The following is a 56,152-nucleotide window of genomic DNA, read 5'->3' on the forward strand; positions in this document are numbered from 1 at the left end:
CTACCTGAGCCTCGGAGACCTCGCCGAACGCTGGCCGGACGTCCCGCGTATCGCGCTGACCGCGACAGCGACGGATGTCACGCACGACGAGATCACGAGGCGGCTGCACCTGCAGAACGCCAGGCACTTCGTCGCCAGCTTCGATCGCCCCAACATCCAGTACCGGATCGTGCCGAAGAACGAGCCCCGCAAGCAGCTCGTCGATTTCATCACCAAAGAGGGCAAGGGCCAGGCCGGGATCGTCTACGCGCTCAGCCGCAACACGGTGGAGAAGACGGCGGCGCACCTGCAGGCGAACGGTATCAACGCCCTGCCGTACCACGCCGGGCTCGACGGGGCAGTGCGCCAGGCGACCCAGTCCCGTTTCCTCCGCGAAGACGGCATCGTCATCGTCGCGACCATCGCGTTCGGCATGGGCATCGACAAACCGGACGTCAGGTTCGTGGCGCACATCGATCTGCCCAAGAGCGTGGAGGGCTACTACCAGGAGACCGGTCGTGCCGGGCGCGACGGAGAACCCTCCGTGGCCTGGCTGGCCTACGGGCTGCAGGACGTCGTGCAGTTGCGACGGATGATCGATGACTCCCCAGGCGACCTCGCGCACCGCAGGCGGATGGCTGCGCACCTCGACGCCATGCTCGCGTTGTGCGAGACCGTCGAGTGCCGCAGGCGAAACCTGCTCAGCTACTTCGGCCAGCCGTCAGACCCCTGCGGGAACTGCGACACCTGCCTCGACCCCCCTGAGGTCTGGGACGGCACCGTCCCGGCGCAGAAGCTTCTCTCGACCGTCGTGCGGCTCAAGCGGGAACGCAACCAGGAGTTCGGCGCCGGGCACCTCATCGACATCCTCAGGGGCAAGACGACCGCTCGTACCACGCAGTGGACCCACGACACTATCGCGACCTGGGGGATCGGCGCCGACCTCAGCGAGCAGCAGTGGCGCGGTGTCGTGCGGCAGTTGCTCGCCAAACGTCTCCTGGCCACGAGAGGCGAATACGGCACGCTCGGCCTCACCGACGGCAGCGCCGCTGTGCTCTCCGGTGAGCTCACGGTGCCGATGCGGAACGAGCCGGAGCGCCGGGCCTCGGTCGGTGCGGCGAGGCGGGCGGCGGTCGCCGATCTTGCTCCGGCAGACGCCGGGCTGTTCGAAGCGCTCCGCGCCTGGCGTGCGGCCGAGGCGAAGGAGCAGGGCGTTCCCGCGTACATCGTCTTCGGCGATGCGACGCTCCGTGCCATTGCGACGGCACGACCGCGATCGGTGGACGACCTCGCCGGGATCAGCGGCATCGGCGAGAAGAAGCGCGCCAGCTATGGCGACGCCCTCATCGGCGTCGTCGCGGCCGGCTGAGATGCCACAGGTGACACAGGCTGAGACAGAAACGCTGCGCCGACCCTGAGGTCGGCGCAGCGTCGAAAATCTGCTGAGGGTCAGCCCTTGCGGGCTTTGTCCTCGCCCTTGGCCTTCTTGTCGGCCCGCTTCTCCTTCAGCGACTTCGCTGGTTCCTTCTTCGCAGAGTTCTTCTGAGGTGACTTACTGGGCATCCGTGACTCCTTATGACCTGCCAGCCATGCCGGCTGCGTTCCCTCGACCATACGCTGTTATCCCGGTGAACGGCACCGCGCGAGCGCCGCAATTCCTTCCGTCGTCGAGGGCGACGAACGGTTTGTGGAGACTGTCTGTAAATAGTGCCCCCTGACTGTAGCTTTCCTCAGCCGGGTCGCGCGGCTGCGCCCTCCGGTTTGTAGCCCAATGACGGGGTATTTCACGCCGTGCACGAACGCTCGTACCGTGGAGGAAGACGTACTTCAGCGATGAAAGACAAAGGAACTCCCATGGTTGACACATCAATCCGGCCGGCAACAAATGACAGCGAGGCTGTCACCGATGAGGCGACCCGGGCCGCAGAGGCGGGCAGGATCGACGTGGCCGAGCTCAGTGCGAAGCTCCTCGGCTCCTGGCCGGACGCGCGCAGTGCAGCCCGACGGCTCACCGCCCGCCCCGAATTCCACCGGATCGAGGGGCAGACCCTCACCGAACACCGCGATACCGTCTTCGGCCAGCTCAAGCTCCTCGTCGAAAACGGCCAGGTCCACCGCGCGTTCCCGAAGCACCTCGGTGGCATGGAAGACCACGGCGGCAACATCGCCGGTTTCGAGGAGCTCGTCACGGCCGACCCGTCGCTCCAGATCAAGTCGGGCGTGCAGTGGGGCCTGTTCGGCTCCGCCGTCCTCCACCTCGGCACGAGGGAGCACCACGAGAAGTTCCTGCCAGGCATCATGAGCCTCGACGTGCCCGGCGCGTTTGCCATGACCGAGATCGGCCACGGTTCGGATGTCGCCTCGATCGCGACGACGGCCACCTACGACCCCGACACCGAAGAGTTCGTCATCGACACCCCGTTCCGTGCTGCCTGGAAGGACTACCTCGGCAACGCCGGTGTCCACGGCAAGGCGGCCACCCTGTTCGCCCAGCTCATCACCAACGGCGTGAACCACGGTGTGCACTGCTTCTATGTTCCGATCCGCGACGACGAGGGCAACTTCCTCCCGGGAATCGGAGGCGAGGACGACGGCATCAAGGGCGGCCTCAACGGCATCGACAATGGCAAGCTCCACTTCACCGACGTGCGGATCCCGCGCACGAACCTGCTCAACCGCTACGGCGACGTCGCCGCGGACGGCACATACACGTCACCGATCTCCAGCCCGGGGCGCCGCTTCTTCACCATGCTCGGCACTCTCGTCCAGGGGCGCGTGTCCCTCGACGGAGCGGCCGCCGCTGCATCCGCCGTCGCCCTGCAGATCGCGATCACGTACGGCAGCCAGCGTCGCCAGTTCAACGCGGCCAGCGACGTGCAGGAAGAAGTGATCCTCGACTACCAGCGTCACCAGCGTCGCCTGCTGCCGAAGCTCGCAACGACATACGCCACCTACTTCGCCCACGACCAGCTGCTGGTGAAGTTCGACGGCGTCTTCAGCGGGAAGCGCGACACCGAAGACGACCGCCAGGACCTCGAGACCCTGGCCGCTGCGCTCAAGTCGCTCTCCACATGGCACGTGCTCGAGACGCTGCAGGAGGCTCGTGAGGCCTGTGGAGGGGCCGGGTTCATGGTCGGCAACAGGCTGACCAGCCTCCGCGCCGACCTCGACGTCTACGTCACGTTCGAGGGCGACAACAACGTGCTCCTCCAGCTCGTGGGCAAACGCCTCCTCGGCGACTACGGCAAGCGGTTCAAGGGCGCGGATGCGACGACGCTCGCCCGGTTCGCGGCTGAGCAGGCCAGGGGCAAGGTCGTCCACGGCACCGGACTGCGTTCCCTCGCCCAGACTGTGGCCGACTTCGGATCGACGGCGCGTTCGGTCGGGCACCTGCAGACGGAGGAGAACCAGCGTGAGCTGCTCACCGACCGTGTGGAGAGCATGATCGCCGCGATCGCCGGGCGTCTCCGTTCGGCGAGCAAGCTGTCGAAGGTCGAGGCAGCTGCCCTGTTCAACGACAACCAGAACGAGCTCATCGAAGCAGCGATCGCGCACGCCGAACTGCTGCAGTGGGAGGCGTTCACCGAGGCGCTCGCAACGGTGTCCGACCCGACGACGAAGACCGTCCTCACCTGGCTGCGCGACCTCTTCGGCCTCGGGCTGATCGAGAAGCACGTGGCCTGGTACCTCATCAACGGCAGGCTGTCCGCTCAGCGCGCACAAGCCGTCACCGCGTACATCGACCGGCTGCTCGCACGCCTGCGCCCGCACGCCGTGGATCTCGCTGACGCGTTCGGTTACACGCAGGACCACCTCAGGGCGCCGATCGCCTCGGGTATCGAGGCCGAGCGCCAGGAGGAGGCAGCCGCATACTTCGCCGATCTCCGCGCCTCTGGCAAGGCCCCCGTCGATGAGAAATCAGCGAAGTCGTCGTTCGACGCGCTGAACCACCCGAAGAAGAAGTCGAAGTAGCAGACCACCTGTCGGCGGCGGTTCCCGGAAGGGAGCCGCCGCCGTCGTCTGTGGCGGGTCGATCGGGCCGAAAAGGGGTCGTTCCGGCGGCGGTCGAACGACCCTTTCGGCCCGATCGATGCCTACCGGCGCAGCCTGCGGTAGGCGCGAGCGGACAGCGGCAGGAACACGAGCGTGATCACGAGCGGCCACGCAACGGCAAGCAGCAGCGCACTGTCGGCCATCCAGCCCGACGTCACGCCGGTCGGGTTGCCGAACAACTGCCTCGTGGCCGTCGCCGTCGCCGAGATCGGATTCCACGCCGCGACGGCACCCAGCCACCCGGGCATCGTCTCGGGCGAGACGAAGATGTTCGACAGGAATCCGATCGGCCAGACGAGCACCTGAACGGCCATCGTCGCCGCAGGGCTCTTGAAGATGAGGCCGAGGAAGATGCCGATCCAGAGCAGCGAGAAGCGCAGCCACAGGAGCAGGAGGACGGCGACGGATGCCGAGGCCAGGTCGGTGGTGATCCGCCAGCCGATGAGCGCGCCACCGACGAGCAGGACGGCCAGGTTGAGGATGGACGACGCCATGTCCGCGCCACTCCTGCCCAGCGCGACCGCCGAGCTGCCGATCGGCATCGACCGGAACCGGTCGGTGATGCCTTTTGCAGCATCCGTCGACATCGCCTGAAGCGTGCCCTCGAGACCGAACAGCATCGTGAGAGTGAACATGCCGGGGAGCAGGAAGTTGATGTAATCGCCACCGCCGGGCACCTCGATGGCGCCCCCGAAGAGGAAGGCGAACATCAGCAGGAGCATGACCGAGAACAGCAGGCCGAAGATCGGCAGGGCCGGCTGCCTCACCCAGTGCATCAGCTCGCGCTGGGTCAGGATCCAGGCGTTGCGCAGAATGGACGAGCGGAGGGGGGCGGTGGTGGTCATCGGGAATTCTCCTTCGCGGTGATCGTCAGGAAGACTTCATCGAGGGTCGGACGCCGGAGCGCGACGTCATCGATGTCGACGCCGGCGGCATCCAGCGCACGTATGGCGGCGAGGAGTCCGGTCGTTCCTGTCGGCGACTCGACCGTCAGTGTGCGGGACTCGGTATCGAGGACCGGATCGGAACCGAATCCGATCGAGGAGGCAGCGTGCGCCAGGTCTCCGGTCTCGGCGACGGTCACGACGATCCGGTCGGCGCCCAGCCGGGACTTCAGCTCGTCCGGCGTCCCGGTCTCGACAACGCGTCCTGCGTTCATCACCGAGATCGTGTCCGCGAGCTGGTCCGCCTCGTCGAGGTACTGCGTCGTCAGCAGCACCGTGGTTCCTCCGGCAGCGATCCGCCGCACGGCCTGCCAGACCTCGTTGCGTCCGCGGGGATCGAGCCCGGTCGTCGGTTCGTCGAGGAACAGGATGGCCGGGGTGAGGATGAGGCTGGCCGCGATGTCGAGTCGGCGCCGCATTCCGCCCGAATAGCCGGACACCGGCCGCTCTGCGGCATCAGCGAGATCGAACTGGGCCAGGAGCTGGTCTGCACGCTCGCGCGCCGCAGGGGCGCGCAGGCCGAACAACCGGCCGAACATCACGAGGTTCTGGCGTCCGCCGAGGATCTCGTCGACGGCCGGGGACTGGCCGACGAGCCCGATGCTTCTCCTGACCAGCGCACCTTCGCTCCGCAGGTCGTGCCCTGCGACGCGCGCCTCGCCCGCGTCGACGTCGATGAGCGTGGTGAAGGCGCGTACCGCTGTGCTCTTGCCTGCTCCGTTCGGACCGAGCAGGCCGTGGATCGATCCGGCGCTGATCGCGAGGTCGAAGCCCGCGAGGGCGTCCACGTCGCCGTAGCGTTTGCGGAGCCCCTCCGCTGTGAGTGAGTGGGAATCGGACACGGTTCTCCTTAATTTCGTACTTTGTACGGAGTTGTGTGAAAAATCAGCGTACACCATACGAAGTACGTAGACTAGGGCTCATGGCCACCAACGGACCGACAGGCGCAGGCGACCCGGATCGCACGCTCGCCCTGCTCTGGCGCCACAAACTCGGCGAGCAGGCGGGCTCGAGAGGTCCCAAGCAGAAGACGACGGTCGATGCGGTCATCGCGTGCGGAATCGGGCTGGCCGACGAAGAAGGACTCGACGCATTTTCGATGCGGAAAGTGGCCGAGCGGCTCGGCATCGGGGTGATGTCCCTCTACACCTACGTGCCCGGCAGGGAAGAGTTGATCGGCCTCATGGTCGACGAGGTGATCGGTGAGGTGCCACATCCGCCGCTCGACGGCGACCTGCGGAGTCGACTGGATGCCGTCGCACGCCACCTCTGGGACGAGTACAGACGGCATCCGTGGCTGCTGCAGGTCGACACGTCGAGGCCGTGGCTCGGTCCCCACGTGTCCGACCGCTACGAGTGGGAACTCTCAGCTGTCGAGGGAATCGGAATCGGCGACATCGACATGGATCAGGTCGTCACCCTCATCGCCGGATTCGTGTCGAGCGCCGCTCGTGCGGCGAGGGATGCTGAGCTCACCGTACGCCGATCGGGGATGAGCGACGCCGAATGGTGGGAGATCAATGCTCCCGTGCTGGAGAAGGTGATGGACGGTGCCCAGTACCCCATCGCCGGCCGTGTCGGCCAGGCCTTCGGCGACGAGTACCAGGCGGCGAGCAACCCAGCGCTCGCGTTCGAATTCGGGCTCGCCCGTGTTCTCGACGGCATCCTCGCGTTCGTCGCGCGGGCGTAGCGGAACCACCGCGCTGGTCGGTCCCGAACGGTCGCTCAGACGTGTGCTGAGCGACCGTTCGGGACCGATCGCAGGATGGAACGACCGTTCCGGACCGATCAGTCGGCGGAGACGGCCGCCGCGACCGCTGCCGGGATGGGGGACTCGCCGGAAACGACGTCCCAGGAGTGTCCGGCCGTGTCGGGGAAGCTGAGTACAGCCGCGATAACGGCCGCGACGTCCGCACGAGGGATGGAGCCGCGAGGGGTGTCGGCCGCGAGGGTGACGAGACCGGTCGGCTCGTCATCGGTCAGGGCACCGGGGCGGAGGATCGTCCAGGCCAGGCTCGATCGCCTGAGGGCGGCGTCCGCGTCCCGCTTGGCTTCGACGTAGGCGTTCCACACTTCGTCTGTGCTCGGCTCGACATCCTCGTCGACGCCGATCGCCGAGATCTGGACGAACCGGGGGACTCCGGCGTTCTCGGCCGCTTCCGCCGCCTTCACCGAGCCGTCGTAGTCGACCGTGCGCTTGCGGGCGGCACCGGAACCGGGACCAGCCCCTGCGGCGAACACGACGGCATCCGCTCCGGTCAGAGCAGGCACGAGGTCAGATGCGGATGCCGCCTCGATGTCGCAGACGACGGACTCCGCCCCCAGCGCCTCGATCTCGGCGCTGTGGGCGGGGTTGCGGAAGACACTGACGACCTCGTCGTCGCGCTCCACCAGCAGTTCGGTCAGCAGGCGGGCGATCGAGCCATGCCCGCCGATGATCACAATTCGGCTCATCAGGATGCCTTTCGGATGGATCAGGACGGACGCTGTTCAGGCGACACCGTCTTGCGGGGGTCTGTTTCGGGGAGCGAACCGAGCACGGCGTCGATTCGGGCGAGCGTGTCAGACGAGAGCGAAACGCCTGCAGCCTTCACGTTGTCGCGGACCTGGTCGGGGCGGGATGCGCCGATGATGGCCGAGGCCACGTTCTCGTTCGACAGCACCCACGCGATCGCGAGCTGCGCGAGCGTGAGGTCCTGTTCGTCGGCGATCGGCTTGAGCTCCTGCACGGCGGTGAGCACATCGTCTGTGAGGAACCGTTTGACGGCGTCGGCGCCGCCCTTGTCGTCCGTGGCCCTGCTGCCTGCCGGGAGTGGCTGGCCCGGGAGGTACTTTCCGGTGAGGACACCCTGCGCAACGGGAGACCAGACGATCTGCGAGATGCCGAGCTCTTTCGACGCCGGGACGACTTCCTCTTCGATGACCCGCCAGAGCATCGAGTACTGCGGCTGGTTGGAGATGAGCGAGATACCCAGGTCCTTCGCGAGGGCGGAGCCGCGACGCAACTGGTCGGCGTCCCACTCGGACACGCCGATGTAGAGCGCCTTGCCCTGCCTGACCACGTCGGCGAAGGCCTGCATGGTCTCCTCGAGCGGGGTCTCGGCGTCGTAGCGGTGTGCCTGGTAGAGGTCGACGTAGTCGGTGCCGAGGCGAGAGAGCGACCCGTTGATCGATTCCATGATGTGCTTTCGGCTGAGGCCGGAATCGTTGGCGCCCATCGGGCCGGTCGGCCAGTAGACCTTCGTGAAGATCTCGAGCGATTCACGACGCTCTGAGGCGAGCGCCTCACCGAGCACCGTCTCCGCGGCGGTGTTGGCGTAGGCGTCCGCCGTGTCGAACGTGGTGATGCCGCTGTCGAGGGCGGCAGCCACGCACTCGCGGGCGGCATCGTTCTCGACCTGCGAGCCGTGGGTGAGCCAGTTCCCGTAGGTGATCTCCGTGATTTTGAGGCCTGAGTTTCCGAGGTAGCGATAGTCCATCCGGCAACGCTACGCCCGATCGGGCATCATCCCCTAAACCAGCCCGAGCGATTGCACCTGATCGCGTTCTGTGGCAAGTTCCTCGACGGATGCGTCGATGCGCTCCCGGGAGAACGGGTCGATCTCCAGGTCCTGGACGATACGCCAGGCCCCGTCGACGCTCTCGACAGGGAACGAGGAGATCAGACCTGCGGGGACACCGTAGCTGCCGTCAGAGGACAGGGCGACGCTCGTCCAGGAGCTGCGCTGCCCTGTGACCCAGTCGTGGACGTGGTCGATCGTCGCGCTGGCCGCCGAGCCCACCGAACTCGACCCGCGGACGTCGATGATCTCAGCGCCCCGGTTGGCGACGCGCGGGATGAAGTCGTCACGGACCCACCCGTCGTCCACGAGCTCGCTGACCGGACGGCCGGCCGCGGTGGCGTGCGACAGATCCGGGTACTGCGTCGCCGAGTGATTCCCCCAGATCGTCAACCGGTCGAGGTCCCCCGCCTCGGCGCCGATCTTCTCCGCGAGAAGCCCGACGGCACGGTTGTGGTCGAGCCTGGTGAGAGCGGTGAACCGTTCTCGAGGTACATCCGGCGCGTGGGCCGCGGCGATGAATGCGTTGGTATTCGCCGGGTTGCCGACGACCGCGACCCGGATGTCGGATGCCGCTCCTCGGTTGATCGCGGCGCCCTGCGGCCCGAAGATCGCGCCGTTCGCCGCCAGAAGGTCTGCGCGTTCCATGCCTGGACCCCGCGGCCGCGATCCGACAAGGAGGGCGACGTTGGCACCGTCGAAAGCGGTCGCCGCACTGTCGGTGACCGTGACGGCGTCGAGAAGGGGGAACGCGGAATCCTGCAATTCGAGGGCGGCTCCTTCGGCGGCCGCGAGCCCGGCGGGGATCTCGAGGAGGTTCAGCCGGATGCGTGTTTCCGGCCCGAGCAGCTGGCCGGACGCGATCCGGAACAGCAGTGCGTAGCCGATCTGTCCTCCCGCCCCTGTCAGTGTCACCGTCGCGGTCGTCGGTGCGGTCATGGCAAGCCTCCTCGGTTCCGATGCGCACAGCATACGCGCGGCAGGTGCCGTGCGGAACGGTCCGCGATACGGTCTATTCATGCGCAGCATGTACCCCGAAATCGATCCGTTCGACTCCGGCCATCTCGACGTCGGAGACGGGCAGTCCGTCTACTGGGAGACGAGCGGCAATCCTGATGGCAAGCCTGTCGTGTTCCTCCACGGCGGCCCGGGCGGAGGAACCACTCCGGCCCACCGCCGCCTGTTCGACCCGGCGAAGTACCGCATCGTCCTGTTCGACCAGCGCGGCTGCGGCCTCAGCACGCCGCACGCCAGTGCGCCGGACGCCGACCTCAGAGCGAACACGACCTGGCACCTCGTCGCCGACATCGAAAGACTCCGGGAGCACCTCGGCATCGATCGGTGGCAGGTGTTCGGAGGGTCGTGGGGCAGCGCACTGGCCCTGGCCTACGCCGAGACCCACACCGATCGCGTGACCGAGCTCGTTCTCCGCGGGATCTTCACCCTCCGCAAGGTCGAACTCGACTGGTTCTACGAGGGCGGAGCATCGGCCCTGTTCCCGGACCTCTGGGAAGGTTTCCTTGCTCCGGTGCCCGAGGACGAGCGGGGCCACCTCGTCCGCGCGTACTCGACGCTGCTGAACGACCCGGACCCCGCCGTGCACGGGCCGGCCGCCGTCGCCTGGTCGCGCTGGGAGTCATCGACGATCACCCTCCTGCCCAGCGCTGAGACCATCGCCCGGTTCACCGAGCCGGCGTATGCGGTGGCGTTCGCCAGGATCGAGAACCACTACTTCATGAACGGCGGCTGGTGGGAGGACGGTCAGCTGATCCGGGATGCCGGCAGGCTCAGCGGCATCCCCACCGTTCTCGTCCAGGGGCGATACGACATCTGCACCCCGCCGATGACCGCGTGGGCGCTCGCACAAGCCCTTCCGGAAGCCGAACTGAAGATGGTCCCGGATGCCGGCCACGCCTTCGATGAGCCGGGAATCCTCGACGCCCTGATCGAGGCGACCGACCGTTTCGCCTCCTAGCCACAGGGCGGGCGGCTGCGCAAGGCGCTGGCTGAGCCCTGCCGGGTGGGGATAGGTTGTGGCTCGTGACCTTCAATCCTGATTCAGACATCTCCGGTGGCAACGTCAAACGCAGGGGCCGCGGTGTCGCCGTCGGCGGCGGAGTCGGCATCGTCGGAGTGATCGTCGTGTTCGTCATCTCGCAGCTGACCGGAGTCGACCTCGGAGGACTCGTCGGGGGAGGGGCACAGCCTGGCCCTGCGGCCAGCGATGAGGCCATCGCCGAATGCAAGACCGGTGAGGATGCCAACGAGAGCGTCGACTGCCTGATGAAGGGTGCGGCGGCGTCGATCGAGGACTACTGGGTCGACGCCTATCCGACGGTCGCGAGCAACGAATACGCCACCCCGGAGTTCATTTTGTTCGACGCATCGACGACCACCGGTTGTGGCGCCGCGTCGAGCGCCACAGGGCCGTTCTACTGCCCGCCCGACCAGACCATCTACATCGACACGAGCTTCTTCCAGCAGCTCCGCCAGCCGCCGTTCGACACCACGGGCGGAACGCTCGCGCAGATGTACATCGCCGCCCACGAGTGGGGTCATCACATCCAGAACATCTCAGGGGTCATGGATTCCGCCGACCGCAGCGGGACCGGCCCTGACTCTGACTCGGTCCGCATCGAACTGCAGGCGGACTGCTTCGCCGGCGCGTGGGTGGCTGCGGCGTCGGAGACGGAGGATGCCGAGGGGGCGAACTTCCTCGAGGTGCCGACAAGGGAGCAAGTCGCCGACGCGCTCGACGCCGCTGCCGCCGTCGGCGACGACCGGATCCAGCAGGGTTCAGGGCAGGGCGTGAACTCGGAGGCGTGGACCCACGGGTCGAGCGAACAGCGCCAGCGCTGGTTCACGGCCGGCTACGAGAACGGCGCTGCTTCCTGCGACACATTCGCGGTCGAGGGCTCACGGTTGTAGGTGGTCCGCGCAGAAGCGGTACCAGGGTACGACCCTGGATCCCGGAAACCGGCCTCGCGGCCGATGCCGGGCGGTACGCGCCGTCCGTAACCTCGGAGCATGATCGAAGCACACTCCCTGACCAAGACATACGGCCCCAAGACGGCCGTCAACGACATCACCTTCACCGTCCGACCTGGGGCCGTCACCGGCTTCCTCGGCCCGAACGGCGCTGGCAAGTCCACGACCATGCGAATGATCGTCGGACTCGACCGTCCGACGGCCGGCCACGTGACCGTGAACGGGCGGAACTACCGCGACCACCGGTCGCCGCTGCACGAAGTCGGGATCCTCCTCGACGCCAAAGCCGTGCACACCGGCCGCAGCGCCTACTCGCACCTGCTCGCCATGGCCGCGACCTCCGGGATCGGCAAGCGTCGCGTCGACGAGGTCATCGACCTCACCGGACTCGGATCGGTTGCCAGGAAGCGCGTAGGTGGCTTTTCACTCGGCATGGGCCAGCGGCTGGGCATCGCCGCAGCGCTGCTCGGCGACCCGCAGACCCTCATCCTCGACGAACCCGTGAACGGGCTCGACCCCGAGGGCGTCCGCTGGGTCCGTTCGCTCGTCCGTGGCCTCGCCGCAGAAGGTCGGACGGTCCTGCTCTCCAGCCACCTGATGAGCGAGATGGCGCTGACCGCCGACCACATCATCGTCCTGGGGAAGGGCAGGGTGATCGCAGACGCGCCCGTCGGCGCCATCGTCGACGGTGCTGCCATCAGCACCGTCAGGGTGCGGAGCCCACGGGCATCCGAGCTCGTGACCGCTCTCGCCCACCAGGACGTCACCATCAGCCAGGTCGAGCAGAACCTGCTCGACGTCGTCGGAGTGGACGCAGCCGCCATCGGCGAGCTGGCCGCTCGCAGCGGTATCCCGCTGCACGAACTCACCCCGATCACCGCCTCCCTCGAAGAGGCCTACATGCAACTGACACAGGACGACGTCGAATACCGCACCGGCGCCGCCGCATTTCCCACGGAGGTTTCACGATGACTGCCCAGCTTCTCGACCGGTCGACGGATTCCGCGGCCTCCGATCCCCGCATCCGGCTCAGCGCCGCCGGCATCCTTCGGTCCGAATGGATCAAATTGATCAGCCTGCGGTCGACCGTCTGGTCGTACGCCGTACTCGTCCTTCTGTCGCTCGGGCTCGCCGCCCTCATGGCGGCCACCCTGGCCCCTGAGACGGGCGTCGCGATTCCCGACGAGGCGCAGGTCGGCTTCATCTCACAGGTGAGTTCATTCCCGGTGGTTCTCGGGCAACTCATCGTTGCCGTGCTCGGTGTGCTGCTCATCTCCGGCGAGTACGGAACCGGAATGATCCGGTCGACGTTCAGCGCCGTCCCCCGGAGGCTCCCCGTTCTCTGGGCGAAGAGCGCCGTTCTCTTCGTGAGCACATTCGTCGTCGGGCTCGTCGCCACGGTCGGCAGTTACCTGGTCGCCAGCCCCATCCTCGCGGCGAGCGGCGTGTCGGCTCCGATCACGGATCCGGACGTCCTCCGCGCCATCGTCGGTGGCGCGCTGTACCTGAGCCTCGTCGCCCTGTTCGCCCTCGGTGTCGGGACGATCGTGAGGAGCTCGGCCGGCGGCATCGCCGTCGTGCTCGGCATCATCCTCATCCTGCCGACCGTGCTCCAGCTGATCCCCGCCGACTGGGCGCACGACCTCATCCCCTACCTCCTCTCCGATGCGGGCCTCGGCCTGCTCGGCCTAGAATCGGATGTCCCCGGCGGCCTCGAGCCCTGGCAGCAGCTGACCGTCGTCCTCGGCTGGGTCGTCGCCTCCCTGGCAGCAGGGGCCATCCTGATGAAGCGGAGAGACGCCTGACCGATACGCCAGCGAGCTCCCCGCCGCACCCGGATCAGGGTGCGGACGGGGAGCTTCGCCTGCCGCGGGCGCCCGGTGTGATCCGTCTGTTCTGGGCGAGGCACACGCGCGTGGCCGACACGATCGTCGCCCTGATCTACGCAGTGCCCGAGGGCATTGCCCGCATCCTCGCCTACATCGACGGCGCCGTTCCGCCCGCGCTGAACACCTTCGAGCTCCTGCTCGGTGCCGTGACGGCAGCAGCGCTCTTCGACCGCAGGCGCCGGCCGATCACCGCCCTCGTGCTCGCACTCGCCACGACGGCGCTGTTCCTGTGGAACCCGAGCGCGATGGGTGGCATCGCCCTCGTCATCGCGCTCTACTCGGTGGCCGTCCATCACAGCGTCCGGGCATCCTGGATCGGACTCGGAGCCACGGCGGCGGTCCTCACCCTTGCCGGCTTCATGACGGCGGCCCTGTTCGAGGACCCCTGGTTCAACGACGTGCTGACCACCGTCGTCCTCTGCCTCTTCGCCGTCCTCGTCGGCATCAACATCGGCAACCGGGTCCGCTACATCGGCGCCCTCGTCGACCGCGCAGCGCAACTGGCGCGCGAGCGCGATCAGCAGGCGAAGCTCGCCGCGGCATCCGAACGCGCACGGATCGCCCGTGACATGCACGACATCGTCGCCCACAGCCTGTCCGTCATGATCCGCCTTGCCGACGGCGCCGAAGCGATGGTCGACAAGGATCCTGAAGCCTCCCGCGAGGCGATTCAGGGCATCGCCACGACAGGGCGGGCATCCCTCGCCGAGATGCGCCGACTGCTCGGTGTGCTGAGGGATGAGTCGGACAGCGGCGCCGACTGGTCGCCGCAGCCGACGCTCGACAACCTGCCCGAGCTCGTCGAGAGCTACCGCCGGGCCGGTCTGCCGGTGACGCTGCAGACGATCGGCGTCCTCCCGACCGGTTCGGGGGTCCAGCTCGCCATCTATCGCTCCGTACAGGAGGCCTTGACGAACGCCCTCAGGTACGCCGGCCATCCGACAGAGGTGCTCGTGCGGCTGGATTGCTCCGGCCCAGGCGTCGACCTCACGGTGCGTGACGACGGTACAGGAGGCCCTGCCCAGGCATCGATCGGCGCTGGGCGCGGGCTGATCGGGATGGGTGAACGCGCCGCGTTGTACGGTGGCATCGTCGAAAGCGGTCCGCTGGGATCCGGCGGCTGGAGAGTACATGTGACGATGCCGCAAGCGGGGGAGGACTCATGACGATCAGGGTCATGCTCGTCGACGACCAGGACCTCCTGCGGATGGGGCTGGCGATGGTGATCGCCGGCGAATCGGACATGGAGGTGGTCGGCGAAGCGGCCGACGGATTCTCCGCGGTGGAGCGGGCGCGCGAATTCCAGCCGGACGTGATCCTCATGGACGTCAGGATGCCGTCGCTCGACGGGATCGAGGCGACCCGGCGCATCGTCCATGAGCGGCCGGACGCCCGGGTGATCATCCTGACCACCTTCGACCTCGATGAATACGCGTTCGGCGGCCTCAACGCCGGGGCCAGCGGCTTCCTGCTCAAGGACGCCCCGCCGGCGGAGCTGTTCGCCGCGGTGCGCGCCGTCGCCAGCGGGGAGGCCAGCGTGTCTCCGAGAATCACGCGCCGGATGCTCGATCTCTACGGCGGCAAACTTCCCCTTGACGGATCGGCGGCAGGTTCAGGGCGCCTCGACGTACTCACCGAGCGGGAGCGGGAAGTCTTCATCGCCATCGGCCGAGGGCTGTCCAATCCGGAGATCGCGCAATCCCTTTTCTTGTCGGAGTCGACAGTGAAGACGCACGTCGGGCGGATCCTGCAGAAGCTCGATCTCCGCGACCGCGTGCAGGCCGTCATCCTCGCGCACCACGAGGGCCTCGGCTGACCTTCCGTGCGATCCGGCCGACGTCTGGCCGCTGACGCGCCGCCGTTCCTGGTGTCCTCGCCGACCCCTCTGACGCGAGCTCTGTGCCCCTAAGGGGGGCGCGCAGTCCTCAAACGTGAGGAATACTCTGATACCACCAAACTGAGGAATCATCACATTGCGTGGTGCGGATCAGCCCGCTCGATACGCGGCAGCGATCCGACACCGACCCGGGTATCGAGGGATTTGACGTTATGAAGTTGTTGCAGGGCATGTCATGACGAGAGTCGAACCCCACCCTACGCCGCTGGACGTCCTCCGTGACGTCTCCATCCGCTTCGGCGAACGAGGCAGGCGGGCGCTCTCCGCCCCCGGTGTCGCGTGGACGAGACGGTATCGAGCGAAGCTCCTCGTCACCGACTGCCTGATCGTCTTCGCTGCGATCGCCATCAGCGCGTTTCTCCGGTTCGGCACCGACGAGCACGTCATCTACGTAAGCGGCTTCCCGGTCAACGAGTGGTTCATCGCGCTGGTGATGTCACTGTGCTGGATCGGCGCGCTCGGACTGTACCGCACCAGGGAGAGCCGCGAGCTCGGCGTCGGGGCCGCCGAATACAAGCGGGTGGTCTCCGCAAGTGCCATCACCTTCGGCCTGCTGGCCATCACCTTCCTCCTCCTCCAGGTCGACATCGCGCGTGGCTTCTTCCTCGTGTCCCTCCCCCTCGGTGTGTCCGCCCTCCTCCTCGGCCGCTGGTCGTGGCGGCGCTGGCTTACCCACCAGCGGCTGTTCGGCAATTACCTCAGCCGCGCGCTCGTCGTCGGCGACCGGGCAGACGTCGGTTACGTGGTGCGTCGCATCCACCACAGCAGCGGGGCTGCATACACGGTCGTCGGCGCGGCCCTGTACGGAGACGCCACCGCCCCGATCGTCGAGGGCCGCACCGTCATCCCTGTCGTCACAACCCCTGACCGCGTCGCCCAGGTCGCCGACGAGATCGGGGCGGACACCGTCATCGTGGCAGGCGGCTACGCGAGCGAATCCACGTACATCCGCGACCTCGGCTGGGAACTCGAGTCGACGGGGGCGGAACTCGTCGTCGCCTCGCGACTCACGAACGTCGCCGGACCGCGGATCCACTTCCGTCCGGTCGAGGGCCTGCCGCTCATGCACGTCGAACTGCCGAACTACGACGGGCCGAAGCACACCTTCAAACGCGTGCTCGACGTGCTCATCTCGGCGTGCGCGCTGATCGTGCTCGCGCCTGTGATGCTCGCGATCGCCGTCGCTGTGAAGCGGGACGGCCCAGGGCCGGTGATCTTCAGCCAGGAACGGGTCGGCCGCAGGGGCGACACCTTCCGGATGCTCAAGTTCCGATCCATGGTGGAGACGGCTGAAAGCGACCTCGCCGCGCTCCTCGACAAGAACGAGGGTTCAGGTCTGCTCTTCAAGATGAAGGACGACCCCAGAGTCACCCGCGTCGGCCGCTTCCTCCGTGCATACTCCCTCGACGAATTGCCGCAGTTGTGGAACGTGCTCGTCGGTGAAATGAGCATCGTCGGACCGCGGCCGCCCCTCCCACGTGAAGTCGCCGACTACGAGGGTCACGTCCGCCGCCGCCTCTACATCAAGCCGGGCCTCACCGGGATGTGGCAGGTGAACGGGCGCTCGGACCTGGACTGGGAGGAGAGCGTGAGGCTCGACCTGTACTACGTCGAGAACTGGTCACTCACTGGCGACCTCATGATCATCTGGCGCACGTTCCGCGTGCTGATCCGACCGGTGGGAGCCTACTGATGTCCGCACACGCACATGGCGCCCTCCGCGTCGGCTACGCGGCCGGGGCGTTCGACCTGTTCCACGTCGGCCACCTCAACATCCTCAAGCACGCGAGAAGCCAGTGCGACTTCCTCATCGCCGGGGTCGTCTCCGATGAGATGCTCGAACTCACCAAGGGCCGCCCGCCGATCGTCCCGCTCTTCGAGCGGCTCGAGATCGTCCGCAACATCCGTTTCGTCGACGACGCCGTCGCGGAGGTCGTCCCTGACAAGCTCGACACCTGGCGATCCCTCCGGTTCGACGTGTTCTTCAAGGGCGACGACTGGCGGGGCACCGAGAAAGGTGAACGGCTCGAAAGGGAGTTCGCCGCTGTCGGTGTCGATGTCGTGTACTTCCCGTACACAGTCAGCACCTCGAGCACCGAGCTGAGACGCGCACTCGATGTTCTCGAATCGGGGCGCCAGTCAGATTCCGCCCACAGCTCACGCGAATCCTCGGTGAACTCATGACGGCGTCAGAGCAGCCCCCGGGCGGGACGCGCATGCGCGGACGGATCCCGCGGCTGGCCGTCGCCGTCGCCGTCTTCGTCGTCGTGGTCGGACTGGTCCTCACCGTCGGTCTCGCCAACGGCTGGTTCACCTTCGGCGGAGCGGACGCCGGAAAGCCGGCGGCCACATCGACACCGACCCCTGCGCCTCCGAAGCCACTCACCCTTCCGACGCCAACCCCTGCACCGATCGGGGACAAGACCGACTCGGTCGAAGCCGTCGACTCGACACTTGACTCCTTCATCCTCGCAACGAACCAGGTGCTCCAGCGCGGAGACGGAAGCATCGACGGTGCAGAAACAGTTGCCGCCGGATTCGTCCTCGGCGAACTCCAGGCACTCGCGGCGGAGCGCAAAGCCCTCGGTTACAAGCAGGTGGGCGACGCGAAACTGACGGACGTCACCGTCGGGGCCGTCGACCTGACCGCGAAACCGCCGGCCATGACTCTCAGCGTCTGCGTCGACACGTCCGATGTCGATGTCGTCGATGAGAACGGAAAGTCCCTGAAAGACCGCATGTACACCCCAGACCACCCTGTCCAGCACACTTACGGCGCCCAGTTCCTCAACGGGCTCTGGAAGATCGTCACCCATGAAATACCCGAAAAAGGAACGTGCTCATGAACCCCTATGGAGCTCCAGCGATCAGTCGTCCACCGCGTCAACCAGGCGCACGAAATCGCGTCGGGCGGGCGAAAGCGGCCGCCATTCTCGCCACGGTCCTCGCCCTGGGGGCGTCGCTCCTCACCGCGGCGCCGGCAACGGCGGCCGATCCGTTACCGACAGGGCAATCGCTCGCAACAGCGGCCGGTTCCTGCTGGGAGGTCAAGCAGAACGTTCCGTCAGCGACGGACGGCACCTACTGGCTGCTCACCCCTGCGCTCAAGGCACCTGAGCAGTTCTACTGCGACATGACGACGGACGGTGGTGGATGGGTACTCATCGCTCGCGGCCGTGAAGGGTGGAAGGAGCTCTACGGCGGGCTGCGTCCCAACGAGGTCCGCACGACGGTCTCCGGAACAGGGGCGTTCAAAACCGCACAGCTCCAGGCTGTCAAGGTGGACGGACTCCTCAACAACGGCCGCGTCGATGCGCTCACCGACGGCGTCCGCGTCCGTAGGGCGTCGAACGCGACAGGCACCGCATACCAGGAGGTGCGCTTCAAGTACCAGGTTCGTGACCGCTGGGTGTGGACCTTCGCCGCTGAGCATCGGGTCTCGACCTATAGCTTCAACGGCGTCACCGGATCAGGCGGGCAGACCAGGAACTTCGGCAACAACAGCGGCCTGAACCGCTTCGATACGACCTATACGGCCGCGCAGGGGTGGACCGCAGGAATGGCGTACGGTTCGCAGATCACTGGCACCAACAGTGCGACGACCTACCTGTACACCAGCACGAACGGCAACGGCGGAGCCCGCCCGTTCGCTCAGATGTACCTGCGGCCGAAGCTGAAGATCGCCGAGATGAACTTCGGAACCATCCCGGATGCCGGCGCGCCGGCGACCGCGCAGATCCCGCTCGCTGAGAGCGACGCACAGCGCACGGTCTGGGGAGTCTCCGGCCTCGCCAACGGGCGTACCGGTGAACTCAACACCGAGGTCAGCGCCTTCGGCCAGTCAGGCACGAGCGTGTACGTGGGAGGCAACTTCCGTTACGTGCAGCGAGCCGAAGCATCCACAGGCGCGGACAAGGTCGAACGTCCGTATGTGGCCGCATTCAACGTGGCCGACAGCCAGTTCCGCCCCGCATTCGCCCCCGTGCTCAACGACCAGGTGAAGGCCATCGCGGCTCTTCCTGACGGTCGGGTCGCGCTCGGCGGCATGTTCAGCGTTGCCAACGGAGACAGCCACACCGGCATCGTCATCGTCGATCCGACGACGGGCGCCACGACCGGCTGGCAGGTGGACGCCGAGAACCGCACAACGGGCGGCGTCGCCCAGATCCGTGGCTTCTCGGTTCAGGGCAACTGGCTCTACGTCTCCGGTTCGTACACGCACCTCGTCCGGCAGGGCGGGATCACCGCCTCGAGCTGGAACGGCGGAAGGATCAACCTCACCACGGGCGTGCCAGACGTGAACTGGAACCCGATCATGAACGGGACGAGCGTCGGCGTCGACGCCTCTCCGAGCGGCGACCGGACCTACTTCTCCGGATACTTCCGCCAGACGGAAGAGACGCAGACGCTCAGTGCGAACGCACTGTCGACTGCGGCAGGCGCCGACCCGGTCACCCCGCTGTGGGCGCCGATCTTCTCGAAGCCGGGCGTGAACAACACCGGAAACATCTGGCAGCTCGGTGTCCGCGAGGCGGGCGGCAAAGTCTGGATCGGCGGATCTGAACACAGCCTGTTCAGCTACGACCGGAACAACTTCGTCAGGCAGAGTGGCTCGATCACCAAGGCGGGCGGTGACTTCCAGGTCGTCAGCTCGACCGGGAACGTCGTCTACGCCGGGTGCCACTGCGGCGACTGGGTCTACGAGAACGCGTTCTTCTGGGACGGCGTCGGCACCAACTGGACGCAGGCGGACAAGATCAGTCTCGTCGGCGCATGGGATGTCGCCACCGGCCAGGTCCATGAGGATTGGAGCCCGTTCATCCAGGCCCGCGCAGGGTACGGCGCGTGGGGGCTCTTCACTGACTCGACCGGCGTCCTGTGGACGGGTGGTGACTTCTCACGCACTCTGAGGGCAGGGGAAGTCAGCCAGTGGTCCGGCGGATTCGCCAGGTTCGCTCCGAGGGACGCGGCAGCGCCGAGCAAACCGGGGGCGCTCACCTCCACGCGCCTGGACTCGACGACCGCCCGCCTCAACTGGGGAGCGTCGACCGACAACAAGGCCGTGACCGGCTACGAGGTTCTCCGCGAGAACAAGGTCGTCGCCGTCACCACGTCGGGCGTCAGAACGGTGAACGTCCCGATAGAAGCGGCGGATGTCCGCTACTTCGTCAGGGCCGTCGATGCGGCCGGCAACCGGTCGGCAACCACTGCGGTCGCGCTGGTGTCGCCTCCGGCGGCAGCGCCTGCGGGCGTGACGGTGACGGGTGAAGCCACCGGCAGCACCACTGTCCAGCTCACCTGGACGCATCCGTCGGGGTCATCGGCCGTCGAGTATCGCGTGTCCCGAAACGGCACACAGATCGGCACCGTCCCGGCATCCGCTCCCGGATACACCGACTCCGGTCTCTCCGCGTCGACGAGTTATAACTACAGCGTCGTCGGGGCGGATTCGTCCGGCCAGACAGGACCTGCAGGCACCGTGACCGTCACGACACCTGCCGGTCCTCCTGACCCCCAGGTGACCCTGGTGCAGGACTCAAGCAGCTGGAAATGGCGGTTCCACACCGACGCTCTGGCTGCCGGCTGGCAGAACCCGGGATTCGATGACTCGGCCTGGGCGTCAGGCCCAGGTGTGCTCGGGTTCAACACCGCAGGGATCGGAACCGACATCAGTGTCGGGGCGCCGACGCCACGGCCGCTGAGCGCTCAGTTCCGCGGCACGTTCGAGACGCCTGATCCGGGTGAGTTCGAAAGCGTGGCCCTCTCGGTGATCGCGAATGACGGCGTCATCGTCTACGTGAACGGCACCGAAGTGGGCAGGGCGAACCTGCCGGCCGGCGCTATCACGCAGAACAGCTACGCGACAGCTGCACCGCGATCGGCCACGGCCGCTGCGAACCGTGTCACCTTCAATGTCCCTGTGGCTCTGCTGAACGCGGGGACGAACACGATAGCGGCGGAGACGCACGCGAATTATCGGTCGACCCCCGACCTGACGTTTGCGCTCACCGGTGTAGGTACGCGCGGCTGATGAACAGATACAGGGTGGCGACGGCCGAGCTGGCCTCAGCGCAGAAGTCGGGTGCAGGAGTACCCGCCTACCTGCGCTGGGTCAACCGGGGCCTCGGACGACGGGCGGCAGCAGCCGCGTACGTCGTCGGGCTCTCCCCGAACGCCGTCACCCTGATCAGCGGGGTCGTGTCCGCGGGGGGAATGGCCGTCCTGGTCTTCCTCCCGCTCACACCCGCCGCCGCGTTGGCAGCGATGCTTCTGTTCCTGGCCGGGTACGCACTCGACTCAGCGGACGGGCAGCTCGCCCGGCTGACGAACCGGGGGAGCAAGGCGGGGGAGTGGCTCGACCATGTCGTCGACTCCGTCCGCCTGCCCCTTGTCCACCTCGCCATCGCCGTCTGCCTCTGGCGGGCGGGGCTCCCGCTGTGGTCGGTTGCGGTGGCGCTCCTCTTCCTCGTCCTGTCGTCCGCCTGGTTCTTCGCCCAGACGCTGGCCGGGAAACTCTCGGCCGCCGCTTCCGACGACGGCTCCGCGGCGGAGGGCACGCCCGACTGGGTGTCGTTCGCGAAGATCCCCTATGACGTCGGGACCCTCTACGTGGTAATCGCGGCGCTCGCCTACCCTCCGCTCTTCCTCGTCCTTTACACGGGTCTCTTCGTCGTGACGGCAGGGGTCGCCGCGCTCTCGCTTCGCCGCAAGTACCAGGCCCTCATCGGGGAACAGCCGCGAGACCGCGTGCGGGAGGGCTGAGGAATGTCCCTCCTCACCAGGCTGACGGGTCCTCGACCGACCGCGTCGGACACCCGCCTGGCCGGCCCGCTCCCTGATCTCCCCGCCTGGCCGGTCCTCATCCTGCTCTGGGGGATGGGCGTCTGGTGGGCCTTCGGCCTGCTGCCGTTCTACACGGCGATCATGGCCGTCGTGATGGTCGCCTTCCTCTTCCAGCGCGGCCGGGTCGAGATCGTTCCAGGCTCACTGTCGTTCTCGGTCTTCGTAGCGTGGATGCTTCCGTGTGCGCTGATGCTGGACTCCGCTGGCCGGCTGCTGGGCTTCGGCGTCCGGTTCGCTCAATTCGCCGCCGTCGCGGTCATCATCGTCTACGTCGTCAACGCTCGGAAAACGCTGACGGTTTCCCGGCTCCTCGCCGGACTCACTGCGATGTGGGTGTTCGTCATCTTCGGAGGCTACCTCGGACTGTTATGGCCGGAAGGCGAGCTGCGGAACACGATCGGCCTCCTCCTCCCCTCGTCAATCCTGCAGAACGAGTACGTCAGCGACCTGGTGTTCCCCCAGTTCGCCGAGATCCAGACACCGTGGGGAGCTGTCGAACCGTTCCTGCGGCCGTCGGCTCCGTTCGCGTACACGAACGGCTGGGGAGCGGCGATCACCATTCTCACGCCCATCGCCGTCGCGTACGCCATCGCGGTTCGAACAGCGAAGGCAACCATTCTGCTCGTCATCGGGATCGCCCTCTCCATCCCGCCGGCGATCGCGACGAGCAACCGGGGCCTGTTCATCGGAATCGCTGCGGTCGTGGCTTACGTGCTGGTGCGCCTCCTGTTCCGGGGCAAGTGGGTGCCGTTCCTCTGGCTCACCTTCCTCGGGGCGGCCCTCACCGTCATCCTTCTGTTGTCAGGGATGCTCGACCGCATCACCGAGCGCCAGGACACTGTCGACACCACGGAGGGCAGGGGAGACCTCTACGCGGAAACCTTCGAAAGGACGCTCGTCTCGCCACTGTTCGGCTACGGCGCTCCGCGGCCGTCGTTCACGAGCGAGATCACCGTGGGGACCCAGGGCACCCTGTGGAACCTGATGTTCTGTTTCGGCTTCGTCGGGCTCGCGCTCTTCGCCTGGTTCCTCCTCGGCGGAGTAGCGCGAACATGGGCCGCCCCGAATGTTTCAGCGCTGTGGTTGCACGGATCCCTCGTCGGAGCCGTGGTCATGAGCATCTTCTACGGTCTCGACCGGCACCTGCTCGCTATCGGCATCGTGCTCGCTCTGATGCTCAGGGAGCGGTACGCGCCGTCCTCGGACTACTGGACGAGGCATCCGAGGCCGTTCGGGTCGGCCCATGCCGACTGAACGGCTGGCCAGGAGCGGATCGATCAGCCTTTTCGGCTCGGTCTTCGCCGCCGCGGCCGCTTTCGTCCTCACCGCATTCGTCGGCAACGGTGCTGGGGCATATGGCACGGGTATCTTCTTCCAGGCGATCGCCATCTTCACCATCGTCAGCCAGATCCTCCGGCTGGGGACGAGCACGGGGATCGTCCGGTTCCTCGCAGGCCAGAACGCGTTCGAGCGGCGGGGTGAGGCGTGGAGGACGGTCCTCATCGCCGTCGTACCCGTCGCCGTCGTCTCCGCGGTCGCCGGGGTGGTCCTCACCGTCTATTCGCTCCCGATAGCGACCTGGTTGTCCGCACCGGGGGGGGAGGAGGCGCTGGCTTCCCTGCTGCGGACCATGGCACCCTTCATCGTCGTTGCCGCCGTGCTCGGAGTGCTCCAGATGGCGGTGCGGATGATCCGGGGTGTGAAGACGTTCACCCTGCTGCAGAGCATCCTTCTGCCTGCGTCGAGACTGGTCGCTGTGGCTGCCGTGATCTGGCTGGTCGGCACCGTGTCGCAGTACGTCATGGCCTGGATGATCCCCCTCCCTGTCTGGCTCGTCGTGACGTGCGCCGTCCTTGCCGGGCCGCTCCTGCGGGACTGGCGCTCCCGCCGTGAGGCGAGCAGCCGATTCCGGGATGACGCCAGATCGTTCTGGGCGTTCAGCGGTGCGCGCGCCGTCGGCGCCGGGCTGGAGACGGCGCTCGAGTGGTCTGACGTCCTGATCGTCGCCGCGCTGGCCTCTCCCACCGAGGCCGGGATCTACGCCGTGGCGACTCGGACCATCCAGGCCGGCCAGGTCGTCGACCGCTCGATGCGGGTTGCCGTCAGCCCGACGATCTCCGGGCTGCTGGCCCAAGGGCGGCTGGAGGAGGCCAGCACCCTCCACACGCGTGTCACGCGGGCCATGATCCTCACCACCTGGCCGTTCTACCTCCTGCTGGCCACTCTCGGTTCCGCCGTGCTCGGGATCTTCGGGCCCGAGTTCCGCGAGGGGGCGATCGTGCTCTCGATCCTCGCCGTTGCAATGATGGTCCAGTCGGCAGCCGGCATGCTGCAGAGCATCATGCTCCAGGGCGGCAGGAGCTCATGGCAGATGTACAACAAATCCCTCGCGCTCGGGGTGAACATCGGGCTCAACCTGCTGCTGGTCCCGGTCATCGGTATGGTCGGGGCTGCGATCACCTGGGCGGTCGGGATCATCGTCGAGACCCTTGTTGCGTCCTGGCAGGTACACCGACGGATGGGTGTGCGGCTGGCCCCGCGTCGGCTCGCCTTCGCGATGGGGCTGGCTGCCGTCGTCTACGGTGTCGGAGGCCTCGCCGCACGCCTGGCGTTCGGCGATTCCCTTCTCGTGCTGATCGTCGCGGCCACGGGGCTGAGCGTGATCTACGGCGTCATCCTCTGGGCGCTGAGGGCGAGGCTGGACATCAGAGCGTTGTGGGCCGAACTGCCCGGGCTCAAACGCTTCGCGTAGCCCAGGCGACCGTGGCTCAGTGGCGGTGCAGGATCAGCCCAGCGGCCGCGATCTGGCGACGGAACCGCGTGCCGGCGCCCAATTTGTGCGGAGGGCGGGTGAGCAGGTCGCTCACGCCGTCGACCCCAGGCGTCGCCTCAGCGTGATCGACACGGGTCACCAGCGATCCGGCGACGGCTTCGTCCAACCGCGCCCAGAGCACGTCCCGACTCGTCACACGGTGGATGAGCCCCAGTTCTGCCATCTCCTCGGTGAAGAGCAACTGGTGATCGTCGACGACCTCGTCGTCTTTCGGCACCCGGGGGACGACGATAGGCACCCGGCCGAGCGCACGCATGTCCATGATGCCTCCTGCGCCGCCCTGGAGCACGATGGCGTCAGCGGTGGCGTAAAGCGCGAGCAGTTCGTCGTAGGCGAGGATCTCGTGGTTCTCCGCGCCCCGGACAGGCCTGCCAGGCCCGTGCTGCATGACGATCCTGACTCCCGGATGCGCATCCGCCCACGGCTGGACCCATTCGCTCAGTCGGTGGAAGGGGAGATGGTAGGTGCCGGCGCTCACGACGACGGTGCTCTGCCGGGTCACAGGACCACCCCCGTTCTCGTCGCATCCGGATAGATTTTCGTGAGCTGGGGCCATTGAACGAGGATCTCGTCGGCGAACGGGTAGACAAGCAGGCCGCTCAGTGACGGCGACGCGATTCTGTCCACCGGTTCGAGAAAAGCTGTTCTGGCGCCGAAGTGTCCGGCCTGAAGAAAGAACGGAAGCGCGATGGCCGCACCGGTGCTGAAGACGAGGTCTGGTCGCTCTGCGGCGAGGACGTGCCTGGCCAGACCGAAGTTGCGGATCAGGTTCGGCACGTTGCGAACGGTCGGGTAGTGGGCTTCGACCATCCGTTCGTCTGCGAGCCTCGACCGTGCGTCCTCGGTCGGAAGTGTGACCCATGAACGCTCGTGGTTGCCCCACCAGGAGCGAAGCGCCAAGGCCTGGGTCAGGTGCCCGCCCGACGAACACACGATGAGGATGCGCACGAGTCAGATCCCCTTCCCGAAGCGCCGGACAACGCGTATCACCTGAGGAGCCGTGACAAGCCCGGTGGAGATGGCCAGCGCGAGCGCCGCCTTGACCTGCCCGGGGTCGTTCTTGAGAGCCCGTCGTGCCCACGACCTGGCCTCCGTCTTCTGCCCGCTGGCCGCGAGCGAAAAGGCGACCTGAGACTGAATGCGTCCGATGGCCTTCTTGTTCGATGCAAACTCCGGGTGTTTCGACAAAAGGTACTGGAGCGCCTCGGCGTACAGCGCCCATTGGCCGAAGAAGTACGACTGTCCCTGCCACGTCACATTGACGAGAGGCCGGTTGACGACGGCGACGGGATGAAGAGCGGACGCGCGGAGGAGGAGGTCGTAGTCCTCTCCGTAGCTCCGCGGCAGCAGTTCGTCGACAAGGCCGAGGTCGCCGAGGAGTCGCTCGCGACGGAAGAGAAGACTAGACGAGTGCAGGCCTGCGAGCCCCTTTTGAACAAGGTCGCTGTGACTGATGACGTCGCCAGACATCAGTCGCTCATGGGTGCGCTGGCCATCGTCCACGACCATTGCTGTCCCGACCAGGATGGCGTCGGGCTGGCGTTGGAGGACCTCCATCTGTGCCGCCAACTTGCCCTGGAGCCAGAAGTCGTCGTCGTCGAGGAATGCGACGTAGTCGGTGCCTGCTTCCATGATCCCCGTGTTGCGCGCCCCCGCGAGTCCTCTGGCCCGCGAATTCTTCACGCCCCGCAGGGTCTGGCCGTCGCGGAGGGAGATGTCGGGCAGTTCGACGTCGCATGCATCAAAAACAACCAGGATCTCGAGCGGACCCTCATAGTTCTGCTCCGCGATACTCGTCACGGCACGTTTCATGAGCTCTGGGCGGTTGTGCGTCGGCACCACCGCGGTCACCGGAGGCGCCGTCATCGTCGACTCCGATGCCAGGCTGCGTGAGCCCGCCGGGGGGACCCTTCCGCCGGCGTTGCGCTGGTCCATCACGCGACCTCCAAGGGTGCGCCCCGAATGGGGCATGCTGTCCGTGTCTCTTGGTGGCTAGCATAATGTGAGGAATCCACACTTTCCAGAACTTGACCCGTCTTGGGGGTAGGCAATGCTCAGAATCGCAATCGTCGGTGTCGGCAAGATGGGGCTGTCCCATCTGGCCATGGTGAACGCGCATCCCGACGTCCAGGTCGTCGGGGTCTGCGACTCCATGGGCTACATCCTGGACGTGCTATCGAAGTACACGGGTGTGGCGACATTCACCGACTATCGCAAGATGCTCGACCGAGTCGACGCGGATGCCGTCATCATCGCCACCCCGACGTCGTCCCATTACGCACTCGTCTCTGAGGCGCTCGACCGGGGCATCCACGTCTTCTGCGAGAAGCCGCTGACGCTCTCGTCCCAACAGTCGGAGGAGCTCGCCGCCAGAGCGCAGTCAGAGGGACTCGTCACACAGGTCGGGTACCACAACCGGTTCGTCGGGGCTTTCCGCGAGGTGAAGCGACTCCTCGACCTCGGGGCGATCGGTGACGTCACGCACGTCAGTGCGGAGGCATACGGACCTGTCGTCCTCAAGGAGAAGGGGAGCACCTGGCGCAGCAAGCGGGACAGCGGCGGCGGATGCGTCTACGATTACGCGGCCCACCCGCTCGACCTGCTCAACTGGTACTTCGGCTCTCCGACCGGCGTCGGCGGGACCGTCCTGGGCAGTGTTTTCTCCGCCGAAACCGACGACGAGGTGTTCACCACCCTGTTCTTCCCCCAGGGGATGACCGGCCAGCTGTCCGTGAACTGGTCGGACGAGTCCTTCCGCAAGATGACGACACAGCTCACCATCTACGGCAAGAAGGGCAAGATCTCCGCCGACCGGCAGGAGTGTCGTGTCTACTTCAACGAGTCGGCCACAGTGCCGGACGGCTACCGCCACGGCTGGAACGTGCGGTACACCACCGAACTCACCGATCCGGTGTGGTTCTACCTCCGCGGTGAAGAGTACAGCGCGGAGCTGGACTACTTCGTCCGGTCCGGGCTGGACGTCCCGCTGGTCGAACGCGCCCACCGGGAGAACAACTTCGCCATCGCCGCAGGCACGGACCGCGTGATCGAGATGCTCATCGCCGACGCCGCCGTCGGACCGTCGACGTTGCGCGAGCAGGCGGCGCCAGTGCCGGCCGCTCCCGAACGGGCGCCATTCTGGCATCGACGAACCCGCGCATCCGTCGCCTGACGTCGCGCCCATTTCACCCAGGAGGACCAGTGGACCGCTTACTGCTCGGAGACAATCAGTTCTTCGGCGTCAATCACATGTCGGAGGAGAAGGCGCGTGCCCAGGCCGTGCGCTTCCAGGACACGGCAGCCATCATCGAGGTCATCGATGCGGCGTACGCCGAAGGCATCCGAACCTTCATGTGTACGACGCACGAACGGATCGCCGAGGTCTGCGATCACGTACGCGCGCACCCGGACCGGTACCCGGACTACCAGTTCTATCCATGCATGCCGTATGCCCACAAATATGCGAACGCCGTCTCGGAGTACGGGATGCTCGGCGCGCTGAAAGCGTTCCTGCCGGATGAGGGCCTGCTCAACGCTGCTGTGCGCGGAGGCAAGTCGTTCGCCACCAAAGACATCGAAGGCATCATCACGCTGCTCGTCGACGCAGAGATGAAGATGTTCCGCGGCCTGTCGACCCCGGTGATCTTCCTGCAGAACGTGGTCGTCGACCTCCTGCTCGGCCTCGGCTTCGTCGACGCGTTCCGGATGTTCGCCGACCACGTCAGGGCCAGGTACGGCGCCGAACCCGGGTTTATCACGATGAACCTGCCCCGACTGCTTGTGATGCTCGAACGTGCGGGTGTCGAGAACCCGATCGTCTGCTCGAACATCAACAAGATCGGTTTCCGTGTGTCCGGCGGTGCCGAGGCATACGGCTCTGCACTGTCCAGCGGGCAGTTCCGGCCGATCGCCATGTCGGTGTTCGCCTCGGGAGCGATCCCGCCCCGCGAAGCACTGGAGTGGATCCACGGCCAGCCCGGCATCGAGTCGATCGTCTTCGGCGCTTCGTCCGCGTCGCACATCCGCAGCACGGTGAGCATCGCCCGCGAGCTGTGGGCAGAAGATTCGGTCGCTCAGGTCCCCAGGCTCGCCAGGGCCTGAACCGGCCCCGAGGGCAACACGCAACGGCGCCACGTCCGGAAATCGGAGGCGGCGCCGCTGTTTGTGCTGGACGTCAGGACGGGACAGGGGAAGCGACATCGCAGACGACGGTTCTCGCCTTGCCGCGGTCGTGCGCGATGAACTCCACCGGCTCGAGCACGACGGGCACGGCGTGCTCGACGATCACCGCAAGCCGTTCGGCGGCGTCTGCGACGGCGCCCTCGGCGCCGGGGCTGTCACTCGGCACGTAGCGGAGGGCGATGCTGTAGTCGGCGTGCTGGTGGATCTGGAACTGGCGGACGGCGTCCGGTCGTGCGTTGAAGAGGGCGTTGAGGCCTCCGGCGACGCTCATTCCGTTGGGGAGGCGCAGTACGTCCGAAATGCGCCCGGAGATGGGTGCGATGCGGGTCAGCGACCTCCCGCACGGGCACGGCTCGTCGATGATGTGGGTGAGGTCGCCGATCTCATAGCGGATGAGCGGGAACACCCGGTTGCAGAGGTCGGTGACGACGACGTTGCCGTGCACACCGGCGGGGACCGGCTTCCAGTCGTCATCGGTGATCTCGAGCGTGCGGAGGTCGGAGAGGACGTGCAGGGCGGACTTGTCTGCGCACTGCGCTGCGACCCAGGGCACTTCCGCCGTGCGGTACTGGTCGTACACCGGAGCGCCGAGCACGGACTCGATGAACGCGCGCTGCGACGGCGTGACCGGTGCAGATGTGACTCCGATCGCGTGTGGTGCGTGGATCGACAGGCCGTTCTCGAAGACGTACGAGGCGAACTCGTGGACTCCGCCGATGTAGCCGTTCAGGAGGCGCGGAGCCACCTCGGTCCACGTCTCGTGGAATTGCTCCATCGATGAGGGTGACATCCCGCGGGAGTCCAGGACGACGTGCCTGCTCGGCCACCACTCGAGCGCCTCACGACGCTGGGTCGCCGGCGTCCGCCGTTCCCGATGGATGAACGCCATGTCTTCCCAGGGCTCGATCCCCCACCAGCGGTAGACCCGCCACCACATGGCGGCGACGGGGGAGAGCTTGTCGTGGAAGAGCGAGACGGGGACCCCTGTGCTTCCCCCGGTGGCGCTGGTCAGCCGGCGTGACACAGGGACGCCCTCGGAGAGGAAATCGTCCCTGCGCTCCCTGAGGTCGGACTTCTGCACGACGGGCAGGTCCGCGAAGACCTCAGGGTCATACAGGTCGCGCCGGTTGATGCCCGCCTCACGGTAGCGGTCCCGGTAGAACGGTGTGGTGTCGAACGCGTAGCGGGCGAGCTCCATCGTCGTCGCACGCTGCCGCTCTGCGGCGACCTCGGGGTCGACGAGTTCGTTCGCACGCAGCGTGCGGTCGACCGCCCGGATGCCCCGTTGCGCGATCCGTGTCTTGATTCCGAAGGCGGTCGATGCGAATCGCGCGGTCACGGGGGCCTCCAGGAGCGGTCAGGAGCGGGGGGTACGGAGAATCAGCGTTTGTTCGCCGGGCCCGGAAGGAGTAGTTCGGCACGGTCCTTGTCCGAGGGGAAACCCTCGTCAGGCAGGATGAGCGTGCGCGGGGGCACCCATTCCTGGTCTTTCTTCGTCTTCTGCCTGGGAGTGGAGGGCCTGGCCGGACGTTTGGCGGGGAGCGGTTCAGCCTCCTCGGCGACAGTCTCGATGACCGGACGCTGGTGCAGGCGTCTGCGCCCATAGAGCAGGGCGCTGAACGAACCGAGGAACAGTCCGATGAACAGGCCGCCGGCGACGAATACGGCCACCGAAGGCCTCGTCGACGACGACGGTTCGACGGCTGGACTGATGAGCGCTCCAGAGTAGAACGTCGTCGAGGTGAGTGCCGCCTGGCTGTTCTGGAGGGAGACGATCTGCGCCTGCAGGGTCTGGGTGTTCTCGCTCTGCGGGTCAGCGGCCGCCAGTTGCGTCTCCAGCTCAGCGATCCTGCCGGAAAGGAAAGTGATGGCGTCAGCGACGACTGCTTCGGCGTTGGCGACACGGCGCTCGCTGTACGCGTTCGCGATCGCGTTGGCCTGCTGCGCGGCCGTCATGGGGTCTTCGGCCGTCACCGTGAATGCGAGAACCTGCGATCCCTTGGGAACAGACACGACGACCCCGTCGCGGAGCTCGCTGATCGATTGAGTGCCCAGGGCTTTCGCCGCCAGAGTCAGCACCTCACTCGAGGTGGCGACGACCCGTTCCGTCTCCATGTTGACCTCGCTGCCCGATCCCTGGCTGGCGGAACTGACTGTGAGCGGCTCGACGGTCATGACGGCTGTCGCCTCGAACTTCTGCGGCCACAACTGGTATGCGCCGAGCGCGAGGACGGCGAAAGCTATCGCGAAGGCGACCAGCAGGAGCCAGCCGCGCGCGATACTTCGATACAGGTCCTCAAGTGTCCATGCGGTTTTCACAGCGGCATCCCCTCAATCGGTAAACATGACTATACGTCACGTTTTGAGGTGGCCATGCCCCCAGATTGCGGTGCAAAATGCGGATGGATGTCGGGATCTGTCAGGTTCCGGACATGAAGAAACCCCCATCATGTAGAAGCTAGACAGGGGTTTCAGTGGCTCCGACGGGCGTCGATCCCGTGACCTCACGATTTTCAGTCGTGCGCTCTACCAACTGAGCTACAGAGCCGAACGGCTATAGCCGCTGGAAGGGAAAAAACCCTTCCTTTCGGAAGGGCTCTTCACTTCAGCGACCCTGACCGGACTTGAACCGGCGACCTCCGCCGTGACAGGGCGGCGCGCTAACCAACTGCGCTACAGGGCCTTACTTTTTTACTTGTTCTCACTCTAGTAGTTATCGTGACCCCAACGGGATTCGAACCCGTGCTACCGCCGTGAAAGGGCGGCGTCCTAGGCCACTAAACGATGGGGCCGCGAGCCTGTGAGGGCTCCGTAACTACCGAGAAGTAAGCATACGGGTCGATTCGCGATTTGCCAAAACGAGGTCGGCCGACCGGGAAAACCTGCCTCCGAAGACACGAAACCCCGCAGCCGGACGTGGCTGCGGGGCGTCGGATGTATCGGGGACGGATGCCTAGTGGCCGCCTTCTTCGCGGAGTTTGACGATCCCGGCCTCGACGATGGCTTCGGCTTCGGCGGCATCGCCCCAGCCCTCGATCGTGACCCACTTGTTGGGCTCGAGGTCCTTGTAGCGGGCGAAGAAGTGCTCGAGCTCCTTGCGCGTCTGCTCGGGGACGTCGGAGATGTCCTGGATGTGTGACCAGCGGGGGTCCTTGTACTGGACGCAGACGACCTTCGCGTCAGAGCCGGCCTCATCGGTCATGTTGAGCACGCCGACGGGGCGGACCTTGATGCCGACGCCGGGGAAGACGGGGTACTCGAGAAGGACGAGGGCGTCGACGGGGTCTCCGTCGAGTCCGAGCGTGTTCTCGAAGTAGCCGTAGTCCACCGGGTAGCTGAAGGCGGTGAACAGAACGCGGTCCAGGTAGACGCGACCGGTTTCGTGGTCGACCTCGTACTTGTTGCGGCTGCCCTTGGGGATCTCTACGACGACGTCGTAATCGGCCATGAGTGTGTTCTCCCTTATCTGAAAGTCTGCAATAACGTTACTTGATGCCTACCGAGAGTTCGCCCCGCCGCCCGCCGCTCGACCCCGCGGTCGCCGAGGTGCGCCTGGCCGTCCGTCGATCGCTCGGCTCAGCGCTCGACCCGGGGGACCTCGTCCTCGTCGCGCTCAGCGGTGGGCCGGATTCGCTCGCGCTCGCTGCGGCGACCGCGTTCGAGGCGCCGAAGCTCGACCTTCGCGCCGGCGCCGTCGTGATCGACCACGGTCTCCAGGGCGGGTCTGCGCAGGTCGCTGCGTCTGCGGCGGCATCTGCGCGATCACTCGGGCTCGACCCGGTCGTGGTCACGCGGGTGGAGGTGCGCGGGAGCGGCGGGCCGGAAGCGTCAGCGAGGTCAGCGCGGTACGCGGCGTTCGAAGCCGCGCTCGCCGACACCGGTGCATCCGCCGTCGCCATCGGCCACACGCTCGACGACCAGGCGGAGACCGTGCTGCTCGGACTCGCGCGTGGCGCAGGCGCAAGCAGTCTCCAGGGGATGGCGCCGGTCACCGGCCGCTACCTCCGGCCCCTGCTCACCGTCAGGAGGTCCACGACACACGCCGCATGCGCCGCCGAAGGGCTCGACGTGTGGACAGACCCGCACAACACGGACCCTTCCTTCTCTCGCGTGCGTGTGCGGGCGAACGTGCTCCCGGTGCTCGAACGGGAACTGGGGCCCGGGATCGCCGACGCCCTCGCCCGCACCGCCGAACAGCTGAGGGAGGACGCCGAGGCGTTCGACGCGATGATCGACGAGTTCATCGAAGAGATCTGTGAGCCAGCAGAAGCGGGGATCGCCGTGTCGGTTGCGGCGCTCGCCGCGAACCCTGCGGCGCTCCGCAATCGCATCATCCGCATCGTCGCGGCCGGTGAGTTCGGCCAGTCCCTGTCCCGTGTGCACACGCTGGCGATCGCCTCCCTCGTCACCGACTGGCACGGACAGGGGTCTGTCGACGTCCCCGGCATCTCGGTCTCCCGTGAAGGTGGCCGAATCGTGTTCACGGCGCGCGGATAAGATGAGCAAATGGAATCGAGCGACATCTCAAGCGACCTCACGACCATCCTCGTCACCGAGGAGCAGATCCACGACAAGTTGGCCGAGCTCGCCGCGCGCATCGATGCCGACTACGCGGGCAAGGACCTCCTGCTCGTCGGGGTGCTGAAAGGCGCCGTCATGGTGATGGCCGACCTCTCCCGCGCGCTGACCAAGCACGTATCGATCGACTGGATGGCCGTGTCGTCATACGGCGCAGGCACGAAGTCCTCAGGTGTCGTGCAGATCCGCAAGGACCTCGACTCCGATCTCACCGACCGCCACGTGCTCATCGTCGAGGACATCATCGATTCCGGCCTGACGCTGTCCTGGCTGCTCGACAACTTCGCCTCCCGTGGAGCGGCGTCCATCGAGGTCTGCGCACTGCTTCGCAAGCCGGAGGCCGCGAAGGTCGTGATCGACTGCAAGTACGTCGGCTTCGACATCCCCACCGACTTCGTCGTCGGCTACGGACTCGACTTCGACGAGCGCTACAGGAACCTCCGTGACGTCGCCGTCCTGGCGCCCCACGTTTACGCCTGATTCGCTCTCGTTCGGCTTGCGGCGAACATAGAGGCGTCGCCCAGCCTTCTGGCGATACCCTTGACTTCACGGGGCGTCAGACGCTTCGCCGTACCTTCAGAAAGGTGTTGGGCTTCCGCTCATCCGCACTATGAATTTCAAGCGCATCTTCAAAGGCCCACTGCCTTACATCCTGATCGCCATCATCGTTTTCTGGGTGGGGTCGAGTCTGCTGAACGTGAACGGATTCCGCGAGGTCTCCACCGACCACGGGCTGGAACTGCTGAAGGACGGCAAGGTCTCCGAGGTGACGCTCACCGAAGGCGACAACCGCGCTGACCTCACCCTGGCCAAGGCCGACGGTGACAACGGCACGATGGTGCAGTTCTACTACCTCACTGCCAGGGCAGACGACGTCGTCGCGGCCGTGGACTCGGCCGCGCCGAGCAAGGGCTTCACCGACAAGGTGCCGCAGCCGAGCTGGTGGCTGTCGATGCTCGGACTGCTGCTCCCGCTCATCCTCATCGGTGCGTTCTTCTGGATCATGCTCTCCGGCATGCAGGGAGGCGGAAGCAAGGTGATGCAGTTCGGCAAGTCCAAGGCCAAGCTCGTCTCCAAGGAATCCCCGAAGGTCACGTTCGCGGATGTCGCCGGAAGCGAAGAGGCGATCGAAGAGCTCGAAGAGATCAAGGACTTCCTCAAGGAGCCGGCACGGTTCCAGGCCGTCGGCGCCCGCATCCCGAAGGGCGTGCTGCTGTACGGCCCTCCAGGAACAGGCAAGACGCTTCTCGCCCGCGCCGTCGCAGGCGAAGCCGGTGTCCCGTTCTATTCGATCTCCGGTTCGGACTTCGTCGAGATGTTCGTCGGTGTCGGCGCCAGCCGGGTGCGCGACCTGTTCCAGCAGGCCAAGGAGAACTCGCCCGCCATCATCTTCGTCGACGAGATCGACGCCGTCGGCCGTCACCGTGGAGCAGGTATGGGCGGTGGCCACGACGAACGCGAGCAGACCCTCAACCAGCTGCTCGTCGAGATGGATGGATTCGACCCCAAGGCGAACGTCATCATGATCGCCGCGACGAACCGTCCAGACATCCTCGACCCCGCCCTGCTCCGTCCGGGCCGCTTCGACCGCCAGATCGGTGTCGACGCCCCCGATCTGAAGGGCCGCACACGCATCCTCGAAGTCCACGCCAAGGGAAAGCCCATGGCTGAGACGGTCGATCTCGACGTTCTCGCACGGAAGACGCCAGGATTCACCGGCGCCGACCTCGCCAACGTGCTCAACGAGGCGGCGCTGCTCACCGCTCGCTCGAACGCGCAGATCATCGACAACCGTGCCCTCGACGAGGCCGTGGACCGTGTCATGGCAGGCCCGCAGCGCCGTAGCCGTGTGATGAGGGACCAGGAGAAGCTCATCACGGCGTACCACGAGGGTGGACACGCCCTCGCCGCTGCCGCGATGCGCAACACGGACCCGGTCACGAAGGTGACCATTCTTCCGCGCGGCCGGGCCCTCGGCTACACGATGGTGCTCCCGCTCGAAGACAAGTACTCCGTCACGCGCAACGAGTTGCTCGATCAGCTCACCTACGCGATGGGCGGCCGCGTCGCCGAGGAGATGGTGTTCCACGACCCGACCACCGGTGCGTCGAACGACATCGAGAAGGCCACGGGAATCGCCCGCAAGATGGTGACCGAGTACGGCATGAGCGCCAACGTCGGAGCGATCAAGCTCGGCCAGTCCAGCGGCGAGGTCTTCCTCGGCCGAGACATGGGCCACCAGCGCGATTACTCCGAGCAGATCGCTGAGACCGTTGACGCCGAAGTGCGTGTGCTCATCGAGCAGGCACACGATGAGGCCTGGCAGGTGCTCAACGACAACAGGGAGATCCTCGACAAGCTCGCCGCAGAGCTCCTCGAGAAGGAGACGCTCGACCACAACCAGCTGGCCGACATCTTCGCCGGCATCAAGAAGCTCCCGCCGAGGCCGCAGTGGTTGTCGAGCTCGAGCCGACCGGTCTCGGAGCAGCCTCCGATCGCCGTTCCCATCGCGAAGGCGCCGATCGATCCAGGGGTGACGGACGGTGGAGTCGAGAGCGACTCCAAGCCGACTCGCGCACCCCAGGTGAACCCGCGCCCGGCAACGGCGTAGCCTCGGTGGCCATCGAGGAGGGCCGGATGGACAGGGAGCGGATCGAACGTGCCGTGACCGAACTGCTGCTCGCGATCGGTGAGAATCCGTCCCGTCCGGGGCTCGAGCGGACACCTGAGCGGGTCGCGGAAGCCTACGAGGAGTTCTTCGGCGGGCTCGGCGTCGACCCGGTCAGCCACCTGACCGATGCCGTGGCTGTCGGTGACGGCGGACCTGGCGAAGCCGTCGTGGTTCGTGACATCGCATTCCGATCGATCTGCGAACACCACCTTCTGCCCTTCCTCGGGCACGCCCACATCGCCTACTTGCCGAACGAACGCATCGTCGGACTCGGTCGCCTGCCCCGCGTTGTCGACACCCTCGCGTCGCGTCCGCAGATCCAGGAGCGGCTCACAGAGGAGATCGCCGACGCCATCGAGCGTGGCCTCGGCGCACGCGGCGTGCTCGTCGTCCTCGACGCCGTGCACGGCTGCGTCTCCGCCCGCGGTCCGCGCCAGACGGCATCCTCGACCCTCACAATGGCCAGCCGCGGCGTCCTCGCCGAACCGGTCAGGCGGGCAGAGATCATCGCCCTCATCGGCCGTGGGGGTACCCCGGTCCATGGCTGATGCCGCCACGGGGCGACCGATGCTCGTGATGGGCATCCTGAACGTCACGCCGAACTCGTTCAGTGACGGAGGCCAGTACCTGGACCATGCCGCCGCGGTCGAACATGGCAGGCGGCTCGTTGCGGACGGCGCAGACATCGTCGACGTCGGTGGCGAGTCCACCCGGCCGGGTGCGCAGAGGATCGGGAGCGACGAGGAACAGCGCCGCATCCTGCCGGTGATCCGCTCGCTCGCAGCCGACGGCATCCGCATCTCCGTCGACACGATGAACGCAGACACGGCCCTGGCCTCTGTCGAGGCAGGCGTCGAGATCATCAACGATGTCTCGGGCGGCCTCGCCGACCCGCGCATGGCCGAGGTCGCTGCCGGGACAGGGGCGTTGTTCCTGCTCAGTCACTGGCGGGGGCACAGCACCGAGATGGACTCGAGAGCGAAGTACGGCGACGTCGTGCAGGACGTCCGTTCCGAACTCGTCGCCCGGCTCGAGGCGGTCGAGGCGGCAGGAGTCCGCCGCGACCGCATCGTGCTCGACCCGGGGCTCGGCTTCGCCAAGCAGTCCGACCACAACTGGCAGATCCTCTCCCGGATCGGCGAGCTCCAGTCGATCGGCCTGCCCGTCCTGGTCGGGGCCTCCAGGAAACGGTTCCTCGGCGCGCTGCTCGACGAATCGGCGACCATGGCGGATCGCGACCTGCCGACGGCCGTGCTGAGCGCGCTTCTCGCCGACTCCGGACTGTGGGGTGTCCGCGTGCACGACGTGAGCGCGACCGCCGTCGCGCTCGAGGCCTGGAGCCGGCTGCGCTGACCCGCGCACGCTCGGTTTTTGGATGAGGTCCACAAAAGCGGTCGTGACACGTTGCGTCATTCCGGTGCGCGGTAAGCACGAGGTGCTGGCACTCTGGACAAGTGACTACTGAGAAGCAAGCCTCCCTCCAGGACCTGACCCGCATCGCCACCTTCACGGCGATCATCGCCGTACTCGGACTCCCCGGCGCGATCTCGCTGTTCGGCAACGCGGTGCCCATCACACTGCAGACTCTCGGCGTGATGCTGGCCGGCGCGATTCTCGGCTGGTGGAGGGGTGCCGCAGCCGTCCTCGCCCTCCTCGCCCTCGTCGCGGCCGGGCTTCCCCTGCTCTCAGGCGGACGCGGAGGCATCGGGGTGTTCTTCGGCCCGTCGGCCGGCTACCTCATCGGATTCGTGTTCGGCGCTGCGGTCACCGGTCTGATCGTGCACGCAGGAGCCACGAAACCGACCTGGCTGCGCGTCGCCATCGGCTCGTTCATCGGAGGAGTCCTCACGGTCTACCTCTTCGGCATCCCGATCCAGTCGCTCGTCACCGGCGTCCCGCTTGCTGGCACCGCAATCGCCAGCCTGCTCTTCCTGCCGGGCGATCTTCTCAAGGTCGTGCTGTCGACCGTCCTCGTCATGGCGGTATGGCGCGCGTATCCGCGGGCATTCAGCTTCTCGACCAGACCAGCGCCAGCGGTTCTCGCGAAGACCGCATGACCTCTGGCCTCGCCCTGATCTGCGGATCGACCCGGCTCTCATCGGTCGAGCTGAGACGACGCGTCGCGTCGTGGGCGGAGGCCACGGTGTCGGAGCGCCGGATCGTGCCGCTCCGGTCGGCGGACGCGGCGGCGCTCGTGGTCGCCGTGCTCGCCGTGCGTCAACGGGGAGGAGTGCCCGCGATCGGAGACGCGCGCTGGAGTGACGAACACTGGGGTCAGCTCGCCGGGTCCGTCTCAGGCGCGATCGCTCCTGACGGAACGGCGTGGGCGACGTTCAGTTCCGGCAGCACGGGGGCGCCGAGGGTCATCCTGCGGAGTGCCGAGTCGTGGTCCGCGTCATTCGCCGCCGTGACGCAGCTGATGGATCTGACCCCTGACGATGTCGTGCTGCTGCCCTCCCCACTCGTGTCGTCGCTCTCGATGTTCTCGATCGCCCACGCGCGTGACGTCGGGGCGACCGTGCTCCTCCCCGCCGCCTCGAGGGTGACGCCAGACGACTGCGGAACGGCCACCATCCTGCACGGAACCCCTGGCGCGCTCGAGAACGTCCTCGACCTCATCGACGATGGCGCTCCGACGCTGCTGCGCCGTGCCCTGATCGGCGGGGCACACCTGGAGCACGGACTGCGCGACCGCGCCGAAGCCGCAGGAATCCGCGTGGTCGGCTACTACGGCGCGGCTGAGCTGTCCTTCGTGGCCGCCGACCACGACGGACACGGGCTTCGCGCGTTCGACGGTGTCGAACTGCGCGTCGCCGACGGTGAACTGTGGAGCCGATCGCCGTACGCCGCACTGGGCTACCTGTCAGGAGGGACCGGTTCGTTCCGCACGGACGCCGAAGGCTGGTCGTCGGTCGGTGATCTCGCCGACCTGACCGCCGATGGCATCCTCACCCTTCGGGGCAGGCGCGACGGCGCGATCCTCTCGGCGGCGGCGACGGTTGTGCCTGAGGATGTCGAGGTCGTCTTGCGTACACTCGATGGAGTGAAGAACTCCGTCGTCTTCGGTGCGCCGCACCCGCGGCTCGGCGCACTCGTCTGTGCCGTCATCGAGCCGGACGACCCCCGCCACCCGCCGACGGCCGCCTCCCTCCGCGCCGCCTGTCGTGCCCGGCTCGGGATCGCGCAGGTGCCGAGGCGCTGGTACCTCAGCATCGAACTCCCGCTCACATCGACAGGGAAACCCGCGCGCGCGAGCATTGCGCAGGACGCCGCCGCCGGACGGATGCCGAGACTTGAGTAACGCCGTCGTCACCGTCATCGCGGCCAGGCGGACCCCGATCGCCACGGTGGGCCAGCGCCTCTCCGCCCACTCCGTCGACGATCTCGCCGCAGCGAGCATCCGGGCGACCGTCGACGACGCCCGCCTGCTCCTGGGCGCTGACCTGCCGATCGGGGACGTCGTCATCGGCAATTGCATGGGACCTGGTGGCAACACGGCTCGAGTGGCATCGCTCGCAGCGGGGCTCGACGTGAGGGTGCCGGGCCTGACGGTCGACCGCCAGTGCGGGTCTGGACTCGCAGCGATAATCGTCGCCGGCGAGCAGATTCTCGCGGGGGACCACCGGATGCGGCTGGCCGGGGGAGCGGAAAGCGCGTCGACCGCGCCGACTCGGGTCGCCGCGACAGGGGCATACGCCAGGGCCGCATTCGCCCCAGGAGAATTCGCCGACCCCGAGATGGGACCTGCAGCCGAAGCTCTCGCCTCCGCTCGGGGAATTTCCCGAGAGCGGCAGGACTCCTTCGCGCTCCGCAGCCACCAGCGCGCGCTCGCGGCCCGCGACGCCGGTCGGTTCGACGACGAACTCGTGGGGATCGGTGAGATCGTCATGGACGACGGACCCCGGGCGCTGAACCGCGCCGTGCTCGGGCGGTTCACTCCGGCCTTCGCGGAGAACCGTCCAGGCGAGGGCACCGTCACCGCCGGCAATGCATGCCGTGTGAGCGACGGAGCCGCAACGGTTGCGCTCGTGCCTGACACCGATCGCGGTTCCGCACCGGGGCTCGCGCTCGTCGGAAGCGCCGTCGTCGGGTGCGACCCCGCCACCCCTGGCCTCGGGCCGGTGTTCGCCATCGAATCGCTGCTCGGGCGAACCGGCGTCAGCCTCGACGACGTCGCCGCGTTCGAACTCGTCGAGGCGTTCGCCGCCCAGGCACTCGCCGTGCTCGACACGATCGGACTCGCATCGGCCGACCATGTCGACGACCGGGTGTGCTCCGATGGCGGCGCGCTCGCCCTCGGGCATCCCTGGGCCGCCAGCGGTGCTGTCAGCGTCGTCAGGCTCTTCTCGCGACTCGTCCGCGCCGGTGCTCCTGCGGGAACCCTCGGCCTCGCGACCGCGGCCATCGGCGGGGGCATGGGCGTCGCCGCCCTGTTCAGGGTGGTGCGCTGATGACCAGGGAGATCGCGCTGTCCGGCGTCACCGTCGATTTCGGTGACCGGCTCGCCCTCGACGACGTGACAGTCAGGCTCGACGAGCATCGCATCGCCGTGATCGGGGCGAACGGTTCAGGCAAGTCGACGTTCGCCCGGCTCCTCAACGGCCTCGAGACGCCGACCTCGGGAACGCTGAGCGTGCACGGGCTCGACCCGGTTCGCCAGGGCAAACAACTCCGGCGCAGCGTGGGCTTCGTCTTCACGAACCCGGACGCCCAGATCGTCATGCCGACCGTCGCGGAGGATGTCGCATTCTCGCTCCGCGGCAGGGGATTGTCGAAGGACGAGATCGCTGCACGTGTGGCATCCGTCCTCGCGGCCTACGGGCTCGGCGACCACGCCGACGCCGCCGCGCACAGCCTGTCAGGCGGACAGAAGCAGCTCCTCGCCCTCTGCTCGGTCCTGGTCACCGAGCCCGAACTGCTCGTCGCCGACGAGCCCACCACCCTGCTCGACGCCGCGAACACCAGGCGGATCGCCGATCTGATCGCCGGGCTGCGTCAACAGGTCGTGCTGGTCACTCACAATCTCCGGCTCGCTGAACGATGTGACATCGTCCTGCGGTTCGACGAGGGCAGGCTCGTCGAACAGGGAGACCCCGTCGACGTCGTCGGCCGCTACGAACGCGAGTTCGCGTGATGCAGGCCCTAGGGCTTTATCGGCCGGGGACCAGTGTGATCCACCGGCTGTCGGCGGGGACGAAACTGTTCGCGTTGTTCGTGCTCGCGCTCGCCGTGTCCGTGCCGCCGCCCACCGTCTGGCTTCTCGGCACCCTGACGCTTCTCGTCGTCACCCTGTACCTGATCGCCGGGCTCGGCCTCGTCGAGCTCGGCCGCCAGGTCGTGATGATCCGCTGGCTGATCCTCTTCGTCACAATCACCGGCGTCCTGTTCCTGCCGCTCGATGTCGCCATCGCGAACGTCACACGGATGGTGCTCGTCATCGTGCTGGCCGGGCTCATCACGCTCACCACGCGCACCTCGGCCATCCTCGACGCGTTCGAACGCGGACTTTCGCCCCTGCGCCGGTTCGGCGTCGATCCTGCACGGATCAGTCTCGTTCTCGCGCTGGCCATCCGGACGGTGCCCGTCATCGCCGGATTCGCGCGCCAGCTCGGCGACGCGCAGCGCGCGAGAGGCGGCAGGGTCAGCGTCCGCGCGTTCGTCGTTCCTCTGCTCGTGCTCTCCCTGCGTCATTCGGACGACCTCGCAGACGCCCTCGTCGCGCGCGGCGCCGACTGACCACTCCCGGCGCGGCCGACAGCCGTGCACCGTAGAGTGGAACCGTGACTACCGGCGACACGATCACCCTCAGCGGACTCCGCGTTCGGGCACACCACGGTGTGTACGACTTCGAGCGCGAGAACGGCCAGGACTTCGTGGTCGACCTCGTCGTGGGGATCGACCTCCAGCCGGCGTCGACCAGTGACGACGTCGCCGCGACCATTCACTACGGGGAGCTGGCCGAGAAGGTCGCTGCCGCCGTCGCTGCCGACCCGGTCGACCTCATCGAGACGGTCGCCGAGCGGGTGGCCGACCTCGTGCTCGCCTACCCGGCCGCCATCAGCGTACGCGTCACGGTTCACAAGCCGGATGCCCCGATCTCCGTTCCGTTCGACGACGTGGCCGTGAGCATCCTTCGGTACGCGGCGACGAGCGTGCAGCGGTCGACGCGGTCATGACCCCGATCCCGAAGCCGCACATCCACCCGCCGGTCCGTCCGCTGACGGGCGGTAAGGCCGTGCTCGCCTTTGGCAGCAACCTGGGCGACCGTGAAGCGGCCATCAGGGCAGGGGTCGACGCCCTCGCCGCTCACGGTATCCGCATCTCTGCGATGTCGACCCTCGTGGAGTCCGTCGCCGTGAAACCGGGCGGAGAAGACGAGGCGGCACCGCGCTACCTCAACGGCGTCGCACTCGTCAGCACCATTCTGGCTCCGCATGACCTGCTCCGCACGATTCACGCCGTCGAAACCGAGCTCGGCAGGGTGAGACTCGAGCGCTGGGGCGACCGGACACTCGACATCGACATCGTCGCGTACGGGGATCTCGTCCTCGACGACCAGGACCTCATCGTCCCTCACCCGCGCGCCGCCCAGCGAACGTTCGTCCTCTCGCCCTGGCTCGAACTCGATCCTGACGCGGTCCTGCCGGGCTCCGGCCGGGTCGACGCCCTGTTCGCGGCCCTGGAAGCGCAGCCAGGAGCCGACGCGTGAGGCGTACGCATGCGACGCCGCTGATCGGGCTGGCCGCTCTCGGGTTCGTCGCCGGATTCCTGCTCGAATACGGCGCGGAGTCACTCGGCCGGCCGCTAATCATCCCTCCCCTCACGTTCCCGCTCACCCTTCTCGCCGCCGCGGCGATCGTGCTCGGTTTCGCGATCCCGATCCGGCGCGCGGTGACGGGCAAACGCGCGAAACCGATCGATCCGTTCCAGGCGATGCGGATCGTCGTCCTCGCGAAGGCCTCGAGTCACGTCGGGGCGCTCCTCACCGGGGCCGGCCTCGGCGCGGTCATCTACTTCACGACCCGCCCCGTGCTGCCCGCGATAGGCTCGATGTGGCTCGCGATCGCCTCCTGCGTTGGCGCGGCGGTGCTCACGGCCGCAGGACTGCTTGCCGAACACCTCTGCACTCTGCCGAAGGACGATGATGACGACGCACCCGGAGTACCCCACGATTCCTGAGCCGCCTGTTCCGGGCGCCGCTCCGGAGACGGCCGTTCCCGGAACGGGGGCAGAGCTCCCCGTCGAGCGGCAGGAGCCTGCCGCCCATGCCGACTCCCCGCGGCGACTCGAGCTGACAGACACCGACTGGCACCGGGTCTCGCCGAAGTACATCGTCGTCGACCTCATCGGGGCAGGGATCTTCGCCCTCGTCGTCGTCGGTGCAGCCATCGTCATGGCCGTCGTGTTCGAGCAGACCTGGCCGTTGTGGGTGATGGCGGGGCTTCTCGTCGCAATCCTCATCGGTGCCGTGTTCACCCCCCGTCGCATCCGTTCGATCGGTTACCAGCTCCGCCAGGACGACCTGCTGTTCCGGCGCGGAATCATGTGGACGAGGATCGTGGCCGTCCCGTACGGCAGGATGCAGCTCATCGACATCAACCGCGGCCCTGTTGCCCGTGCTTTCGGGCTCGCCGAACTCAAATTCGTCACGGCGTCAGCCGCGAGCGCCATCGTGCTGCCCGGTCTCCCCGAGGATGAGGCGGAGCAGCTGCGCGACCACCTCGTCACCGTCGCCGAGAGCAGGCGGACCGGCCTATGACCGGAGAACCGGATGCCGGTCGCTCGCCGCTGAACGAAATCGCTGCTCCGACGGCGAACCCGTCGTCCGGGCGGCGAAGCCTCACCGACGGCGAATGGCACCGCCTCCACCCGGCGACGCCGCTCCTTCGCGGAGGCATCGCCGTGCTCGCCATCGTCGGTTTCGTCATCGCGAACCTCAGGGAACGCCTCGTCGAGCTGTTCCTGCCCGGCGCGGGAGAGTATGACCCCGAAGACTACGACCCCCTCACCTATGTCTGGGAGCACGGGTACGTCGGACTCGCACTCCTCGCCGTCCTCGTCATCCTCGTCGTGGTGCTCGCTGCGTTCTTCCTGTCCTGGCGCATGCACACCTTCCGCGTGACGGAGGAAGCGGTCGAAGTGCGCAGCGGCATCCTCTTCCGCACCCACCGCAAGGCGAAACTCGACAGGATCCAGGGCGTCGGGATCTCCCGGCCGTTCCTGCCGCGGATGTTCGGGGCGGCCAAGATGGAAGTCAGCGTCGCCGGCCAGGACGCCAGCGTGAAGCTCGAGTACCTCTTCTCCCGTGACGCTGACGACCTCCGCCGTGACGTCCTCACCCTCGCGTCAGGGGTCCGGCTGGCCGAACAGGGCCTCGCTCCCGCCCCGACGGTGGGCCCAGAGGGCGTCGTCTCCGGAACGGATGCGGCCCTGTCGCGCATCGTGAACGAGCGCGTGAACGAGTTCCTCGCGCCCGAGCTCGACCCGTCTGTAGCCCCGCCCGAGTCGATCGTGCGGATCCCGGTCGGCCGGCTGATCGGCTCGACCATCCTGAGCTGGGTGACTCTCGTCGTCCTCGTCCTCGCTGTCGTGATGATCGTCTCGGTCGTCAACGGCCAGTTGTGGGCACTGTTCTGGTTCATCCCGAGCGTCATCGGTATCTTCAGTTATTTCTGGTCGACGATCACCAAGTCGCTCCGGTACTCCATCGCCGGTACCCCCTCGGGCGTGCGGATCGGGTTCGGGCTGTTCTCCACGAGCAATGACACGCTTCCCCCCGGACGCGTGCACGCCATCGAAGTCTCGCAGTCGGTGCTCTGGCGGCCGTTCGGCTGGTGGCAGGTCAAGATCAACAAGGCAGGGCTGAGCGCGGAGGCCGCCGCAGGCGGCAAGGGAAACACCACCGTGCTGCCGGTCGGCACGCTGGTCGACGTCTCCCGGGTCGTCGACCTCCTGCTCAGCGGCGTCACCCCTGTCGACCTGCACGCCGAACTCGACCGTGCGATCAGGGACCCCGGCCACTCCGGATTCGTCCTCGCCCCGCGTCGTGCTGCCTGGCTCGGCCCGTTCGCCTGGCGCCGCACCGGCTACACCCTGCACGACGGGCTCCTGATGTTCCGCCGCGGCGTCGTCTGGCGCAGGGTCGATCTCCTCCCGCTCGCACGGCTGGTGAGTTTCGCCATCTCGCAGGGACCCGTTGAGCGGATGCTCCGCCTCGCGTCGGCACGCGCCCACACCGTCGTCGGACCGATCACGGCGACGCTGCCCATCATCGGAACGGCAGAGGCCACCCGGTTGTTCGACGAGGTCTCCGCCGGGATCGTCAGGGCCTCGCGCTCCGACCACAGCCACCGCTGGGCCGAGTCCAGGCAGGACGACCTCGCGCAGGCTCAGCCGGTGGCGGCTCCGACGGCGCACGAGCTCGTCGCGCCCGCAGAGCCCCAGCCCGGGTCGATCCAGAGTGGGGACCACCGGTGAGTGCGCGGGCCGGACGACTCGGCATCGGAATCATCGGCGCCGGAAAGGTGGGCCCGGTGCTCGGCGCAGCGCTCGCCGGTGCAGGCCACGCCATCACGGGGATCAGCGCGGTCTCCGACGAGAGTCGCGACCGTGCGGAGGCGATACTCCCCGCCGTTCCTGTGCTCGACATCCCGAGCATCGTCGAGCGCAGCGAACTCGTTCTCATCGCCGTCCCGGACAGCGAACTGGAATCGCTCGTCGCCGGTCTCGCCGCCACCTCGACGTGGCAGGCCGGCCAGCTCGTCGTCCACACGGCAGCAGGTTTCGGCACGTCCGTCCTCGCGCCGGCCCAGGCGCTCGGCGCCATCCCGTTGGCGATCCACCCGGCAATGGACTTCACGGGGACGAGCATCGACATCGCCCGTCTCGCCGAGAGCTGGTTCGCCGTCACGGCGCCTGCTCCCGTCCAGCCGATCGGCCAGGCGCTCGTCGTAGAGATGGGCGGGGAACCCGTCATCATCGCCGAATCCGATCGCGCCGCGTACGCGGAAGCCATCGACATCGCCACCACGTTCTCGCGATCGATCGTTGCGCAGGCCACCGGCATCCTCGGTGGAATCGGCGTGGAGCATCCCGGTGGCTTCCTGTCGTCGCTCGTCCGCTCATCGGTGGACAACGCCCTGCAGGAGGCGGGCAGGGCTCCCTTCGACACCGGCGCATTCGGCCTCGATGACGAAGGCGCTCCGCCGCCCGGTACCATCGGTGGGTGACGAACAGTATCGCTGACATCCGCTCGCGCATCGCCGAAGCCCGCCGGGCGGCGATCGAAGCGGGAATCGCAGACCCCAGGGTCGTCCTCGTCCCGACGATGGGTGCGTTGCACGACGGCCACATCGCCCTCGTCGACAGGGCCGCGGAGCTCGGCGAGATCGTCGTCGTCTCGATCTTCGTCAACCCGCTGCAGTTCGGCCCGAAAGAAGACCTTTCCAGCTATCCGCGAACCCTCGAGAGCGATGTTCAGAAACTCGCGGAACGTGGCGTCACCCTCGTCTTCGCGCCGACCGCTGCCGAGATGTACCCGGACGGCGACGCCGCAGTCCGCGTCAGCGCCGGCGACATCGGCACCCGCTACGAGGGGCGCACCCGCCCCGGCCACTTCGACGGTGTGCTCACCGTCGTCGCCAAGCTCTTCCACATCATCGAGCCGGATGCCGCCGTCTTCGGCGAGAAGGACGGCCAGCAGCTGTTCCTCGTGAAGCGGATGGCCAGGGACCTCAGCTTCCCGGTCGACGTCCAGGGCGTCGAAACGGTGCGGGCGGATGACGGACTCGCGCTCTCGAGCCGCAACGTCTACCTCGACGACGCCGAACGGCGTTCGGCACGCGTGCTTTCGACGGCACTCGAGGCGGCCGCGTCGTCTGGCGACCGAGGCATCGACGCCGTCCTGGCCGCCGCGCAGTCGGTGATCGTCGGCGAGCCCCGGGTCGAGCTCGACTACCTGGCCGTCGTCGACCCCGCCACCTTCCTCCCCGTCGACGGCAACCACCACGGCACGGCCGTCGCGCTCGTCGCGGCTCGCGTCGGCACCACGCGTCTCATCGACAACCGCACCCTCTTCGTCAACTGACGCGGGAACCGCCGCCCCGGCGGCATCGTAAACTGGGATGACCCACAAGGAGACGTTTTTCGCCATGACAGCCCTCACCCCCGACCAGCCCGCAGAGCCGACCGCTGAAGAGATCTTCGAGCAGAAGGCCGTTCGACTGGCCAAACGGGAGCGTCTGATCGCGAACGCCGCCGATGCAGCAGGCGGTGCGTACCCCGTCTCCGTCCCGATCACCACGACCATCCCTGCCGTTCGGGAGAAGTGGGGCCACCTCGCCGCTGACGAAGCATCCGGTGACGTCGTGGGCATCGCCGGCCGAATCGTCTTCCTCCGCAACACAGGCAAGCTGTGCTTCGCCAGCCTCCAGTCCGGCGACGGCAGTCGCATCCAGGCGATGGTGTCGCTCGCAGAGGTCGGCGAGGAGTCGCTTGCCCTGTGGAAGGAACTCGTCGACCTCGGCGATCACCTCTTTGTCTCCGGTGAGGTGATCTCCAGCCGCCGCGGTGAACTCTCGATCATGGTCACCGAGTGGACGATCGCGTCCAAGGCGATCCTGCCGCTGCCCAACCTGCACAACGAACTCAGCGAGGAGAGCCGCGTCCGCAGCCGCTACCTCGACCTCATCGCGCGCGAGCAGGCCAGGCGGAACGTCGTGCAGCGGTCACAGGCGGTCTCCAGCCTGCGACGCACCTTCACCGACCGCGGCTACCTCGAGATCGAGACGCCGATGCTCCAGGTGATGCACGGCGGGGCATCCGCGCGCCCGTTCGTGACCACGTCGAATGCGTTCGACACCGAGCTGTTCCTCCGGATCGCGCCGGAGCTGTACCTCAAGCGCGCCATTGTCGGCGGAATCGACCACGTGTTCGAGATCAACCGCAACTTCAGGAACGAAGGCGCCGACTCGACGCACAGCCCCGAGTTCGCGATGCTCGAGGCCTACGAAGGATATGGGGACTACAACTCCATCGCCGAGCTCACCCAGACCCTGATCCAGAACGCGGCCCTCGCGGTCGCCGGATCCCACACCGTCACCTGGGCGGACGGGACCGAGTTCGACCTCGGCGGCGAGTGGGACAGGATCTCGATGTTCGGCAGCCTGTCCGACGCCGTCGGCCGTGAGATCACCCCCGAGACGCCGATCGCCGAGCTCAGGGAACTGGCCGAGAAGGAGGGCATCGTCGTGCCCCACCCGATCCACGGCAAGTACATCGAGGAACTCTGGGAGCACTTCGTGAAAGGCGCGCTCGTGCGCCCCACCTTCGTGCGCGATTTCCCCGTCGACACATCACCGCTCGTGCGGGCCCACCGGTCGATCCCCGGTGTCGTCGAGAAGTGGGACCTCTACATCCGCGGCTTCGAACTCGCCACCGGATACTCGGAGCTCATCGACCCCGTCGTCCAGCGTGAGCGTTTCGTCGAGCAGGCACGACTGGCCGCGGGCGGAGACGTCGAGGCGATGCGCCTGGATGAAGAGTTCCTCCGCGCGCTCGAGCACGGCATGCCACCGACCGGCGGCATGGGGATGGGCATCGACCGGCTGATGATGGCCCTCACCGGTCTCGGCATCCGCGAAACCATCCTGTTCCCCCTCGTGAAATGACCCAGGTGACCCGATGAACGACTACCTCCCGAAGAATGAGCTCGACCCGCAGGATCCGAAGAAGCCGTCGGCGAACCGGATCATGGTCTGGATCGTCGTCACCGGCGTCGGGCTGTACCTCGTGATCTCAGGCATCGTCGGCATCATCGCCAAGGGAAGCTGACCGGGCTGGTCGGGGTATCCTTAACGTGTCATGGACAATTACTGGCTGAACGCCCTCTGGTCGATCGTGCCGACGCTGCTCGTCGGGCTGATCTTCTGGGCCGTCATGCGCGCCATCATCCGCGCCGACCGTGACGAGCGGGCTGCGTACGCCGACCTCGAGGCCGCCGAACGGGAACGCCTCGGACTGCCTCCAGCCGCACCGAAGAACACAAGCGAGTCCGTCGAGGCGTAGCCGTGCCGCCGCCGATAGGCTGGCAGCATTCTCACCGAAGACAGGAGCCCGTTCGTGGATCTAGCTGCCTTCTGGGCGACGCTGTCCGGCGACTGGAGGGTCATCCTCTTCTTCGCCATCGACTTCGTGATCCGCGTCATCGCCGTCATCGTCGTGCCCAGGAACCGTCGGCCGACCGCCGGCATGGCGTGGCTGCTCGCCATCTTCCTGATCCCATACGTCGGGGTCCTCGCCTTCCTCCTCATCGGCAACCCGAAACTGCCACGCAAGCGACGCGAGCTCCAGAAGGACATCAACGAATTCATGGCGGTCGCGGCGAAGGAACTCCCGGCGCAGGACCTCCAGCCCGGCGCGCCCGACTGGCTCAAGTCGCTCGTCACCCTCAACCGCAACCTCGGAGCCCTTCCCGTACTCGGCGGCAACGAAGCCGGACTCATCGGCGACTACGAACTGTCGCTCGCCGCCATGACGGAAGCCATCGATGCCGCAGAGAAATTCGTCAACGTCGAGTTCTACATCCTCAGTTGCGACCGCACGACAGAGCCCTTCTTCGCCGCGATGGAACGGGCCGTCGCTCGCGGGGTGAAGGTGCGGGTGCTCCTCGACCACGTCGCCAACCTGCGCACCAAGGGTTACAGGGCCACGAAACGCCGGCTCACCGCCATCGGCGCCGACTGGCATCTCATGCTCCCCGTTCAGCCGTTCAAGGGCACGTTCCAGCGGCCTGACCTCCGCAACCACCGCAAGGTGCTCATCATCGACGGCCTCGTCGCCTTCATGGGTTCCCAGAACGTCATCGACCGCAGCTACAACAAGCGTGCGAACATCCGACGCGGTCTGAAATGGCAGGAACTCGTCGTGCGGGTCGAGGGGTCGGTCGTCGGCGGCATCAACGCGATCTTCTTCAGCGACTGGTACTCAGAGACCGGTGAACTGCTCGCCCGCGACGTCGACATGACCGACTTCGATCCCGAGAACGGCGACCTCGACTGCCAGGTCGTGCCCAGCGGCCCCGGCTTCGACGGCGAGAACAACCTCCGCCTCTTCCTCGGGCTGCTCTATGCCGCGCAGAAGCGCATCGTCATCACGAGCCCGTACTTCGTCCCTGACGAGTCCCTTCTCTACGCGATCACCACAGCGGTGCAGCGCGGGGTCCCCGTGGATCTCTTCGTGTCTGAGATCGGGGACCAGGCCCTCGTCTACCACGCCCAGCGTTCCTACTACGAGGCCCTGCTCCGTGCCGGGGTGCGGATCTACCTGTACCCGGCACCGTACATCCTCCACGCCAAGCACTTCACCATCGACGACGAGGTCGCCGTGATCGGCTCGAGCAACATGGACATGCGTTCCTTCGGCCTCAACATGGAGGTCTCGCTCCTGGTGCGCGGCCGGTCCTTCGTCGACGAGATGCGCTCGGTAGAGGACGTCTACCGCCTGAAGAGCCGCGAGCTCACCCTCGACGAGTGGATGAAGCAGCCGCTGCGCTCCACCGTTCTCGACAACCTGGCGAGGCTCAGCTCGGCGCTCCAATAGGCGTCACGCTCGTACGAGCAGGTCGCCCACGTCGCATCCGATCGCGTCGCAGATTGCGGTGAGGGTAGAGAAGCGGATGGCGCGGGCCCTGTCGTTCTTGAGCACCGACAGGTTCACCACGCTCACCCCTACCCGTTCGCTCAGCTGGGTGAGGGTCATCGAGCGCGCGGCAAGCAGTTCGTCGAGCCGGCAGTGGATGCCGGTGGGTTCGTCGTCCGCGGCCGCCATCAGACGAGGCCGTCCGTGTCGCGCTGCAGCCGCTCGCCGACCGCGAACGCCGTGGCGATGATACCGAGGACGAGTCCGACGACGACCGGCGTCGAATCGAGGTGCATCATCATCGGGAAGGAGGTGCCGATCGGATCGTGGTTGAGTTCGGTGGCGACCTGGAAGTTCCCGAAGCCGTAGACGGCCTGTCCGAGGATTCCGCCCGCGAGCACGACGAGTGCGGATGCCGTGAGGAGCTTCCGGATGGCCGGGGCGAACGGCCGGCCGGCGAGGAGCTGCCTGCACAGGGCGACGACGGCGATGGCGACCATCACCTGGACGAGCACGAGGAGGAGGGTCCCGCTCCCGAGGAGAAGCCTCGCGGCGATGCTGAGCCCGGCGAGCGACAGCTCGGCCTGCGTCACCTCACCGCTCGCGACGGATGCCGTTCCATCGGTCGTCAGGCCGGTCACGTCGACGCTCACAGGCTGGCTGACCGGGACGGTCTCGCTGGACAACATGGAGACGAACCCGAAGACGCCCCAGATGAGGGCGCAACCGGCGAAGAGGACGCCGAGGACGGAGACGAGGCGGAGTGCACCGCTGTCCAGCCGCTGACTGAGAGTGGTGCCGCCCATGAATGCCCCCAACGATTATCGATAATAACGAATATCGATACGGTAGCGGTCTGGTGCAGCGGCCGTCAAGCGTGGGACACAGCCTCCCGACGGGCGGCAGCCCTCGATCGGGCACTCGCGAAAACGAGGGGGCTGTCGCCCCGGATGACATACTCTGGCCCCATGGCTGGATGGATGGCACTCGGTGCTGGGGCGCTCGCGGGTGGAGCGCTCCTCGTCGGCGCCCTGATCGCGTGGTTCGTATCGGTTCCCAGACGTGTCGTCGCCACGATCATGGCCTTCGGTTCAGGGGTACTCATCTCGGCGCTCGCCTTCGACCTCGTCGAGGAGGCCGCTGAGGGAGGCGGATTCTGGCCGGCCATGGCCGGCTTCCTCGCAGGAGCCGTGGTCTACGTCGGCGCCAACCTGCTGCTCGACCGCGTGAACGCGCGCAACCGTCGCGGCTCGGGGGAGTCGCCAGGCACGGGGACCGGGATCGCCGTCGGAGCACTCCTCGACGGAGTCCCCGAAACCGCAGTCCTCGGGCTGAGCATGGTGGCAGGGGGACAGGTCTCCATTCCGGTCCTCGTCGCCATCGTGATCTCGAACGTTCCAGAGGGTCTCGCGTCGACCGCTGAGCTCAAGGCCGACGGACGCGGCCCGCGCTACGTCTTCACCCTCTGGGTGGGAATCGCCGTCGCCTGCGCGCTCTCGTCGCTGGGGGGATTCGTGCTCCTCGAGGACGTCCCTGCGAGCGTGACCGCGTTCGTGACGGCCATCGCCGCGGGCGCCATCCTTGCCATGGTGTGCGACACGATGATCCCCGAGGCCTTCCGCGACGCGAAGGCATTCACCGGTCTCATCGCCACTGTCGGGTTCTTCGTGAGCTTCGGGGTGCACCAGCTCAGCTGAGCGTGAGGCGCAGCTCCAGTTCTTCCATTAGTGCTTTGAGCGAACAGAGGAGTTTTCCGAAGCCGCGGTGGTTACTCTTTTTGTACGGCACCCCATCCCTGCCCGGGTGCCCAAGGAGCGAACATGTTTGAGAGATTCACCGATCGCGCTCGTCGCGTCGTCGTCCTGGCCCAGGAAGAGGCCAAGATGCTCAACCACAACTACATCGGAACCGAGCACATCCTGCTCGGTCTCATCCACGAGGGTGAAGGCGTCGCAGCCAAGGCCCTCGAATCGCTCGGTATCTCGCTGGATGCTGTCCGCGAGCAGGTCCAGGACATCATCGGCCAGGGCCAGCAGCAGCCGACCGGTCACATCCCGTTCACGCCGCGTGCCAAGAAGGTGCTCGAGTTGTCTCTGCGTGAGGCTCTCCAGCTCGGCCACAACTACATCGGTACCGAGCACATCCTGCTCGGTCTCATCCGCGAGGGTGAGGGTGTCGCCGCACAGGTCCTCGTCAAGCTCGGCGCGGACCTCAACCGCGTGCGCCAGCAGGTCATCCAGCTCCTGAGCGGGTACCAGGGCAAGGAGACCGCGGCCGTCGGTGGCAACACGACCGAGACGACCGCGCAGGGCGGATCCCAGATCCTCGACCAGTTCGGACGCAACCTCACGCAGGCCGCGCGCGACAACAAGCTGGACCCGGTCATCGGCCGCGAGAAGGAGATCGAGCGGGTCATGCAGATCCTGTCCCGCCGTTCGAAGAACAACCCTGTCCTGATCGGTGAGCCCGGAGTCGGCAAGACCGCCGTCGTCGAAGGACTCGCCCAGGCGATCGTCAAGGGCGAAGTGCCCGAGACCCTGAAGGACAAGCAGCTCTACTCCCTCGACCTCGGTTCGCTCATCGCCGGAAGCCGCTACCGCGGTGACTTCGAAGAGCGCCTGAAGAAGGTCACCAAGGAGATCCGCACCCGCGGTGACATCATCGTCTTCATCGACGAGATCCACACCCTGGTCGGAGCGGGTGCTGCTGAGGGCGCGATCGACGCCGCCAGCATCCTCAAGCCGCTCCTGGCACGTGGAGAGCTGCAGACCGTCGGCGCGACGACCATCGACGAGTACCGCAAGCACTTCGAGAAGGATGCAGCGCTCGAGCGCCGGTTCCAGCCGATCCAGGTCGCTGAGCCGTCCCTGCCCCACACGATCAACATCCTCAAGGGGCTCCGTGACCGCTACGAGGCCCACCACAAGGTGTCCATCACCGACGGTGCCCTCGTCGCCGCTGCCAACCTCGCCGACCGTTACGTCGCCGACCGGTTCCTGCCTGACAAGGCCATCGACCTGATCGACGAGGCGGGAGCACGCCTCCGCCTGTCGATCCTGTCCAGCCCGCCCGAGCTGCGCGAGTTCGACGAGAAGATCTCGGTGGTCCGCGGTGCCAAGGAGACGGCGATCGAGGACCAGGACTTCGAGAAGGCCGCATCGCTGCGTGACGAGGAGAAGAACCTCCTCGGTGAGCGGCTGCGTCTCGAGAAGCAGTGGCGCTCGGGCGACGTCAAGACCACGGCGACCGTCGACGAAGGTCTCATCGCCGAGGTACTCGCGCAGGCCACCGGCATCCCGGTCTTCAAGCTGACCGAGGAAGAGTCGAGCCGTCTCGTCTTCATGGAGAAGGCGCTGCACCAGCGCGTCATCGGCCAGGAAGAAGCGATCTCGGCTCTGTCGAAGACCATCCGTCGCACACGCGCCGGCCTCAAGGACCCGAAGCGCCCGTCAGGCTCGTTCATCTTCGCCGGCCCGACCGGTGTCGGAAAGACGGAGCTGGCCAAGGCGCTCGCCGAGTTCCTGTTCGACGACGAAGACGCGATCATCTCGCTCGACATGAGCGAGTACGGCGAGAAGCACACGGTCTCGCGACTGTTCGGTGCCCCTCCAGGGTTCGTCGGCTTCGAAGAGGGCGGGCAGCTGACCGAGAAGGTCCGCCGCAAGCCGTTCAGTGTCGTGCTGTTCGACGAGATCGAGAAGGCCCACCCCGACATCTTCAACTCCCTGCTCCAGATCCTGGAAGAGGGACGGATGACGGACGGTCAGGGTCGCCTCGTCGACTTCAAGAACACCGTGATCATCATGACCACCAACCTCGGGTCCAAAGGCATCGCCGGCGGCCCCGTCGGTTTCCAGGTCGAGGGTGACACCACGGCCACATACGAGATCATGAAGGCCAAGGTCACCGAGGAGCTCAAGAAGCACTTCAAGCCCGAGTTCCTCAACCGCGTGGACGACACCATCGTGTTCCCGCAGTTGTCGAAGCCTGAGCTCCTGCAGATCGTCGACCTCTTCACCAAGCGACTGAGTGACCGCCTGCTCGACCGCGACATGACGATCGACCTGACCCTCTCCGCCAAGGAACGTCTCATCGAGGTCGGTTTCGACCCGGCTCTCGGTGCACGGCCGCTGCGTCGCGCGATGCAGAACGAGGTCGAGGACCGTCTCAGCGAGAAGATCCTGCACGGCGAACTCAACTCGGGAGACCACATCCACGTGGACTTCGCCGACGGCGAGTTCCTGTTCGACACGAAGCCGCGCGGCGAGACCGTCGGCGCCGGCCTCAACTCGGGCCGTTCGCTCGGCACGGGTGCTGCGACGCCCGACCTCGCGATCACCAGCGACTAACGCAGGAACAGACGAAGGGCCGGGGGAGTGATCCCCCGGCCCTTCGTCGTGCCGGCCGCGTCAGGCGAGGCGGTCGAGGTACCGCAGCAGGATGCCCTCGCGCGTCGCCCACGGTGAGACGTCGAGTTCGCGGACGTTGAACGCGGCCATCGTCTCGCTCAGAACGATGCCGCCCGCAACGATCTGGAACGTCCTGTCCGTGGTGATCCCGGGCAGCGCCGGCCGGGAGTCTGCGGGGATGCGCGCCAGCCGTGGAACCCAGTCATCGAGTCTGCTGCGCCTGAGCGTCAGCCGGTCGTCCTCGCCCACGCCGTCAGAGACCGACCCTGCGAGCCGCGCGAGCGATCGGATCGTCTTGGACGAGCCGACGATCTGGCCGGGTTTACCCCGCCCGGCGAACTCCCGCCTGGCCTCATCGAGCACTGCCCTTGCGTGCTCCCGGAGGTCGTTCTGCTGGGCTTCGGTCGGAGGGTCGTCGTGCAGGAAGCCGATCGTCGACCGTCCGGCCCCGAGGGGGAGCGAGAGGGCGACATCGGGCTCCTCGTCGTCTCCGAGCGCGATCTCGAGCGACCCGCCGCCGATATCGAACAGCAGGATGTTCCCTGCTGACCAGCCGTACCATCGCCGCACGGCGAGGAACGTCAGTTTTGCCTCGTCCTCTCCGCTGAGCACCTGCAGGTCGAGTCCCGTCTCGCGTCCGATGAGGGCGAGGACCTCAGGGCCGTTCGCCGCCTCACGGATCGCCGATG

55 protein-coding genes and 3 tRNA genes (2 of these 58 cut by a window edge) are annotated in these 56,152 nt (G+C 66.9%); 41 read left to right on the top strand and 17 right to left on the bottom strand.

Going from position 1 to position 56,152, the window contains the following annotated elements:
- On the top strand, positions 1 to 1,348 hold the 3' portion of the coding sequence (recQ, locus tag AC1M2K_RS09265) for a DNA helicase RecQ (RefSeq protein ID WP_480240744.1). 506 nt of this gene lie to the left of the window's left edge; 1,348 of the gene's 1,854 nt are visible here — the last part of the coding sequence; its start codon lies beyond the left edge, outside the window; the stop codon is at positions 1,346 to 1,348.
- Positions 1,349 to 1,833: 485 nt separating this feature from the next.
- Positions 1,834 to 3,951, top strand: a complete 2,118-nt coding sequence (locus AC1M2K_RS09270) for an acyl-CoA dehydrogenase family protein (RefSeq protein WP_480240745.1) — start codon at positions 1,834 to 1,836, stop codon at positions 3,949 to 3,951.
- 122 nt (positions 3,952 to 4,073) lie between these two features.
- On the opposite strand, the gene AC1M2K_RS09275 is transcribed toward AC1M2K_RS09270, so the two are convergent.
- Together AC1M2K_RS09275 and AC1M2K_RS09280 are read right to left on the bottom strand one after the other, a co-directional pair.
- Complete coding sequence (locus tag AC1M2K_RS09275) at positions 4,074 to 4,877, bottom strand: ABC transporter permease (RefSeq protein ID WP_480240746.1); 804 nt, start codon at positions 4,875 to 4,877, stop codon at positions 4,074 to 4,076.
- Complete coding sequence (locus tag AC1M2K_RS09280; protein WP_480240747.1) at positions 4,874 to 5,818, bottom strand: ATP-binding cassette domain-containing protein; 945 nt, start codon at positions 5,816 to 5,818, stop codon at positions 4,874 to 4,876. The genes AC1M2K_RS09275 and AC1M2K_RS09280 overlap by 4 nt, the downstream gene beginning before the upstream one ends.
- Before the next feature lie 80 nt (positions 5,819 to 5,898).
- Here AC1M2K_RS09280 and AC1M2K_RS09285 point away from each other — a divergent pair, with 80 nt between their 5' ends.
- Positions 5,899 to 6,666: a TetR/AcrR family transcriptional regulator gene (locus tag AC1M2K_RS09285; RefSeq protein ID WP_480240748.1), complete on the top strand. Its 768-nt coding sequence runs from the start codon at positions 5,899 to 5,901 to the stop codon at positions 6,664 to 6,666.
- Between the two features lie 98 nt (positions 6,667 to 6,764).
- On the opposite strand, the gene AC1M2K_RS09290 is transcribed toward AC1M2K_RS09285, so the two are convergent.
- The 3 genes from AC1M2K_RS09290 to AC1M2K_RS09300 are packed head-to-tail and all read right to left on the bottom strand — an operon-like array spanning position 6,765 to position 9,475.
- Entirely contained in the window at positions 6,765 to 7,430 is a 666-nt protein-coding gene (locus AC1M2K_RS09290) for an SDR family oxidoreductase (protein WP_480240749.1), read from the bottom strand.
- A 20-nt stretch (positions 7,431 to 7,450) separates the two neighbouring features.
- Positions 7,451 to 8,455, bottom strand: a complete 1,005-nt coding sequence (locus AC1M2K_RS09295; RefSeq protein WP_480239017.1) for an aldo/keto reductase family protein — start codon at positions 8,453 to 8,455, stop codon at positions 7,451 to 7,453.
- A gap of 33 nt (positions 8,456 to 8,488) precedes the next feature.
- Positions 8,489 to 9,475 carry a malate dehydrogenase gene (locus AC1M2K_RS09300; RefSeq protein WP_480240750.1) on the bottom strand — a complete coding sequence of 329 codons (987 nt, stop codon included), beginning with the start codon at positions 9,473 to 9,475 and terminating at the stop codon, positions 8,489 to 8,491.
- A 79-nt stretch (positions 9,476 to 9,554) separates the two neighbouring features.
- Between AC1M2K_RS09300 and pip the strand changes: the two genes are divergently transcribed.
- From pip to AC1M2K_RS09365, 13 genes are all read left to right on the top strand, one after another.
- Positions 9,555 to 10,511, top strand: a complete 957-nt coding sequence (gene pip / locus AC1M2K_RS09305; protein WP_480240751.1) for a prolyl aminopeptidase — start codon at positions 9,555 to 9,557, stop codon at positions 10,509 to 10,511.
- Positions 10,512 to 10,576: 65 nt separating this feature from the next.
- Entirely contained in the window at positions 10,577 to 11,464 is an 888-nt protein-coding gene (gene ypfJ / locus AC1M2K_RS09310; RefSeq protein WP_480240752.1) for a KPN_02809 family neutral zinc metallopeptidase, read from the top strand.
- Between the two features lie 99 nt (positions 11,465 to 11,563).
- Entirely contained in the window at positions 11,564 to 12,496 is a 933-nt protein-coding gene (locus tag AC1M2K_RS09315; RefSeq protein ID WP_480240753.1) for an ABC transporter ATP-binding protein, read from the top strand.
- Complete coding sequence (locus AC1M2K_RS09320; RefSeq protein ID WP_480240754.1) at positions 12,493 to 13,329, top strand: ABC transporter permease; 837 nt, start codon at positions 12,493 to 12,495, stop codon at positions 13,327 to 13,329. The genes AC1M2K_RS09315 and AC1M2K_RS09320 overlap by 4 nt, the downstream gene beginning before the upstream one ends.
- A gap of 77 nt (positions 13,330 to 13,406) precedes the next feature.
- Positions 13,407 to 14,579 (top strand): sensor histidine kinase, encoded by a 1,173-nt coding sequence (locus AC1M2K_RS09325; RefSeq protein WP_480240755.1) that lies wholly within the window; start codon positions 13,407 to 13,409, stop codon positions 14,577 to 14,579.
- Positions 14,576 to 15,229: a response regulator gene (locus tag AC1M2K_RS09330; protein ID WP_480240756.1), complete on the top strand. Its 654-nt coding sequence runs from the start codon at positions 14,576 to 14,578 to the stop codon at positions 15,227 to 15,229. The genes AC1M2K_RS09325 and AC1M2K_RS09330 overlap by 4 nt, the downstream gene beginning before the upstream one ends.
- 256 nt (positions 15,230 to 15,485) lie before the next feature.
- Positions 15,486 to 17,003: a sugar transferase gene (locus AC1M2K_RS09335; protein WP_480239009.1), complete on the top strand. Its 1,518-nt coding sequence runs from the start codon at positions 15,486 to 15,488 to the stop codon at positions 17,001 to 17,003.
- Positions 17,003 to 17,494 carry an FAD synthase family protein gene (locus tag AC1M2K_RS09340; protein ID WP_480239008.1) on the top strand — a complete coding sequence of 164 codons (492 nt, stop codon included), beginning with the start codon at positions 17,003 to 17,005 and terminating at the stop codon, positions 17,492 to 17,494. Before AC1M2K_RS09335 ends, AC1M2K_RS09340 begins: the two co-directional genes overlap by 1 nt.
- Complete coding sequence (locus AC1M2K_RS09345) at positions 17,491 to 18,156, top strand: hypothetical protein (protein ID WP_480240757.1); 666 nt, start codon at positions 17,491 to 17,493, stop codon at positions 18,154 to 18,156. The genes AC1M2K_RS09340 and AC1M2K_RS09345 overlap by 4 nt, the downstream gene beginning before the upstream one ends.
- Positions 18,153 to 21,341: a fibrinogen-like YCDxxxxGGGW domain-containing protein gene (locus AC1M2K_RS09350; protein ID WP_480240758.1), complete on the top strand. Its 3,189-nt coding sequence runs from the start codon at positions 18,153 to 18,155 to the stop codon at positions 21,339 to 21,341. Before AC1M2K_RS09345 ends, AC1M2K_RS09350 begins: the two co-directional genes overlap by 4 nt.
- Positions 21,341 to 22,072: a CDP-alcohol phosphatidyltransferase family protein gene (locus tag AC1M2K_RS09355; protein ID WP_480240759.1), complete on the top strand. Its 732-nt coding sequence runs from the start codon at positions 21,341 to 21,343 to the stop codon at positions 22,070 to 22,072. Before AC1M2K_RS09350 ends, AC1M2K_RS09355 begins: the two co-directional genes overlap by 1 nt.
- 3 nt (positions 22,073 to 22,075) lie before the next feature.
- Positions 22,076 to 23,407, top strand: coding sequence for an O-antigen ligase family protein (locus tag AC1M2K_RS09360; protein ID WP_480239004.1), 1,332 nt, complete (start codon positions 22,076 to 22,078; stop codon positions 23,405 to 23,407).
- Positions 23,397 to 24,905, top strand: coding sequence for an MATE family efflux transporter (locus AC1M2K_RS09365; protein ID WP_480240760.1), 1,509 nt, complete (start codon positions 23,397 to 23,399; stop codon positions 24,903 to 24,905). Before AC1M2K_RS09360 ends, AC1M2K_RS09365 begins: the two co-directional genes overlap by 11 nt.
- Before the next feature lie 16 nt (positions 24,906 to 24,921).
- Here the strand turns inward: AC1M2K_RS09365 and AC1M2K_RS09370 are convergent, their stop codons facing one another.
- The 3 genes from AC1M2K_RS09370 to AC1M2K_RS09380 are packed head-to-tail and all read right to left on the bottom strand — an operon-like array spanning position 24,922 to position 26,921.
- Positions 24,922 to 25,488: a glycosyltransferase gene (locus tag AC1M2K_RS09370; protein ID WP_480240761.1), complete on the bottom strand. Its 567-nt coding sequence runs from the start codon at positions 25,486 to 25,488 to the stop codon at positions 24,922 to 24,924.
- Positions 25,485 to 25,934, bottom strand: coding sequence for a UDP-N-acetylglucosamine--LPS N-acetylglucosamine transferase (locus AC1M2K_RS09375; protein WP_480239001.1), 450 nt, complete (start codon positions 25,932 to 25,934; stop codon positions 25,485 to 25,487). The genes AC1M2K_RS09370 and AC1M2K_RS09375 overlap by 4 nt, the downstream gene beginning before the upstream one ends.
- Before the next feature lie 3 nt (positions 25,935 to 25,937).
- Positions 25,938 to 26,921, bottom strand: coding sequence for a glycosyltransferase family 2 protein (locus AC1M2K_RS09380; RefSeq protein ID WP_480240762.1), 984 nt, complete (start codon positions 26,919 to 26,921; stop codon positions 25,938 to 25,940).
- A 115-nt stretch (positions 26,922 to 27,036) separates the two neighbouring features.
- Here AC1M2K_RS09380 and AC1M2K_RS09385 point away from each other — a divergent pair, with 115 nt between their 5' ends.
- A complete protein-coding gene (locus AC1M2K_RS09385; RefSeq protein WP_480240763.1) occupies positions 27,037 to 28,158 on the top strand; it encodes a Gfo/Idh/MocA family protein in 1,122 nt (373 codons plus the stop codon).
- A gap of 29 nt (positions 28,159 to 28,187) precedes the next feature.
- On the top strand, positions 28,188 to 29,087 hold the full coding sequence (locus tag AC1M2K_RS09390; RefSeq protein WP_480240764.1) for a hypothetical protein: 900 nt from the start codon (positions 28,188 to 28,190) through the stop codon (positions 29,085 to 29,087).
- Between the two features lie 73 nt (positions 29,088 to 29,160).
- Here the strand turns inward: AC1M2K_RS09390 and AC1M2K_RS09395 are convergent, their stop codons facing one another.
- The 6 genes from AC1M2K_RS09395 to AC1M2K_RS09420 form a co-directional block, all read right to left on the bottom strand.
- A complete protein-coding gene (locus tag AC1M2K_RS09395; RefSeq protein ID WP_480240765.1) occupies positions 29,161 to 30,507 on the bottom strand; it encodes a phenylacetate--CoA ligase family protein in 1,347 nt (448 codons plus the stop codon).
- A gap of 41 nt (positions 30,508 to 30,548) precedes the next feature.
- Positions 30,549 to 31,487, bottom strand: a complete 939-nt coding sequence (locus AC1M2K_RS09400) for a hypothetical protein (protein ID WP_480240766.1) — start codon at positions 31,485 to 31,487, stop codon at positions 30,549 to 30,551.
- A 156-nt stretch (positions 31,488 to 31,643) separates the two neighbouring features.
- Positions 31,644 to 31,716 (bottom strand) — tRNA-Phe (locus AC1M2K_RS09405).
- 61 nt (positions 31,717 to 31,777) lie between these two features.
- Positions 31,778 to 31,851, bottom strand: a tRNA-Asp gene (locus tag AC1M2K_RS09410).
- A 36-nt stretch (positions 31,852 to 31,887) separates the two neighbouring features.
- Positions 31,888 to 31,960, bottom strand: a tRNA-Glu gene (locus AC1M2K_RS09415).
- 161 nt (positions 31,961 to 32,121) lie between these two features.
- Positions 32,122 to 32,616 (bottom strand): inorganic diphosphatase, encoded by a 495-nt coding sequence (locus tag AC1M2K_RS09420; RefSeq protein ID WP_480238995.1) that lies wholly within the window; start codon positions 32,614 to 32,616, stop codon positions 32,122 to 32,124.
- Between the two features lie 44 nt (positions 32,617 to 32,660).
- On the opposite strand from AC1M2K_RS09420, the gene tilS reads away from it, so the two are divergent.
- The 21 genes from tilS (at position 32,661) to cls (ending at position 51,015) form a co-directional block, all read left to right on the top strand.
- Positions 32,661 to 33,665 carry a tRNA lysidine(34) synthetase TilS gene (gene tilS, locus AC1M2K_RS09425; RefSeq protein ID WP_480240767.1) on the top strand — a complete coding sequence of 335 codons (1,005 nt, stop codon included), beginning with the start codon at positions 32,661 to 32,663 and terminating at the stop codon, positions 33,663 to 33,665.
- Positions 33,666 to 33,674: 9 nt separating this feature from the next.
- On the top strand, positions 33,675 to 34,226 hold the full coding sequence (hpt, locus tag AC1M2K_RS09430) for a hypoxanthine phosphoribosyltransferase (protein ID WP_480238993.1): 552 nt from the start codon (positions 33,675 to 33,677) through the stop codon (positions 34,224 to 34,226).
- A 130-nt stretch (positions 34,227 to 34,356) separates the two neighbouring features.
- On the top strand, positions 34,357 to 36,357 hold the full coding sequence (gene ftsH / locus AC1M2K_RS09435) for an ATP-dependent zinc metalloprotease FtsH (RefSeq protein WP_480238992.1): 2,001 nt from the start codon (positions 34,357 to 34,359) through the stop codon (positions 36,355 to 36,357).
- Positions 36,358 to 36,383: 26 nt separating this feature from the next.
- A complete protein-coding gene (folE, locus tag AC1M2K_RS09440) occupies positions 36,384 to 36,965 on the top strand; it encodes a GTP cyclohydrolase I (RefSeq protein ID WP_480238991.1) in 582 nt (193 codons plus the stop codon).
- Positions 36,958 to 37,770, top strand: coding sequence for a dihydropteroate synthase (gene folP / locus AC1M2K_RS09445; protein ID WP_480240768.1), 813 nt, complete (start codon positions 36,958 to 36,960; stop codon positions 37,768 to 37,770). Before folE ends, folP begins: the two co-directional genes overlap by 8 nt.
- A gap of 101 nt (positions 37,771 to 37,871) precedes the next feature.
- Positions 37,872 to 38,474: a biotin transporter BioY gene (locus AC1M2K_RS09450; protein ID WP_480240769.1), complete on the top strand. Its 603-nt coding sequence runs from the start codon at positions 37,872 to 37,874 to the stop codon at positions 38,472 to 38,474.
- Entirely contained in the window at positions 38,471 to 39,718 is a 1,248-nt protein-coding gene (locus AC1M2K_RS09455) for a class I adenylate-forming enzyme family protein (RefSeq protein WP_480240770.1), read from the top strand. The genes AC1M2K_RS09450 and AC1M2K_RS09455 overlap by 4 nt, the downstream gene beginning before the upstream one ends.
- On the top strand, positions 39,711 to 40,868 hold the full coding sequence (locus AC1M2K_RS09460; RefSeq protein ID WP_480240771.1) for a thiolase family protein: 1,158 nt from the start codon (positions 39,711 to 39,713) through the stop codon (positions 40,866 to 40,868). The genes AC1M2K_RS09455 and AC1M2K_RS09460 overlap by 8 nt, the downstream gene beginning before the upstream one ends.
- Positions 40,868 to 41,551: an energy-coupling factor ABC transporter ATP-binding protein gene (locus tag AC1M2K_RS09465; protein ID WP_480240772.1), complete on the top strand. Its 684-nt coding sequence runs from the start codon at positions 40,868 to 40,870 to the stop codon at positions 41,549 to 41,551. The genes AC1M2K_RS09460 and AC1M2K_RS09465 overlap by 1 nt, the downstream gene beginning before the upstream one ends.
- Complete coding sequence (locus AC1M2K_RS09470) at positions 41,551 to 42,153, top strand: energy-coupling factor transporter transmembrane component T family protein (RefSeq protein WP_480240824.1); 603 nt, start codon at positions 41,551 to 41,553, stop codon at positions 42,151 to 42,153. The genes AC1M2K_RS09465 and AC1M2K_RS09470 overlap by 1 nt, the downstream gene beginning before the upstream one ends.
- 44 nt (positions 42,154 to 42,197) lie before the next feature.
- Positions 42,198 to 42,593: a dihydroneopterin aldolase gene (folB, locus tag AC1M2K_RS09475; protein WP_480238984.1), complete on the top strand. Its 396-nt coding sequence runs from the start codon at positions 42,198 to 42,200 to the stop codon at positions 42,591 to 42,593.
- Positions 42,590 to 43,126: a 2-amino-4-hydroxy-6-hydroxymethyldihydropteridine diphosphokinase gene (folK, locus tag AC1M2K_RS09480; RefSeq protein ID WP_480240773.1), complete on the top strand. Its 537-nt coding sequence runs from the start codon at positions 42,590 to 42,592 to the stop codon at positions 43,124 to 43,126. Before folB ends, folK begins: the two co-directional genes overlap by 4 nt.
- Positions 43,123 to 43,596, top strand: coding sequence for a DUF3180 domain-containing protein (locus AC1M2K_RS09485; RefSeq protein ID WP_480240774.1), 474 nt, complete (start codon positions 43,123 to 43,125; stop codon positions 43,594 to 43,596). The genes folK and AC1M2K_RS09485 overlap by 4 nt, the downstream gene beginning before the upstream one ends.
- Positions 43,562 to 44,176 carry a PH domain-containing protein gene (locus tag AC1M2K_RS09490; RefSeq protein ID WP_480240775.1) on the top strand — a complete coding sequence of 205 codons (615 nt, stop codon included), beginning with the start codon at positions 43,562 to 43,564 and terminating at the stop codon, positions 44,174 to 44,176. The genes AC1M2K_RS09485 and AC1M2K_RS09490 overlap by 35 nt, the downstream gene beginning before the upstream one ends.
- Positions 44,173 to 45,894 (top strand): PH domain-containing protein, encoded by a 1,722-nt coding sequence (locus AC1M2K_RS09495; protein ID WP_480240776.1) that lies wholly within the window; start codon positions 44,173 to 44,175, stop codon positions 45,892 to 45,894. Before AC1M2K_RS09490 ends, AC1M2K_RS09495 begins: the two co-directional genes overlap by 4 nt.
- Positions 45,891 to 46,646 (top strand): Rossmann-like and DUF2520 domain-containing protein, encoded by a 756-nt coding sequence (locus AC1M2K_RS09500; protein WP_480240777.1) that lies wholly within the window; start codon positions 45,891 to 45,893, stop codon positions 46,644 to 46,646. Before AC1M2K_RS09495 ends, AC1M2K_RS09500 begins: the two co-directional genes overlap by 4 nt.
- The gene (gene panC / locus AC1M2K_RS09505) at positions 46,643 to 47,503 is read left to right on the top strand and encodes a pantoate--beta-alanine ligase (protein ID WP_480238978.1); all 861 of its coding nucleotides are present in this window, start codon (positions 46,643 to 46,645) and stop codon (positions 47,501 to 47,503) included. The genes AC1M2K_RS09500 and panC overlap by 4 nt, the downstream gene beginning before the upstream one ends.
- 64 nt (positions 47,504 to 47,567) lie before the next feature.
- Complete coding sequence (lysS, locus tag AC1M2K_RS09510; protein WP_480240778.1) at positions 47,568 to 49,085, top strand: lysine--tRNA ligase; 1,518 nt, start codon at positions 47,568 to 47,570, stop codon at positions 49,083 to 49,085.
- A gap of 13 nt (positions 49,086 to 49,098) precedes the next feature.
- Entirely contained in the window at positions 49,099 to 49,248 is a 150-nt protein-coding gene (locus tag AC1M2K_RS09515) for a hypothetical protein (protein WP_480240779.1), read from the top strand.
- Between the two features lie 30 nt (positions 49,249 to 49,278).
- Positions 49,279 to 49,482: a hypothetical protein gene (locus AC1M2K_RS09520; RefSeq protein ID WP_480238975.1), complete on the top strand. Its 204-nt coding sequence runs from the start codon at positions 49,279 to 49,281 to the stop codon at positions 49,480 to 49,482.
- A 54-nt stretch (positions 49,483 to 49,536) separates the two neighbouring features.
- Entirely contained in the window at positions 49,537 to 51,015 is a 1,479-nt protein-coding gene (gene cls / locus AC1M2K_RS09525) for a cardiolipin synthase (RefSeq protein WP_480240780.1), read from the top strand.
- A gap of 3 nt (positions 51,016 to 51,018) precedes the next feature.
- Here the strand turns inward: cls and AC1M2K_RS09530 are convergent, their stop codons facing one another.
- The gene (locus AC1M2K_RS09530) at positions 51,019 to 51,243 is read right to left on the bottom strand and encodes a helix-turn-helix domain-containing protein (RefSeq protein ID WP_480240781.1); all 225 of its coding nucleotides are present in this window, start codon (positions 51,241 to 51,243) and stop codon (positions 51,019 to 51,021) included.
- Positions 51,243 to 51,860 carry a hypothetical protein gene (locus tag AC1M2K_RS09535; RefSeq protein WP_480240782.1) on the bottom strand — a complete coding sequence of 206 codons (618 nt, stop codon included), beginning with the start codon at positions 51,858 to 51,860 and terminating at the stop codon, positions 51,243 to 51,245. Before AC1M2K_RS09535 ends, AC1M2K_RS09530 begins: the two co-directional genes overlap by 1 nt.
- 162 nt (positions 51,861 to 52,022) lie before the next feature.
- On the opposite strand from AC1M2K_RS09535, the gene AC1M2K_RS09540 reads away from it, so the two are divergent.
- Positions 52,023 to 52,751 carry a ZIP family metal transporter gene (locus AC1M2K_RS09540; RefSeq protein WP_480240783.1) on the top strand — a complete coding sequence of 243 codons (729 nt, stop codon included), beginning with the start codon at positions 52,023 to 52,025 and terminating at the stop codon, positions 52,749 to 52,751.
- Between the two features lie 123 nt (positions 52,752 to 52,874).
- The gene (locus AC1M2K_RS09545) at positions 52,875 to 55,403 is read left to right on the top strand and encodes an ATP-dependent Clp protease ATP-binding subunit (protein WP_480238970.1); all 2,529 of its coding nucleotides are present in this window, start codon (positions 52,875 to 52,877) and stop codon (positions 55,401 to 55,403) included.
- A gap of 60 nt (positions 55,404 to 55,463) precedes the next feature.
- On the opposite strand, the gene AC1M2K_RS09550 is transcribed toward AC1M2K_RS09545, so the two are convergent.
- A protein-coding gene (locus AC1M2K_RS09550; protein WP_480240784.1) for a Ppx/GppA phosphatase family protein crosses the window boundary here: on the bottom strand, positions 55,464 to 56,152 show its 3' portion. 238 nt of this gene lie beyond the right edge of the window; 689 of the gene's 927 nt are visible here — the last part of the coding sequence; the start codon falls outside the window, past its right edge; it ends in the stop codon at positions 55,464 to 55,466.

It is taken from the genome of Mycetocola sp. Y171 (assembly GCF_056713165.1).

Coding starts and splice junctions, on each gene's coding strand:
- AC1M2K_RS09270 (WP_480240745.1), top strand. CDS start 1,834: ATGGTTGACACATCAATCCGGCCGGCAACAAATGACAGCGAGGCTGTC.
- AC1M2K_RS09275 (WP_480240746.1), bottom strand. CDS start 4,877: ATGACCACCACCGCCCCCCTCCGCTCGTCCATTCTGCGCAACGCCTGG.
- AC1M2K_RS09285 (WP_480240748.1), top strand. CDS start 5,899: ATGGCCACCAACGGACCGACAGGCGCAGGCGACCCGGATCGCACGCTC.
- AC1M2K_RS09290 (WP_480240749.1), bottom strand. CDS start 7,430: ATGAGCCGAATTGTGATCATCGGCGGGCATGGCTCGATCGCCCGCCTG.
- AC1M2K_RS09295 (WP_480239017.1), bottom strand. CDS start 8,455: ATGGACTATCGCTACCTCGGAAACTCAGGCCTCAAAATCACGGAGATC.
- AC1M2K_RS09300 (WP_480240750.1), bottom strand. CDS start 9,475: ATGACCGCACCGACGACCGCGACGGTGACACTGACAGGGGCGGGAGGA.
- pip (WP_480240751.1), top strand. CDS start 9,555: ATGCGCAGCATGTACCCCGAAATCGATCCGTTCGACTCCGGCCATCTC.
- AC1M2K_RS09315 (WP_480240753.1), top strand. CDS start 11,564: ATGATCGAAGCACACTCCCTGACCAAGACATACGGCCCCAAGACGGCC.
- AC1M2K_RS09320 (WP_480240754.1), top strand. CDS start 12,493: ATGACTGCCCAGCTTCTCGACCGGTCGACGGATTCCGCGGCCTCCGAT.
- AC1M2K_RS09330 (WP_480240756.1), top strand. CDS start 14,576: ATGACGATCAGGGTCATGCTCGTCGACGACCAGGACCTCCTGCGGATG.
- AC1M2K_RS09335 (WP_480239009.1), top strand. CDS start 15,486: ATGACGAGAGTCGAACCCCACCCTACGCCGCTGGACGTCCTCCGTGAC.
- AC1M2K_RS09340 (WP_480239008.1), top strand. CDS start 17,003: ATGTCCGCACACGCACATGGCGCCCTCCGCGTCGGCTACGCGGCCGGG.
- AC1M2K_RS09345 (WP_480240757.1), top strand. CDS start 17,491: ATGACGGCGTCAGAGCAGCCCCCGGGCGGGACGCGCATGCGCGGACGG.
- AC1M2K_RS09350 (WP_480240758.1), top strand. CDS start 18,153: ATGAACCCCTATGGAGCTCCAGCGATCAGTCGTCCACCGCGTCAACCA.
- AC1M2K_RS09355 (WP_480240759.1), top strand. CDS start 21,341: ATGAACAGATACAGGGTGGCGACGGCCGAGCTGGCCTCAGCGCAGAAG.
- AC1M2K_RS09360 (WP_480239004.1), top strand. CDS start 22,076: ATGTCCCTCCTCACCAGGCTGACGGGTCCTCGACCGACCGCGTCGGAC.
- AC1M2K_RS09365 (WP_480240760.1), top strand. CDS start 23,397: ATGCCGACTGAACGGCTGGCCAGGAGCGGATCGATCAGCCTTTTCGGC.
- AC1M2K_RS09380 (WP_480240762.1), bottom strand. CDS start 26,921: ATGGACCAGCGCAACGCCGGCGGAAGGGTCCCCCCGGCGGGCTCACGC.
- AC1M2K_RS09385 (WP_480240763.1), top strand. CDS start 27,037: ATGCTCAGAATCGCAATCGTCGGTGTCGGCAAGATGGGGCTGTCCCAT.
- AC1M2K_RS09420 (WP_480238995.1), bottom strand. CDS start 32,616: ATGGCCGATTACGACGTCGTCGTAGAGATCCCCAAGGGCAGCCGCAAC.
- tilS (WP_480240767.1), top strand. CDS start 32,661: ATGCCTACCGAGAGTTCGCCCCGCCGCCCGCCGCTCGACCCCGCGGTC.
- hpt (WP_480238993.1), top strand. CDS start 33,675: ATGGAATCGAGCGACATCTCAAGCGACCTCACGACCATCCTCGTCACC.
- ftsH (WP_480238992.1), top strand. CDS start 34,357: ATGAATTTCAAGCGCATCTTCAAAGGCCCACTGCCTTACATCCTGATC.
- folE (WP_480238991.1), top strand. CDS start 36,384: ATGGACAGGGAGCGGATCGAACGTGCCGTGACCGAACTGCTGCTCGCG.
- folP (WP_480240768.1), top strand. CDS start 36,958: ATGGCTGATGCCGCCACGGGGCGACCGATGCTCGTGATGGGCATCCTG.
- AC1M2K_RS09455 (WP_480240770.1), top strand. CDS start 38,471: ATGACCTCTGGCCTCGCCCTGATCTGCGGATCGACCCGGCTCTCATCG.
- AC1M2K_RS09465 (WP_480240772.1), top strand. CDS start 40,868: ATGACCAGGGAGATCGCGCTGTCCGGCGTCACCGTCGATTTCGGTGAC.
- AC1M2K_RS09470 (WP_480240824.1), top strand. CDS start 41,551: ATGCAGGCCCTAGGGCTTTATCGGCCGGGGACCAGTGTGATCCACCGG.
- folK (WP_480240773.1), top strand. CDS start 42,590: ATGACCCCGATCCCGAAGCCGCACATCCACCCGCCGGTCCGTCCGCTG.
- AC1M2K_RS09490 (WP_480240775.1), top strand. CDS start 43,562: ATGACGACGCACCCGGAGTACCCCACGATTCCTGAGCCGCCTGTTCCG.
- AC1M2K_RS09495 (WP_480240776.1), top strand. CDS start 44,173: ATGACCGGAGAACCGGATGCCGGTCGCTCGCCGCTGAACGAAATCGCT.
- lysS (WP_480240778.1), top strand. CDS start 47,568: ATGACAGCCCTCACCCCCGACCAGCCCGCAGAGCCGACCGCTGAAGAG.
- AC1M2K_RS09515 (WP_480240779.1), top strand. CDS start 49,099: ATGAACGACTACCTCCCGAAGAATGAGCTCGACCCGCAGGATCCGAAG.
- AC1M2K_RS09520 (WP_480238975.1), top strand. CDS start 49,279: ATGGACAATTACTGGCTGAACGCCCTCTGGTCGATCGTGCCGACGCTG.
- AC1M2K_RS09530 (WP_480240781.1), bottom strand. CDS start 51,243: ATGGCGGCCGCGGACGACGAACCCACCGGCATCCACTGCCGGCTCGAC.
- AC1M2K_RS09535 (WP_480240782.1), bottom strand. CDS start 51,860: ATGGGCGGCACCACTCTCAGTCAGCGGCTGGACAGCGGTGCACTCCGC.
- AC1M2K_RS09540 (WP_480240783.1), top strand. CDS start 52,023: ATGGCTGGATGGATGGCACTCGGTGCTGGGGCGCTCGCGGGTGGAGCG.
- AC1M2K_RS09545 (WP_480238970.1), top strand. CDS start 52,875: ATGTTTGAGAGATTCACCGATCGCGCTCGTCGCGTCGTCGTCCTGGCC.